At 65.6% G+C, this 50,949-nt stretch carries 41 protein-coding genes (1 of these 41 running past the window's edge); 28 read left to right on the top strand and 13 right to left on the bottom strand.

What is annotated here, in order from left to right; genetic code table 11:
* From F6X59_RS05855 to icmH, 4 genes are all read right to left on the bottom strand, one after another.
* Window positions 1-373, bottom strand: a 373-nt coding sequence (locus F6X59_RS05855) for a toxin VasX (protein WP_372240312.1), incomplete at its 3' end; no start/stop codon positions are given.
* On the bottom strand, window positions 370-1,284 hold the full coding sequence (locus F6X59_RS05850) for a hypothetical protein (protein WP_152955285.1): 915 nt from the start codon (window positions 1,282-1,284) through the stop codon (window positions 370-372). The genes F6X59_RS05850 and F6X59_RS05855, both read right to left, overlap by 4 nt.
* Entirely contained in the window at window positions 1,281-3,365 is a 2,085-nt protein-coding gene (locus F6X59_RS05845; RefSeq protein ID WP_152955283.1) for a type VI secretion system Vgr family protein, read from the bottom strand. The genes F6X59_RS05850 and F6X59_RS05845 overlap by 4 nt, the downstream gene beginning before the upstream one ends.
* A 30-nt stretch (window positions 3,366-3,395) precedes the next feature.
* Window positions 3,396-4,184, bottom strand: coding sequence for a type IVB secretion system protein IcmH/DotU (icmH, locus tag F6X59_RS05840; RefSeq protein ID WP_372240311.1), 789 nt, complete (start codon window positions 4,182-4,184; stop codon window positions 3,396-3,398).
* 471 nt (window positions 4,185-4,655) lie between these two features.
* Here icmH and mnxG point away from each other — a divergent pair, with 471 nt between their 5' ends.
* The 19 genes from mnxG to F6X59_RS05745 all read left to right on the top strand — a co-directional run bounded on the left by mnxG (window position 4,656) and on the right by F6X59_RS05745 (window position 25,793).
* A complete protein-coding gene (gene mnxG, locus F6X59_RS05835; RefSeq protein WP_152955278.1) occupies window positions 4,656-10,496 on the top strand; it encodes a manganese-oxidizing multicopper oxidase MnxG in 5,841 nt (1,946 codons plus the stop codon).
* A gap of 18 nt (window positions 10,497-10,514) precedes the next feature.
* Complete coding sequence (locus F6X59_RS05830) at window positions 10,515-12,503, top strand: cytochrome D1 domain-containing protein (RefSeq protein ID WP_152955277.1); 1,989 nt, start codon at window positions 10,515-10,517, stop codon at window positions 12,501-12,503.
* Window positions 12,500-13,156 (top strand): SCO family protein, encoded by a 657-nt coding sequence (locus F6X59_RS05825; RefSeq protein WP_152955275.1) that lies wholly within the window; start codon window positions 12,500-12,502, stop codon window positions 13,154-13,156. The genes F6X59_RS05830 and F6X59_RS05825 overlap by 4 nt, the downstream gene beginning before the upstream one ends.
* Before the next feature lie 23 nt (window positions 13,157-13,179).
* Window positions 13,180-13,815 (top strand): SCO family protein, encoded by a 636-nt coding sequence (locus tag F6X59_RS05820; protein WP_372240314.1) that lies wholly within the window; start codon window positions 13,180-13,182, stop codon window positions 13,813-13,815.
* A 3-nt stretch (window positions 13,816-13,818) separates the two neighbouring features.
* Entirely contained in the window at window positions 13,819-15,336 is a 1,518-nt protein-coding gene (locus tag F6X59_RS05815; RefSeq protein WP_256669085.1) for an ABC transporter substrate-binding protein, read from the top strand.
* A 12-nt stretch (window positions 15,337-15,348) separates the two neighbouring features.
* Window positions 15,349-15,990, top strand: a complete 642-nt coding sequence (locus F6X59_RS05810) for a SurA N-terminal domain-containing protein (protein ID WP_152955270.1) — start codon at window positions 15,349-15,351, stop codon at window positions 15,988-15,990.
* Window positions 15,991-16,227: 237 nt separating this feature from the next.
* Window positions 16,228-16,761 (top strand): response regulator, encoded by a 534-nt coding sequence (locus tag F6X59_RS05805; protein WP_152955268.1) that lies wholly within the window; start codon window positions 16,228-16,230, stop codon window positions 16,759-16,761.
* Window positions 16,762-16,821: 60 nt separating this feature from the next.
* Complete coding sequence (locus tag F6X59_RS05800) at window positions 16,822-18,504, top strand: GspE/PulE family protein (RefSeq protein WP_152955266.1); 1,683 nt, start codon at window positions 16,822-16,824, stop codon at window positions 18,502-18,504.
* Window positions 18,458-19,279 (top strand): hypothetical protein, encoded by an 822-nt coding sequence (locus F6X59_RS05795; protein ID WP_152955263.1) that lies wholly within the window; start codon window positions 18,458-18,460, stop codon window positions 19,277-19,279. Before F6X59_RS05800 ends, F6X59_RS05795 begins: the two co-directional genes overlap by 47 nt.
* 1 nt (window position 19,280) lies before the next feature.
* Entirely contained in the window at window positions 19,281-19,823 is a 543-nt protein-coding gene (locus F6X59_RS05790; protein ID WP_152955261.1) for a PilN domain-containing protein, read from the top strand.
* The gene (pilO, locus tag F6X59_RS05785; RefSeq protein WP_152955259.1) at window positions 19,810-20,361 is read left to right on the top strand and encodes a type 4a pilus biogenesis protein PilO; all 552 of its coding nucleotides are present in this window, start codon (window positions 19,810-19,812) and stop codon (window positions 20,359-20,361) included. Before F6X59_RS05790 ends, pilO begins: the two co-directional genes overlap by 14 nt.
* The gene (locus F6X59_RS05780; protein ID WP_152955257.1) at window positions 20,361-20,870 is read left to right on the top strand and encodes a hypothetical protein; all 510 of its coding nucleotides are present in this window, start codon (window positions 20,361-20,363) and stop codon (window positions 20,868-20,870) included. The genes pilO and F6X59_RS05780 overlap by 1 nt, the downstream gene beginning before the upstream one ends.
* Window positions 20,867-22,747: a secretin N-terminal domain-containing protein gene (locus tag F6X59_RS05775; RefSeq protein WP_152955255.1), complete on the top strand. Its 1,881-nt coding sequence runs from the start codon at window positions 20,867-20,869 to the stop codon at window positions 22,745-22,747. The genes F6X59_RS05780 and F6X59_RS05775 overlap by 4 nt, the downstream gene beginning before the upstream one ends.
* The gene (locus tag F6X59_RS05770; RefSeq protein ID WP_152955254.1) at window positions 22,744-23,217 is read left to right on the top strand and encodes a type II secretion system protein; all 474 of its coding nucleotides are present in this window, start codon (window positions 22,744-22,746) and stop codon (window positions 23,215-23,217) included. Before F6X59_RS05775 ends, F6X59_RS05770 begins: the two co-directional genes overlap by 4 nt.
* A gap of 5 nt (window positions 23,218-23,222) precedes the next feature.
* On the top strand, window positions 23,223-23,597 hold the full coding sequence (locus F6X59_RS05765) for a type II secretion system protein (RefSeq protein WP_054885274.1): 375 nt from the start codon (window positions 23,223-23,225) through the stop codon (window positions 23,595-23,597).
* Window positions 23,572-24,099, top strand: a complete 528-nt coding sequence (locus F6X59_RS05760; RefSeq protein WP_152955252.1) for a type II secretion system protein — start codon at window positions 23,572-23,574, stop codon at window positions 24,097-24,099. The genes F6X59_RS05765 and F6X59_RS05760 overlap by 26 nt, the downstream gene beginning before the upstream one ends.
* Window positions 24,096-24,497, top strand: a complete 402-nt coding sequence (gene csgE, locus F6X59_RS05755; RefSeq protein ID WP_152955249.1) for a curli production assembly/transport protein CsgE — start codon at window positions 24,096-24,098, stop codon at window positions 24,495-24,497. Before F6X59_RS05760 ends, csgE begins: the two co-directional genes overlap by 4 nt.
* Window positions 24,494-24,907, top strand: coding sequence for a curli assembly protein CsgF (locus F6X59_RS05750; protein WP_152955247.1), 414 nt, complete (start codon window positions 24,494-24,496; stop codon window positions 24,905-24,907). Before csgE ends, F6X59_RS05750 begins: the two co-directional genes overlap by 4 nt.
* Before the next feature lie 34 nt (window positions 24,908-24,941).
* Window positions 24,942-25,793, top strand: coding sequence for a CsgG/HfaB family protein (locus tag F6X59_RS05745; protein WP_152955245.1), 852 nt, complete (start codon window positions 24,942-24,944; stop codon window positions 25,791-25,793).
* Between the two features lie 63 nt (window positions 25,794-25,856).
* Here F6X59_RS05745 and alkB read toward each other — a convergent pair whose 3' ends face one another.
* The 5 genes from alkB to F6X59_RS05720 form a co-directional block, all read right to left on the bottom strand.
* Window positions 25,857-26,501, bottom strand: coding sequence for a DNA oxidative demethylase AlkB (gene alkB, locus F6X59_RS05740; protein ID WP_152955243.1), 645 nt, complete (start codon window positions 26,499-26,501; stop codon window positions 25,857-25,859).
* 137 nt (window positions 26,502-26,638) lie between these two features.
* The gene (locus F6X59_RS05735) at window positions 26,639-28,084 is read right to left on the bottom strand and encodes a curlin (protein ID WP_152955242.1); all 1,446 of its coding nucleotides are present in this window, start codon (window positions 28,082-28,084) and stop codon (window positions 26,639-26,641) included.
* 16 nt (window positions 28,085-28,100) lie between these two features.
* Complete coding sequence (locus F6X59_RS05730) at window positions 28,101-28,571, bottom strand: curlin (RefSeq protein WP_152955240.1); 471 nt, start codon at window positions 28,569-28,571, stop codon at window positions 28,101-28,103.
* Window positions 28,572-28,586: 15 nt separating this feature from the next.
* Window positions 28,587-30,821, bottom strand: coding sequence for an Ig-like domain-containing protein (locus F6X59_RS05725; RefSeq protein ID WP_152955238.1), 2,235 nt, complete (start codon window positions 30,819-30,821; stop codon window positions 28,587-28,589).
* Between the two features lie 32 nt (window positions 30,822-30,853).
* Window positions 30,854-32,182, bottom strand: a complete 1,329-nt coding sequence (locus tag F6X59_RS05720) for a hypothetical protein (protein WP_152955235.1) — start codon at window positions 32,180-32,182, stop codon at window positions 30,854-30,856.
* Between the two features lie 340 nt (window positions 32,183-32,522).
* Between F6X59_RS05720 and F6X59_RS05715 the strand changes: the two genes are divergently transcribed.
* Genes F6X59_RS05715 through F6X59_RS05700 form a run of 4 tightly spaced genes read left to right on the top strand, consistent with a single transcriptional unit; the run spans window position 32,523 to window position 38,117 of the window.
* The gene (locus F6X59_RS05715) at window positions 32,523-34,436 is read left to right on the top strand and encodes a sigma-54-dependent Fis family transcriptional regulator (protein WP_152955233.1); all 1,914 of its coding nucleotides are present in this window, start codon (window positions 32,523-32,525) and stop codon (window positions 34,434-34,436) included.
* A gap of 1 nt (window position 34,437) precedes the next feature.
* A complete protein-coding gene (locus F6X59_RS05710) occupies window positions 34,438-36,171 on the top strand; it encodes an ABC transporter ATP-binding protein (protein WP_152955231.1) in 1,734 nt (577 codons plus the stop codon).
* Window positions 36,161-36,832: a peptidase S8 and S53 subtilisin kexin sedolisin gene (locus F6X59_RS05705; protein WP_152955228.1), complete on the top strand. Its 672-nt coding sequence runs from the start codon at window positions 36,161-36,163 to the stop codon at window positions 36,830-36,832. Before F6X59_RS05710 ends, F6X59_RS05705 begins: the two co-directional genes overlap by 11 nt.
* Window positions 36,825-38,117 (top strand): NAD(P)/FAD-dependent oxidoreductase, encoded by a 1,293-nt coding sequence (locus F6X59_RS05700; RefSeq protein ID WP_152955226.1) that lies wholly within the window; start codon window positions 36,825-36,827, stop codon window positions 38,115-38,117. The genes F6X59_RS05705 and F6X59_RS05700 overlap by 8 nt, the downstream gene beginning before the upstream one ends.
* A 75-nt stretch (window positions 38,118-38,192) precedes the next feature.
* Here the strand turns inward: F6X59_RS05700 and F6X59_RS05695 are convergent, their stop codons facing one another.
* Window positions 38,193-39,686 carry an aldehyde dehydrogenase gene (locus F6X59_RS05695; RefSeq protein WP_152955224.1) on the bottom strand — a complete coding sequence of 498 codons (1,494 nt, stop codon included), beginning with the start codon at window positions 39,684-39,686 and terminating at the stop codon, window positions 38,193-38,195.
* Between the two features lie 391 nt (window positions 39,687-40,077).
* On the opposite strand from F6X59_RS05695, the gene peaA reads away from it, so the two are divergent.
* The 5 genes from peaA (at window position 40,078) to F6X59_RS05670 (ending at window position 46,352) form a co-directional block, all read left to right on the top strand.
* Window positions 40,078-41,643: a quinohemoprotein amine dehydrogenase subunit alpha gene (gene peaA / locus F6X59_RS05690; RefSeq protein WP_152955222.1), complete on the top strand. Its 1,566-nt coding sequence runs from the start codon at window positions 40,078-40,080 to the stop codon at window positions 41,641-41,643.
* A 49-nt stretch (window positions 41,644-41,692) separates the two neighbouring features.
* Window positions 41,693-43,123, top strand: a complete 1,431-nt coding sequence (peaB, locus tag F6X59_RS05685) for a quinohemoprotein amine dehydrogenase maturation protein (RefSeq protein ID WP_152955220.1) — start codon at window positions 41,693-41,695, stop codon at window positions 43,121-43,123.
* 1 nt (window position 43,124) lies between these two features.
* Complete coding sequence (gene qhpC / locus F6X59_RS05680) at window positions 43,125-43,448, top strand: quinohemoprotein amine dehydrogenase subunit gamma (RefSeq protein ID WP_027916687.1); 324 nt, start codon at window positions 43,125-43,127, stop codon at window positions 43,446-43,448.
* A gap of 32 nt (window positions 43,449-43,480) precedes the next feature.
* Window positions 43,481-44,602, top strand: coding sequence for a quinohemoprotein amine dehydrogenase subunit beta (peaD, locus tag F6X59_RS05675; protein ID WP_152955217.1), 1,122 nt, complete (start codon window positions 43,481-43,483; stop codon window positions 44,600-44,602).
* A gap of 76 nt (window positions 44,603-44,678) precedes the next feature.
* Window positions 44,679-46,352 carry a fatty acid CoA ligase family protein gene (locus F6X59_RS05670; protein WP_152955215.1) on the top strand — a complete coding sequence of 558 codons (1,674 nt, stop codon included), beginning with the start codon at window positions 44,679-44,681 and terminating at the stop codon, window positions 46,350-46,352.
* Between the two features lie 23 nt (window positions 46,353-46,375).
* Here F6X59_RS05670 and mobA read toward each other — a convergent pair whose 3' ends face one another.
* From mobA to F6X59_RS05655, 3 genes are all read right to left on the bottom strand, one after another.
* Window positions 46,376-46,951 carry a molybdenum cofactor guanylyltransferase MobA gene (gene mobA / locus F6X59_RS05665; protein ID WP_152955213.1) on the bottom strand — a complete coding sequence of 192 codons (576 nt, stop codon included), beginning with the start codon at window positions 46,949-46,951 and terminating at the stop codon, window positions 46,376-46,378.
* 61 nt (window positions 46,952-47,012) lie between these two features.
* On the bottom strand, window positions 47,013-50,135 hold the full coding sequence (locus F6X59_RS05660) for an efflux RND transporter permease subunit (protein ID WP_152955210.1): 3,123 nt from the start codon (window positions 50,133-50,135) through the stop codon (window positions 47,013-47,015).
* 11 nt (window positions 50,136-50,146) lie between these two features.
* Window positions 50,147-50,949 carry the 3' portion of an efflux RND transporter periplasmic adaptor subunit gene (locus tag F6X59_RS05655; protein WP_152955208.1) on the bottom strand. Its footprint extends 367 nt past the window's final position, so the window shows 803 of its 1,170 coding nt (coding positions 368-1,170); the start codon falls outside the window, past its right edge; the stop codon is at window positions 50,147-50,149.

Genomic DNA, 50,949 nt, shown 5'->3' with positions numbered 1-50,949 from the left:
AGCCGTAGGTATCGGTATCAATGTTGAGGAAGGACGACGGGATGTCGTGGTTTTCATGCACGCAGTGCTCGGGCAGCGACGGAGGCGGCCCCGGGTTTGGCTCGTAGGGCAGAAAGCGGCGCAGGTGGCCCTGCGCGGTGACTTCGTAGGCGTGCCAAATGCGTTGGTCGAGCAGCACATAGAGATAACCACTGCGCAAGGTGCGCAGACCCATCCGGGTTTGCGTGACGGGGTCACTACCGGGACGGGTATCAGGTACCACGGCGCGGCGCAGGGGAAGGATGGGCAGGCCCTGGCGCTGGCAGGCTTTGCACGGGGTAAGGAGGAAGTCGACTTCGGCGACTGCATTGATTATGTCTTGAGTGATGCTCATGAGTAGGCCTCTGGCTGGGGAATGGCTGCAACCAGATGGCGCCAGCTCGAATCGGAAACCTGCGCGAACATCTCGGCGAGGGGCCGTTGTTGTCGGATGGCCATGTCGATCATGTCGCTCACGGCTTTCTGGGTGTGCAGTCGTGCGTGCAGCCGTAGCAGGTGAAGGGCCATTACCAGGATGTCCTGCTCAACCATCAGGCCAAGTTCGCGCGCGTCGTCGAGATGGTTGGATGCTCGCAGGGCCGCGAACGGTGGGATCTCGCGGGCACCGGGAAACGCAGGCAATCTCCTCAATGCCGCTAACACGGCCTCTATCAGGGCGGTGTTCTGCTGAACACGCACAGCGCCCGCAGGCAAACCGCACCGGACGTGTGGCTGACCTTTCAGGTTCGCCAGGCCGCCGCCACTGCTCAAGAACACCCAGCGCTCGATCGGCCACCACGGCCCCTGATCCGTACGCTCGAACAACGCGGCCAGCAACTCCAGGCGCAGCGGTTCGTAAACAGGGTGAAACGTGGTCGCCCCGGATGCATCGGGCAAACGGCACAGGGCCGTCAGGTGAGTTGCGACGGCAGTGGGCGGCGCTTCGCTGAGCAGCCAGCCGCAGACAGGGTGCTTGCGCCGATGCCTGTCGCGTTCGGCCGCCTGTGCTGTCAGCTCCAGCAGCGAGATGTCAGGCGAGCTTGCGGGTGAGCCAAGGCAAACGAGCACCGGATGCAATCCAGGCGAACGAGGCAGGTCGGGCCGAACCACGCGTGTCATCGCTTTGTCGCCCAATACCAGCTGCAGGCTGGCAAGTAATGAATGTTCGCTGCCTGCTGAGGCTGCCAGCGGGTCAAGCAGCACGTAGCTGTACTGCCCGGGGCGGTGATGTTGGTTTATCAGCTTGATCAAGGCGTCACTGCTCATCGGTCGGTTTCCTCGCAGCGGTCGCTGTCATTGGCGAGCAGATCCAGGTCCAACGTATTTCCTGATCCTGCGATGGCTGCTTGGGTCGGGCCGAGCAATGTGAGTGTCAGGCCGTTCAAGGTGATGCCTTGCTGATCCAGCACGATGCTGCCGCCCGGGCTTCTGAATTCGATGCGCTCACTGGCCTGCAGTTGATAGACGGTGGTTTGCTGGTTCACCCCCCCACCGATGCTGATCTGCCGTCGCCCTTTGACGTGCAATTCGCTCTGGCCACCGACGCTGACATGGTGATTGGCCCCAGTGGTCTCGCGATGGTCGTTTCCGACTTGCTCGATAAGGTCCTGACCTATTTCAACCTGGCAGGTGCGCCCGACCCGCTCAGCCCGATCACGGCCCGTTTGTTGTTGCAGATCGTTACCGACAGTCAGCTGTTGGTCATTGCCCACTTCTTCGACACGGTTGCGCCCGACGTTGGTCGTCTCATCGTGCTTGACCACATTGTTCTGGTCCCGCTCGGCATGGATGAACACTTCCTGCTTGCCCAGTTCATCCTCGAAGCGCAGTTCGTTGTAGCCATCACCCTTGTGGGTCTGGCTCTTGATGGTCATGCGCGTCTTGTGTTCCGGCAGGCCGTACGGCGGCAGCTGATTGCCGCAGTAGGTACGGCCGGTAATCATCGGTTGATCGGGGTCGGCATTGACGTAGTGGATGATCACCTCCTGGCCGACCCGCGGTATGGCCATCGAGCCCCAACTTGCGCCGGCCCAGCCTTGGGATACCCGTACCCAGCAGGAGCTGAACTCGTCGTGCTGGCTTTCGCGGTCCCAAGGGAAGCTGACCTTGACCCGGCCCCACTGGTCGCAATAAATCTCCTCGCCGGGCGGCCCGACCACGGTAGCCATGTGCGGGCCGTCGATACGGGGCTTGGCCAACGGGGCAGGGCGCCACTCGGTTCTGCCGGGCACCAGTGTTGCGCGCTGCTGGTAGTGCGTGCCGCGTTCGGCACCGGCGGCTTCTTCCTCCAGGCTGGTGAACTGGCTACCTTCATGGACGACAGTGATCACCCGCCAATGCACGTTCAGGTCTTCGCGCGGGTGGCCCGTGAGGGTGAAGCTCAGTCCCGGTTGCAGGCGCACATCATCGCCTTCCACTTCAGCGACGCAGGCATCGTGGCGCCAGGCGGTGAGGCGGGTCTGGGTAAAAGGCTTGCCAGCCGCATCGCGCTTGTAGCGCCCGGGGTAGTCGAAGCGCTCGTAGTCCAGCGCTTTGTGCACTACGCCGCTGGCCTCTGCCTCGTGCTGCTGGCTATACGCCGGGTTGGTAAAGGTGTAGTCGCGTTGCACTTGCCTGGTGGTACGTACCTGTTCGTTGTAGCGCAAGCGACGCAGGCAGGGGACCGCCTGCACGCAGCCGCTGTTGGCGCGGTACAGCACTTGATAGGGGCCCGTCTGCTCCGGGGCCTCGAAAAAGCCTTCATCGTCATCCTCCAGGCCGATGACGCCATCACTGATCAGCCCCAAGGCCTGCACGCGATCGTTGATGATCAGCGTGTGCTGTTTGGCGCTGTGTTCGAAGCGGTAGACGAAGCCTTCCTCAGCCGCCAGCCTGGCGATGAAGTCGAGGTCGGTCTCACCGGCCTGCACGCAGAACTCACGCACCTGATGGTCGGCGCTGCAACCCAGTTCGAAATGCAGGATGCCTTGCTGCTTGAGCATCAGCTCGATGATCTGCGGTGCGGTTTTCTGCTGGAAGATGCGCCAGTTCGAGCGCAGATTGGCGCGTGCCAGTCGTGGTTCGATCAGGGCGTGGTAACGGGTCCGGCAGAAGCCGGTTTCACCCTGGCTGAAGCTGCTGATCAGGCCATGCACGTAGCGCAGCGGGCGTTCACCCCGCCAAATGGTGAAAAGTGCGGTCTTGTCGAGCAACTGGGCAAAGTCGGCTTCATTCTCGAAGCTGATCAGTTCCAGATGCAGTTGGAACGGCGTGCTGATCGCCTCGTCGAGCTTGAACGACACGACCTCGAATTCAGTTTGCGTAAGTAGCGGCTGGAAGCTGAAGCGCAGGTCGGTTTGACTGGACATGTAGATCTCCCTGAAAGGCTTGGCGTGCGGCTATTGCTGTAAAATGCGCTCCAACGACTCCAGTACCTCGGTGGTGACCAGGTGAAGTCGATAGCTGTAGATCCCATAGGCAATGGCCATGGCAACGGCAGAAATCACCAGCGGGCTCCACCACGGCCACTGCCGTCTGATGCGCAAGTTGCGTGGCGCCACGTTGCTGTAGGGATCGCACACTTCTGCAGGGACCGGGCCGCGCAGTTCGCGGATAGTCCCGTGAAGTTGGTGGATCAGGGCGTTCAGTGTTTCTTCGCCTTTCGGGGCAATGGCATACTTGCCCTTCAGGCCAAGGCACAACGCGAAATACATGAACTCCAGGACGTCCTGATAACGTTTGGGCTCCTGCATAAGCCGCGAGAGCACGGTGAAGATCTTTTCACCGCCCCAGGTCTCGTCATGGAAGATGCTCAGCAGCGATTCCTGGCTCCAGCAGCTGTTCTTGCCCCACGGGCGCTCCATCACGGCTTCGTCGATGAACAGGCACAGGGCATAGGAATAGGCCTGCAGTTGTGCCGGCTCATAGTTGTTCTGACGCATCTCTTCGCGAATGTTCTCGATCTGGTTGCGCACTTTCGAATGCACATCCTTGATGTGCGCAAGTTCATCCAGAGTCCGCAGGCGCATGACCAGACCGAACAGCGGCGCGGCGGCATCGAGCATCAAATTGGCGAAGCCACCGCGCAGCTGGAAGTCCGGGTCTGCGGCGTAACTTGCAGGTTCTGACGGGGGCTCCTGGCGGTTGTCGCGGCAGAGGCTGGCAGCCCATGCAGTGGGTTCGAGCATGCTGTGAGCATTCCGCTCGCTCAGGCGAAAAGTCGCATTTGCCGTTGCCGAGTGTTCATCGCTAGCGTTGGGGTGTCTGGACATCGGGTTCCTCGATTGCCGGCCTGCGTACGGTGGCGCGGGCCAACGAGTGGCTCATCGGTCGGTTGTGTTTGCGCTGAGCCTGAACACTAACGGGGAATCAATTCTCGAAGGACCGTCGCTCTTCCTAAAAGGCTGTAGGAATTGTCGACGCGTAAACTTAGAACCCTGCAATGAAAGTAACCGGCTGTAAGCCTGCCTCGCACAGTCCCGCTGCCATGCCCCCGAAACGACAATGCATATCATCCCCCGAATTGGGGAATTTCCGTGGGGGCTGCTCCCCAATCTGTTCCGCTTCCTTTCCTAACTGACTGAAATTAAAAGCCATTTCCTTATGGCACACACCTTGCTGACCTCATCGCAGTGTTTCCTGTGTTCCGGAGGTGCAGCATGTCGACCCCGTACAAAGGCCCCGTCCTGACATCACTCGTCCTGGCCTTGTTTGGCTGGGAAGCGACCAGCGAGGCTGCTGTGCAGTGCCAGCGCACCTTGGTGGCCAACGTGGTGGCCCTGGACCAGCCACTGATGTTCAACCGCCTTGGCGCGCAGAACGCCAACGGCATGATCTTCGCCCTGCGCGAGGATGTGGTGGATGACCATCAGGTCCCGCTGAGCAAGGGCGGCGCCGCAGTGCCGGGCAAGGTCACCCTGCGCCCCGACAAGCGCCCACGGCCGATCGTGCTGCGCGTGGCCGCCGGTGATTGCCTCACGGTCAACCTCACCAACCTGCTCGACTACAAGGCCAACCCCAACAAGCACGGCATCGAGGCCGATGATGACGTCGAGGGTGTCGAACTCCCGAAAGCGCCTGGTGCCGAAGGCTTCGTCGCCGACGAGCAGGTCGCCGAGCGCATGGTCGGCTTCCAGGTCAACGGCATGCAGGCGGTCAACAGCATCGCCGACATCTCCGCCAACACTGGCCGCAACGGCAACTTCCTGGTCAGCCCCGGCAGCACCCGCAGCTACACCTTGTTTGCCGAGCGTGAAGGGGCATTCGCCGCCACCAGCAAGGCCGCCACCTTCGGCGGCGAGGGTACCGCCGGTAACGTTGCCAACGGCCTGTTCGGCCAGGTGGTGGTTGTCCCCAAAGGTGGGCGAACCTACCGCAACACCCTGACTGAAGAAGAAATGCGCCTGGCCACCACCGGCCGTACCGCAACCGGCCAGCCGGTGATCGACTACGAGGCGCGCTACCCGCAGCGCGAGCCGTGGGTGACCGAGGGCAGGGCCGGCAAGCCGATCATCGCGATGATCGACGGCAACCAGATCCTCAACAGCGAAACCGACGCCATCGTCATGGGCCCCAACCCGGATGGCAGTTTCCCCAAGTCCACCTACCCACTGGAAAGCATCGGCAAGCGCAACCCGGCGCTGCCCAACCGGCTCGAGGCGTTCCGCGACTTCGCTTCGCAGTTTGCCGACGAAGTAGCCGGTACCCAGGCCTTCCCCGGTTACTGGGCGGACCCGGTGATGGGCCATGTGCTGGAACCGGCACGCGACGCGTTCATGATCAACTATGGCTCCGGTGGCATGGGCGCCGAGGTGGTTGCCAACCGCCTCGGCGTGGGGCCGATGCATGATTGCCTGTCGTGCGCCTACGAGGAGTTCTTCCTCAGTGCGCACACCGTGGGCGATATCGGCACCCTGGTCGATGTGCCGGCCAACGTCGGCCTCGAACATATCCGCCCGGGCGAAGTGCCGCCGGCCAGTGCCACCGGGGTCAAGGCCAGCATGGCCCTGTACCCGGCGGAACCGGCCAACGTGCACCACAGCTACATCGGTGATTTCACCAAGTTCCGCAACACCCACAACGGCCACGAGCAGCACATCTTCCACCTGCACGGGCATCAGTGGCTGTTCAACCCCAACGACGACAACTCCGACTACATCGATGCCCAGGGTATCGGTGCCGGCATCGGCTACACCTACGAGATCGCCAACGGCGGTTCGGGCAACCGCAACCGTGTGGCTGGCGATGCCATCTATCACTGCCACTTCTACCCGCACTTCGCCCAAGGCATGTGGGCCATGTGGCGGGTGCATGACGTATTCGAGGAAGGTACCCGGCTGGAAGTCAGCGGGCAGGGCGAAGACGGCTTCCACAGCGCGCCGTTCGCACTGCGCAGCGGCAAGCCAGCGACCGGGGCCCGGGCCCTGCCGGACGGCGAGATCGTTGCCGGCACGCCCATCCCGGCCATTGTGCCGCTGCCCGGCAAGGCCATGGCGCCGATGCCCGGCAAGGTCGTGGTGGTGCCTAAGCTGGCGACCGAACAGGTGGCCGCCAACGACGATGACCACCCTGAGAGTGAAGGTGATGACGACCACGCCCAGCAGCCTGGCGCTGCCAAGGCGATCGGCTCGCTGGCCCTGGTCGACCGCAGCGAGGCCAACCGCAATGCCGACGGCACGCTGAAGAACCCAGGCTACCCGTTCTGGATCGGCGGCATGGAAAGCAGCGTCGGCAACCGCCCGCCCACCCCGCCACTGGACATGCTCGACCCGGCCCTGGCCCGCCAGCTCAAGGACAGCGGCAAAGCCCTGTGGGCCAACCTCGACGCCAATCAGGTCGATGGCTGGGACGGTGGCCTCGGGCGCCATGCGCTGGACGGTGTGTCCGCTGGCGGTGAGGCCGTCACCACCACCACCAAGCTGGACTTCTCCAAGGTGGTACACCGGGCCAAGCCGATCTACCTGCCGGAAGAGGGTACCGACGTCGAGCAGGCCGCCATGCAGTTCCATGCCGCAGCCGAGCACCCCAGCTACGCGCTGATCCCTGGCAGCCAACCGGTGCCCAAGGCCTTCCGCACCAATGGCGCGCTGCCGACCGCAGGCGCACCGTACTACGAACCGTGCATGGATGACCGTGGCAAACGCCTGACGCAGTCTTCGGGCGTTGGCGAATTCTTCAGCGGCGAGAGCCTGGGCGGTATCAACTTCCGTGGCGCGTCCAGCTTCACCGCCGACCGCCCGCGTATCTACAAGGGCGCCAACATCCAGTTCGACGCGGTGTACAACAAGGTTGGCTACCACTTCCCGCAGGCGCGGATCATCGCCTTGTGGGAAGACGCCTGGCCGGTGATCACCAAGCAGCGCCCGCCAGAGCCGCTGGTGATGCGCATGAACACCTTCGACTGCACCATGTACCAGCACACCAACCTGATCCCGTCGTTCTATGAAATGGACGACTACCAGGTGCGCACCCCGACCGACGTGATCGGCCAGCACATCCACCTGCCCAAGTGGGACCTGACCGCCGCCGACGGCTCGGCCAACGGCTGGAACTACGAAGACGGCATTCTCTCGCCCGGCAGTGTGGTCGAGCGTGTGCATGCCATCCGTGCCTTCAACAACTGCGCCGAGGGCGACAGCCGCGACGGCACCGCGGCCTGCCCGAAAGCCAAGCAGCACCCGTATTTCGGCCGCTTCGGCCGGGCCGACTGGCTGGGCGCACGCACCGCCATGCAGCGCTGGTTCGCCGACCCGCTGGTCAACGTGTTCAACGTCGACCGTGGCCTGGGCACCATCTTCACCCACGACCACCTCGGCCCATCGACCCACCAGCAACTCGGGCTCTATGCCACGGTACTGGCCGAACCGGCCGGTTCCACCTGGTACCACGCCGAATCCGGCGAGAAGCTGTACAACCCGGCCACCCGCCAGGACGGCGGCCCGACCTCGTGGCAGGCGGTGATCCAGACCGGCGACAACGACGGCGATGGCAAGAACGACAGCTACCGTGAGTTCTTCCTCGAGTACAGCGACTTCCAGCATGCCTATGAAGCGGGCGTGTATGTGGGTGCCGGCCCCGATGGCATCCCCAATGCCCAGTCGTTCCCGGCCACTGCCGACAGCTTCCGCTACGCCATCAACCCGCCAGTGCGCGGCAAGGCCTCGAGCCTGCTTGAAGCCATCGTCGAGGAGCGTGGCGGCCTCAACCCGGGTTGCCCGAGCCGGCCATGCCCGCAGGCGATCTCGGTGGATGACCCTGGCATGTTCGTCGTCAACTACCGTAACGAACCGCTGGCCTTGCGTGTGTTCGACCCGAACAAGGTCGGCCCGGACGGCAAGCGCGGCATGCAGGCCGACGGCCTCGGCGGTGACCTCAGCTACGCGCTGCAGACCCGCACCGACCGCGCCATCCCGGCGATGAACATGGCACCTTCGGCGATCACTTCGGCGGTCGGCCCAACCGGAGGCACCACGCTTTTCCCACCGCACATCAACAAGGCCGGCAGCGAGCCGGGCGACCCGTTCACGCCGATGCTGCGCACCTACAGCGGCGACAACGTGCGCCTGCGCATGCACGCCGGTGGCCATGAAGAGGAGCACAACGTCACCCTGCACGGCGTGAAATGGCTGCAGAACGGCTCGGGCTTCGGCAACAGCTCCAACTCGGGCTGGAAGTCGTCGCAGATGATCGGCATCTCCGAGCAGCTCGGCTTCATGGCGCCGGTGTCGATGATCTCCAGTTCCGCCGCCACCAACGGTGACTACCTGTACTCGCTGGACGCGGCGCTGGAAGGCTACTGGAACGGTATCTGGGGCATCATGCGCAACTACACCGCCCAGCGCGCCGACCTGTTCCCGCTGCCGAACAACCCGCAGCCGGTGGCCATGCGCAATACCGTGAACTTCGACGGCATCTGCCCGAAAACCACGGCCAACCCCAACGGCATCGGTACCCGCGCCACGGTCAAGCGCAGCTACGAGATCGTCGCCGCGCTGGCCAACGACATTCTGGATAACCGCAACGGCGTCGCCATCAACGACATCGCCGGTATCGGCCAGCATGTCGGCGGCCCGCTCAAGGCCACTGGCGGCACCCTGGTGTTCAACAACCGCAAGACCAGCATTCCGCTGGTGAGCGGTGTCGATCCGGAGGACGGCGTGCCGTTCAGCATCGGTGGCCACAGTGCGCCGCTGCATGACCCGACCGCGATCATGTACGTGCGCAAGGCCGACCTCGATGCCACCACCGGCAAGCTGAAAGCCGGCGTGCCTGTGGAACCGCTGATCCTGCGCGCCAACGCTGGCGACTGCATCAGCATCACCCTGGAGAACCGCCTGCCCGAGGTGATGCCGGACCTGCCCAGCACGGCGGTGATGCACAACGTGGTCAAGCGTGACCGGTTCGACAGCGAAGGTTCCACCGCCTTTGCCAACAACCTGATGCGCCCGTCCAGCCACGTCGGCCTGCACGCCCAGCTGCTGGCATACGACATCACCAAGTCCGATGGTGCCAACGTCGGCCTCAACCCGGTGCAGACCGTACCGCCCCGGGTCGGCAACAGTGGCGCCTACCCGAGCAAGGTGTACCAGTACTACGCCGGCCACCTGGAGCGTGAAGGCAAGCCGGTGCTGCAACTGGGCCGCACGGTGGACAACATCAACACCACGGCGATCGAGTTCGGCGGCCTCAACCTGACCCCGTCGGACTTCATCAAGCAACCGCAGAAGGGCCTGGTCGGTGCCATGAGTGTCTTGCCGCAGACCGCCACCTGGAGCGAAGACACGGCTACCCGTGCCCAGGCCACGGTGAAGGTCACTGGCCAGCCAGACTACCGCGACTTCGTCACCGTCTGGCAGCGCGCGCTGAACATGCGCTGGGCCGATGGCCGCCCGGTGGAAGGCATCAACGTCGAAGGCAACGGCGCGGCGGGCGACCCGCAGGATAACAGCAACATGGCCGTCAACTACCGCACCGAACCGCTGTGGCTGCGCTTCGGCATGGCCCCGAACTCGCCGTTCGGCCACGCCAACGGCCTGGGCTTCGCCGATGTGCCCAACGCTCACATGGCCTACGCCAACGCCCTGGTCGGTGGCGACCCGCTGACCCCGGTGCTGTACGCCAAGCCGGGCCAACCGGTGCGCAACCACATTGTCATGCCCAGCGGCGGCAGCCGCGGCATGGTCTACCAGCTGGACGGGCACCTCTGGCCGCTGCACAGCTACCAGGCCGAGAAGAACGACCTCGACGGCTACCCGATGAGCATGCCCGGTATCGGCTCGGTGCGCTTTGGCGCCAATCCGATGGCCATGTACATCGGCGCCCAGGAGAGCGTGCTGCCAGCCGCGCACTTCAGCTTCATGCTGCCCAGTGCCGGTGGCGCCAACGCAGTGCCAGGCGACTACCTGTTCCGCGACTATGCCGCCTACGGCAACCTCTCGGGACTGTGGGGCATCCTGCGGGTGACCAACGACTTGCCGCCGGCAACCGCCGCGGGCCAGTAAGGGAAGGGGAGCGCGAGCATGTACAAGAACAACAAGACTCGGCCCGCAGTACTGGGGGTAGTGCTGGGGGCGGCGCTGATCGGCCTGGGGATGGCTTATGAAAAACTCTGGTGCGACCCGCGCGAACTGCTGCAGGAGCCTGCCGACCTGCAGGGCCTGCACCGGCTCAGCCGCGATGGCGTGACGGTGGAGTTCGAGGCGCGGCCATTGGCCGGCGGCGATCTGCGCGAAGGGGCCTTTGCCAACATCCGCTTCAAGGTCACCGACCAGGCCAGCGGCCAGCCGCTGTCGGGCATGGCGCCGGGCGCCTGGATCGACCCGGCGCAGGCGGCACCGCTCGAAGGCGGCAACCGTGACCAGAGCTGCAAGGCCCGCGTTGCGCTGTTCCTCAAAAGCAGCATTGGTGCACGGCCGTTGCTGGACCTGAACAGTTACTTCCTGCTGGTGCTGAACAAGGACGCCAGCCTGACCGTGATCGACCCGACCGTGTCGGTGGGTGGCATTACCAGCACCCTGGCGCGCATCGACCTGCCGGGCCGGCCCATGGACTGGACGGCCAGCAGCGACGACAAGCAGGTATTCGTGTCGATCCCGGAGCGTGGCCAGGTGGCGGTGATCGATACCGAGACCTTCACCCGCGTGGCCACCCTGGACGCCGGCGAGTCGCCGGTGCGCGTGGCCATGCAGCCAGACCAGCAGCGGCTGTGGGTCGGCAACAACAGCAGCGACCCGGCCAAAGGCGGGGTGACGGTGATCGACGTCCCCTCACGCAGCACCCTGAAGTCCTTCGCCACCGGCTCCGGGCACCACGAAATCGCCTTCAGCGCCGACTCGCGCTACGCCTTTGTCAGCAACCGCGATGGCGGCACCCTGAGCGTCATCGACATCGTTCAGATGCGCCTGGTAAAAACCCTGGAGGTCGGCCCGCACCCGCTGTCGGTGGCCTACTCGGCGCTGTCCCAGGCGGTTTACGTGGCTGACGGTGAAGAGGGCACGGTGCGGGTGATCGATGCCCGCAGCCATCTGCTGCGCCACATCGTCAAGGCCGAGCAGGGCCTCGGGCCGATGCGCTTCAGCGGCGATGGCCGCTACGGCATCGTGCTCAACACCCTGGACAACCAGGCCCTGGTGATCGATGCCAGTACCGACAAGCTGATCCACCGTGTTCCGGTGGCGGCCGAACCGTACCAGCTGACCTTCACCAAAGGCTATGCCTACATCCGTGGCCTGGCCTCGCCCAAGGTCAGCATGATCAACCTGAGCAGCCTGGGCGAAGGGCGCCAGCCGATCGTGCAGGGCTTCGACGCCGGCCCCGCTGCGCCACGCCAGGCCGGTGACCTGCCACTGGCCCAGGGGTTGTCGGTGTCGCGTGACGACAACTCGGTATTCGTGGTCAACCCGGTGGACAACACCACCTACTTCTATGCCGAGGGCATGAACGCCCCGATGTCCGGCTACAACAACCGTGGCCACCAGGCTCGCGCGACCCTGGTCATCGACCGCAGCCTGCGCGAGCTGGCACCGGGGGTGTATGGCTCGACAGTGAAGATGCCGGCGGCGGGCACGTTCGATGTGGCCTTCCTGCTCAACCAGCCACAGATCATCCACTGCTTCAGCACCGAGGTGGCTGCCGCACCGGATGCGAGCAAGCGCCGGGGGGCGCATGCCGAGTTCATCGGCCTTGACCAGCCCATGCCGCAGCAAACGGTGTTCACCGCCAAGGTGCGCATCGTCGGCGACGACGGCCGGCCACGGGTGGGCCTGGGCGACCTGACCCTGCGCTACTTCCTGGCGCCTTCGTCGCTGCCGCGCAACCTGCCGCTCGAAGAGGTGGGTGAGGGCGTGTACCAGGCGGCGCTGACCCTGCCCGAAGCCGGAGCCTGGTACCTGCATGTGCAGTCACCCTCGCTCGGGCGCAAGTTCGCCGAAGAAAACTACACCAGCCTGCGCGTGCTGCCCGCCGCGGCGGCTACCGCTTCCCAGACCGAAGTGAGGCATGTGCGATGAACGCCAAGCATTCTTTCCAGCTGCTTGCCCTGAGCCTGGCATTGGCCAGCAACCTGGCCCTGGCCCATGCCGGCCATGACCACGACGGCCACGCCGGGCAGCCGCCGGCAGCGCACCAGGAGAAGGCCAGCGTGCGCTTTGTCGATGTTCCGCTGCTCAACCAGGATGGCATGCCGGTGCGCCTGGAGCAGGACCTGGTAGGCGAGCGCCTGGTGGTCATGGGCTTCATCTACACCAGCTGCACCACGGTGTGCCCGGTGGTGTCGTCGATCATGGGCAAGGTCCAGCAACAGTTGGGAGGGCGCGTGGGCGAGGAGATCCAGCTGGTGTCGATCAGTGTCGACCCGCAGCGTGACGACGCCAAGCGCCTGCAGCATTACGCCAAGGCGTTCCAGCATGGCCCGGGCTGGAGCTGGTTGACCGGCTCGCAGTATGCCATTACCGAAACCCTCAAGGGCCTGGGCAGCTTCAGTGCCGACCTCAGCCAGCATCCGCCGCTGATCCTGGTGGGGGATGGCCGCACGGGCCACTGGACCCGCTACTACGGCTTCACCGACCCGGCCATGCTGGTGGAGGAAATCAACCGCCTGAGTGCCCGCCGGGTGCACGCCAAGAGCACCGCCATTGCCGAACACAGTGAGGTGCAGCCATGAGCAGCGCAGCCCGCCACACCACGATGCGCAGCACCGACTGGCTGGCCCTGGTGGCCGTACTGTGGATCCTCAGCTCGGTGGCGTTCGCCCACGAGGGCCATGGGCCGCAGGCGCCCAGCCCACAACCGGCACCGCCGGCCATGGCCAGCGGCGGCGGTACCCGCGATGCGCAGACCTGGTTCACCGACACCGTGCTCAAGGACCAGAACGGCCGCGAACTGCGCTTCTACAGCGATGTGCTCAAGGACAAGGTGGTGATGCTCAACGTGATCTTCACCCACTGCACCGATGCCTGCCCGCTGATCACCCGCAAGCTGCGTGACGTGCGCGATGCCATGGGGCCGGAGCTGGCCAGCCAGGTGACCTTCGTGTCGATCAGCAGCGACCCGCTCAACGACACCCCGGCAGCGCTCAAGGCCTTCGCCGAGAAGCAAGGCGTGGACAGCGCCAACTGGCTGTTCCTCACCGGTGACAAGGCCGATGTCGATCGAGTGCTGGGGCGTATCGGCCAGTTCCTGCCCAGCCCCGAGCAGCACTCGACCCAGCTGATCGCCGGTGACGTGGCCGGCAAGCGCTGGAGCAAGATCCGCCCGGATGCACCACCCGCCGCCATCGCCCAGCGCATGCAGCTGCTGGCGCAACCGCTGGCTGGGCGCTGAGCGATGAAGCCCTGGGCAATGCTGCTCAGCGTGGCCCTTTGTGGCCCGGCGCTGGCGCTCGACCTCACGCCGAATGAACAGGCCGGCAAGCGCCTGTACCGGGACGGGGTGTCGAGCAGCGATGCACAGTTGCTGGCGCGCGTCGGCGCCAGCGACATGAGCGTGCCCGCCAGCGTGCTGCCCTGCGCCAGCTGCCACGGCCTTGATGGGCGCGGGCGCGCCGAAGGCGGGCTACGCCCACCCAGCCTCGATTGGCAGCGCCTGGCGCTGGGGCAGGGCGAGCGGCAAAGCAACGGTCGCCGCTACCCGGCCTACAGCGACGGCACGCTGGCCCGCGCCATCCAGCACGGCGTCGATCCGGCGGGCCAGCGGCTGGACCCGGCCATGCCGCGCTTCGAACTGACCCTGGCTGACCAGCGCAACCTCACGGCCTACCTCAAACGCCTGGGTGAAGAACGCGACCCCGGCGTGGAGGACGGCGTGCTGCGCCTGGGCACCTTGCTCCCAACCAATGGCCCGCTGGCAGGCGCCGGGCATGTCGTGCGTGCCGTGCTGGAGGATGGCGTGGCGCAGATCAACCAGCAGGGCGGCATTCATGGCCGACGCCTGCAACTGGTGGTGGCCGATACTGGCACCGATCAGGCCAGCGCCGAGCGCGCCTTGCAGCGCCTGCTGGATCAGGAGCAGGTGTTCAGCTTGATTACGCCGCTGGCGCCCATGCTCGATCAGCAACTGCCGACACTGCTCGAACAACGGGGTGTGCCGTTGATCGGCAGCACGCCGCGCAGCGGGGGCAGTTCACAGATTTTCGACCCCTTGCCGGGTATTGCTAGCCAATTGCTGAGCCTGGCCGCCCATGCCAAGGGCGCCCTGGGCCTGGCACCCGACGGCTTGCGCGTGGTGTACGCCGGCAACGATCAGGCTGTATTGGCCGAGCAGGTGCGCGAACGGTTGCGTCAGCAAGGCTGGACGCCAGCACCGATCCAGGCCTTTGACGGCCAGGCCGTCGAAGGCCAGGGCATCGTCTTCATCGGCCGTGCCCAGGCTTTTGCCGAGTTGGCCCAGGCGCTCCAGGCCGAAGGTCGTGAGCCCTACCTGTTCGCCGCCTCCAGCCAGGTGGCGGCAGCGCTGGCCGGCTTGCCAGCACAATGGTCGCAACGGGTGTTCCTGGCCTATCCGTTCGTGCCGGGCGACTGGACCGAGCAGGGCATGGCGACCCTGGCCGGCCTGCAACAGCGCCAGGGCCTCGACCCGCGCCAGGCGTCGTTGCAGGTCAGCACCCTGTGCGCCCTGCGGCTGTTGTCCGAGGCCCTGAAGCAGATTGGCCGCGATGCCAGCCGCGAACAGCTGGTGGCCGCCCTGGAGGGCCTGCACGATGTCGACACCGGCCTGACCCCGGCGCTGGGCTTCGGCCCCGGCCGCCGCCAGGGCATGGCCGGTGCCCATGTCGTCGCGGTGGCGCTGCCCGGGCCTCGCTTTACCGCTGTTGCCCCGTACCGGCCAGTGCCGGACAGCCCTTGAGCGGAGGTGGCCATGCGTATCCTGTTGCTGTGCCTGCTGCTGGTGATCGCCAAGGCGAGCTGGGCCGACGTGCCCGCTGCGCGGGTCAACGGCGTGGATATCGACCTGATGCGCCTGGAGCGCTATTTCACCGAGTACCTGGAAGCCCAGGGCAGGGCAGTGGCCAGCATCCGCAACCCGACGCTGTACAAGCGCCTGCGCGTGCAAGCACTGGACGAGCTGATCGACAAGGAATTGCTCTGGCAGGAATCCCAGCGCCAGGGCATTCACATCAGTGATGAGCAGATAGCAATGCAGGTAGGTGAAATCGAAGCAGCCTTCGGCAGCCCGGCACTGTTCGAAAGGCGCCTTGCAGATGCAGGATTCGATCGGGCGGAGTACGCTGACTACGTGCGCCACGAAATGGCCGCGCAGCAGGTGTACGCCCAGCTCAGCGCGGTAGACGAGCCCAGCCAGGCCGAAGTCGCGGCGTTCTACCAGGCCAACCGGCAAATCCTGCAAGGAGCGCAGAACCAAAGTGATAGTACGTCGGTCATACCCGAACCGGGCCTGGCGCTGGCCAAGGCTGCGCTCATCGGCCAATTGCAGGCGCAGGCGCGCCAATCCGTGCGCCAACGTTTGCGCGAATCCGCTACAGTGGAAATCGCCGACTGAGGCCCTCGAATGGGTTTCCCCAATGCTGGGGAATACCGGTTTGGCAAAGTGCCATCACCTTCCCCGGATGTGGGGAACCGGGCCTGTGCCTGTATTGCCGGGCCTGGCGCGGCCTAGCAAAATCAATGACTTACAGTGGTGCGAGATGACTATTCACGCCTGGCACGAAGCCTGCTCAAGCCTTATCGAGGCCGCACTTCGCAAACCGGGCAACCGGGCAGTATTTGGGAGTCGACCTTGGTGAACAGAGTATTGGTAGTCGATGACGAACAGACCCTTGCGCAGAACCTGCAAGCGTACCTGCAGGCGCAAGGCCTGGAAGTTCACGTCGCCCACGACGGTGCCAGTGGTATCGAGCAGGCGCAGAGCCTGGCACCGAAAGTGATTGTGCTGGATTACCGCTTGCCCGACATGGAGGGTTTTCAGGTCCTGGAGGCCGTGCGCAAGAACAGGCAGTGCCATTTCGTGCTGATCACCGCCCACCCGACTGTCGAAGTCCGTGAGCGAGCCGCCGAACTTGGCGTGAGTCATGTCCTGTTCAAGCCGTTCCCGTTGGCGGAACTGGCCCGCGCGATCTTCGACCTGATGGGCATCGAGCGCCGGCGCAGGGCCACTGACGATCCAGCCGAAGGGTTTGTCGAACGACGCCAGAACAGGAACGAATCGTTCCCCTTGCAGTTGTACGATGGCAGCTGGGTGTTGGCTGATCGCCGCCGTAATGGCGCCAAGCCCCCAGGACCTGACGACGAACAACTGCTCACCGGGGAATAGCGGCGCCCGCTGCCCTGGCCAAGCCAGCCTGCGACGCGCCCCTGAGCGGAGTCGCAGGCCATGTCAGACGTACTCGATACACGTGCAGGCAAGCACAGTGCCTACCCCCGCGAACTCCTGGCCCAGGCCCGTCTGCAAGCTGGCGACGAGCGCCTGCTCAACTGCCTGGAGCGCCTGGCCAACGAAACCCCCGACCGCTTCATCCATCGCCTTGGCCTGACCCTGCATTATCCGGTGCTGGAAACCCAGGCCCTGCTGGCCAGCAGCCCACGCTTCGACAAGGTCAGCCTGGCCCAGTGCCTGAAGCGCGAGTTCGTGCTGATCGAACAGGACGGCGAGCTGATCGGCGTATTCGCCGACCCCTTCGACCACGCCCGGCTGGCCTGGATCGACGACAATCTGCCGGGTGCGCCGCTGTACCTGGCTCACGCTGCCGACCTGGCCACCTTCCTGGCCCGCCACGAAGAAAGCTTCCACGCCGTCGACGCCCTCGACCATGACGGCGAAGCCAGCGGTGAGATCGACCCGCTGCAACGCCTGTCGCTGACCAGCATCAGCGAAGACCAGAGCAAGGTGGTGAAGCTGGTCAACTCGACCCTGTACGACGCCCTCAAGCAGCACGCCAGCGATATCCACCTGGGGATGACCGGCCAAGGCCTGGTCATCAAGTACCGCATCGACGGCGTGCTCAATGGCGCCGGCAAGGCCAGCGGCAGCGCCTTCGCCGACCAGGTGATCTCGCGCATCAAGGTCATGGCCGAACTGGACATCGGCGAAAAGCGCGTACCTCAGGATGGCCGCTTCAAGGTCGCCATTGGCGAGCGGCAGATCGACTTCCGTGTGTCGATCATGCCGAGCATCTTTGGCGAGGATGCGGTGCTGCGGGTGCTCGACAAGCAGGACCTGTCCGACCGCGTCAGCGGCGTTCAGCTGCAAGCCCTGGGCTTTGCCGATGAAACCTTGCGCGCCCTGCGCCGGCTGGCGGCCGAGCCCTACGGCATGATCCTGGTCACCGGCCCCACCGGCAGCGGCAAGACCACCACCCTGTACGCCATGATCAGCGAGATCAACCATGGCGTGGACAAGATCATCACCATCGAAGACCCGGTCGAGTACCAACTGCCCGGCGTGCTGCAGATTCCGGTCAACGAGAAGAAGGGCCTGACCTTCGCCCGCGGCCTGCGTTCGATCCTGCGCCACGACCCGGACAAGATCCTGGTCGGCGAGATCCGCGACCCCGACACCGCACAGATCGCCGTGCAGTCGGCGCTGACCGGCCACCTGGTGTTCACCACCATCCATGCCAACAACGTTTTCGATGTGATCGGCCGCTTCAGCCAGATGCAGGTCGACCCCTACAGCTTCGTCTCTGCCCTTAACGCCGTGCTGGCCCAGCGCCTGATCCGCCTGGCCTGCCCGCACTGCTGCACGCCGTGCGAGGTCGATGACGACACCCTGACCGCCTCGGGCCTGACCCGCGCAGCGGTCACCGCTTGGAAGTTCGTCCGCGCCCAAGGCTGCGGCCAGTGCCGTGGCAGTGGCTACCGCGGCCGCAGCGCGATTGCCGAACTGCTGCACCTGGACGACGACCTGCGGCAGATGATCGTCGAACGCCGCCCCCTGTCGCAGATCAAGCAGCTGGCCTGCCAACGCGGCCTGCGCCTGCTGCGTGCCTCGGCCCTGGACCTGGTCCGTGATGGCCGCACCACTCTTGAGGAGATCAACCGTGTCACATTCATTTGAGCATGGCTCTTATAGATACAGCGCCGTACTGGGCGCCGAAGGTGTCGGCCTGGGTCGCGCGCACGGCAATCAAACGCAGTGGCTGGGCAGCCGCGAGTTCACCTGCGATGCCGCGCAACCGGCCTGGGAAGCCGCCTTGCAAGCCTTGAGTGCACTGCTGGCCGAACACGCCGTCAAAGGCGCGCAGCTGCGCGTGCTGCTGTCGGCCCGCTACAGCCGCTTCTGCCTGGTGCCGTGGAGTGATGCCATCGGCCAGCCAGGCGAGCTGGATGCCTACGCCCGGGCCTGCTTCGAGAACCTCTACGGCCAGTCGCTGGACGACTGGCGCATCGTCCTCTCGCCCGAGCCAGCCGGTGCCGCACGCATCGCCACCGCGCTGCCCGAAGCCCTGCTGCAAGGCCTGCAGAACCTGGGCCGGGAAAGCCGCCTGAGCCTGCGCTCGGTGCAGCCTTACCTGATGGCGGCCTACAACCGCTGCTCGGCGCAACTGGAGCAGGGCGACTTCCTGTTCGTGCTCGCCGAACCGCGCCGCAGTGTGCTGCTGCTGGCTGCCGGCGGTGCCTGGCAACAGGTGCTGGCCCAGGGCTGCGCCGATAGCGACCAGGCCCTGCAAGCGTTGATCGAGCGTACCTGCGAGCTGTACGGCGAGCATTTGCCACGGGTCTACCTGCATGCCCCCGGGCGCGGCGACGTGCCGCAACTGGCGGCGGTGCAGCTGTGCCAGCCCGCCGGCGACAGCGACCCGCTGTGCGCCATGTGGCGGGCGGTGGCCTGACATGCGCCGCCTCGACCTGGAATTTCAGCCCCGTCGCAGCGGCCCGTTGGCCTGGTCGCTGCTGGCCCTGGGCGCAGTCGCAGTCGCCGGGCTGGTGCTGCTGCAACAGCAGCTGCAGGTCGAGCAGGCAGACCTGGAAGCCCAGGTGCACCGCCTGGAACTGCAACTGGGCCGCCGCCCGGCCCCGGTCGCCCCGCAGAACAGCGCCGCCAGCCGCGAGCAGGCCGAACGCCTGGCCCAGATGCGTAGCGTCTCGCAGCAACTGCAACGGCCCTGGCAACAGCTGTTCGCCATGCTCGAAGCGCAGCCGCAGGAAGACGTCGCGCTGCTGACCCTGACCCCGGATGCCCGCAAGGGCCAGGTGCGCATCACCGCCGAGGCCCGCAACCTGGAAGCCATGCTGCAGTACCACCAGCGCCTGGAGCAAAGCGCCGAGCTCAGCGATGTCTCGCTGCTCAACCACGAAGTGGTGGCCGGGCAGCCCGAGCACCCGGTGCGCTTCAACCTCACCGCCACCTGGGAGACCGGCCATGCGCGTCCCTAGCCTTATCCTCCACGAGCAACTGCGCCGCATCGGCCCGGTCGGCCTGGGCGCCGGCGCCGCCGCAGCACTTGCCGTCGGTATTGCGCTGGCCGGTGTAGTGCCCGAATGGCAAGCCGTGCGCGAACTGCGCGCCAGCCAAGCCGATGCCAGCGTGCAGGTCGAACGGGTCAAGCGCGGCGAGCTGAAGATCGCCGTCAAACCCGAGCAGCAGGCGCTGGACAGCCTGCGCCAGCAACTGCCCGGGCAGCCTGAAGCGAGCGAACTGATCGAGCGCCTGTATCACCTGGCCAGTGCCGAGCACATCAGCCTGGCGCGTGGCGAGTACGCCCTGGGTGTCGATCCCAAGACCCAGCTGTCGCGCTACCAGATCATCCTGCCGGTGCGCGGCAGCTACCCGCAGATCCGCGCCTTCCTGCGCGGCCTGATCGGCCAGCTGCCAACCCTGGTGCTGGAAGACCTCGAATTGCAACGCAAGACCATCGGCGACACCGAACTCAACGGCCGGGTACGCCTGACCCTCTACCTGTCGAGGTCGTGATGAACACACAACGCGCAGTGATGTGGGTGGGGTTCCTCGGCGTGTCGGCAGCACTGGCATGGGCGCCGGGCCATTGGTTCAACCAGGACGAAGAGGCGGCGCCGATCGCCGGCAAGGCAGCCAACACCAATGCCCAGGCAAGCACCGACCCTGTGGCAGCCGGCTTGCCGGCGAAAGGGCCGGCACAGGCCTCCAGGGATCTGTTCCCCGCCCAGCAATGGGCCAGGCCACAAGCCCTGGCCACCGTCACCGAACAACCCGTAGCCGCCGCGCCCGTCGTCGCCGTGGCCCCGACCGCCCCAGCGCTGCCGTTCCAGTTCGTCGGCCGCATGGGCGACCGCGACGACCTGCAGATCTTCTTGCAGAGCGGAGAAAAGCTGTACGTCGTGCGCAAGGGCGACGTGATCGACAGTACCTATCGCCTCGACAGAGTCTCGGCCAATGAGCTGGACCTGGTTTACCTGCCTTTGCATCAGTCACAGACCTTGTCTGTAGGGAGCGCACCATGAAGTCGTCGAAACTGTGCAAGCCTGCTCCGTTCATGCTCCTGGCGCTGTGCGTGGCCATTGCCGGCTGCGGCTCCAGCGGGGTGCGCAAGGACAGCGCCGAGCTGATGAAGGAAGGCCAATACGAGGCCGGCATCGCCCGCCTGGAAGAAGCCCTGAGCGAAAACCCGCGCGACACCGAGCTGAACATCGCCCTGGCCCACGGGCGCCAGGCCGCAGTGGAAGCGCTGATCAGCCAGGCCGATGCCGACCGCATCCGTCACGACTTCACCAGCGCGCGCATGGGCTACAGCCGGGTGCTGACCATCGAGCCGAACAACCGCCGCGCCCAGGAAGGCATTCGCCATCTGGAGCTGATCCGCACCCTCGACGAGCGCGTGGCACTGGGCCAGGCCGCGCTGCGCCAGGGCGACCTGTTCGGCGCCGAACGCTACATGCGCGAAGTGCTGCGCCTGGACCCACAGAACCAGAAGGGCATTGCCCTGCGCACCGACATCGAGAACGTCCAGGCGCGCACCGCAACGCCGTACCCGCAGCTGCGCAGCAAGCTGGAGCGCCCGGTGACCCTGGAGTTCCGCGACGCGGGCCTGAAGACCATCTTCGAGGTTTTGTCGCAGGTCGCCGGCATCAACTTCATCTTCGACAAGGACCTGCGCCCGGACATGAAGGCCACCATCTTCGTGCGCGACGTGCGCATCGAGGATGCCGTGGCGCTGCTGCTGGAGCAGAACCAGCTGCGCCAGAAGATCGTCAACGACAACACCTTGCTGATCTACCCGGACTCGCCGCAGAAGACCAAGGACTACCAGGAACTGGTCATGCGCACCTTCTACCTGACCAGCATCGACGCCAACACCGCGCTGAACATGGTCAAGACCATGCTCAAGACCCGTGACGTGTTCGTCGACGAACGCCTCAACACCCTGACCATGCGCGACACCCCCGATGCCGTGCGCATGGCCGAGAAGCTGCTGCAGTCGCAGGACCAGTCCAACCCCGAAGTGGTGCTGGAAGTGGAGGTGATGGAAGTCGCCACCTCACGCATCCTCGACCTTGGCCTGCAATGGCCCAACACCTTCGGCGTGCTGACCGACGACGGCAACCCGGTCAGCGTGCTCGACCAGCTGCGCGGCATCAACTCCAGCCGCATCAGCATCTCGCCGGCACCGCAGGCCAAGATCAATGCCCAGGACAAGGACATCAACACCCTGGCCAGCCCGGTGATCCGCGTCAGCAACCGTGAGCAGGCGCGGATCCACATCGGCCAGCGGGTACCGATCATCAGTGCCACCTCGGTGCCGTCCACCCAGGGCCCGGTGATCACCGAAAGCGTTACCTACCTGGACGTGGGTCTTAAACTTGAAGTGCAGCCCACCGTGCACCTGAACAACGAAGTGGCAATCAAGATTGCCCTGGAAGTGAGTAACGCCACTCCGCTGGAGGCCACCCGCCAAGGCACCATCCCGGTCCAGGTCGACACCCGCAACGCACAGACCAGCCTGCGCCTGCACGATGGCGAAACCCAGGTGCTGGCCGGCCTGGTGCGCAACGACCACAACGCCAGCGGCAACAAGATCCCAGGCCTTGGCGACATCCCTGGCCTGGGGCGGTTGTTTGGCAGCAACAAGGACGACATGAGCAAGTCCGAGCTGGTGCTGGCGATCACCCCGCGGATCGTGCGCAACCTGCCGTACCAGAGCCCGTCGGACATGGAGTTCGGTACCGGCACCGAGTCGAGCATGCAGGTGCGCCAGGCGGCGCCGCTGCCAGTGCGTGACGTGCCGGGCGACGTGCCGAGCGACAGCCGGGACAGCGCGCCGGTGGTCCAGAGCCAGGTGGCCACCGCCCCCGCCCCCGTCACCGTGAGCCCACGGCCATGAAACGCCGCCAGCAGGGGTTCAGCCTGATTGAGGTAGTGCTGACCCTGGCCCTGCTCGGGATGCTCGCGACCATGGCTGCCCCCCTGACCGAAACAGTGGTGCGCCGTGGCAAGGAGCAGCAACTGCGCGAGGCGCTGTACCAGATCCGCGATGCCATCGACGCCTACAAGCGCGCCTTCGACGCCGGCTTCATCGAGAAGCGCCTGGATGCCAGCGGCTACCCGCCGAACCTGCAGGTGCTGGTCGATGGCGTGCGCGATGTGCGCAGTGCCAAGGGTGCCAAGTTCTACTTCCTGCGGCGCATCCCCCACGACCCGCTGGTGGCGGCCAAGAACGAGGACGATGGCGGGTGGGGCCTGCGCGCCTACGCCAGCAGCCCGGACAACCCGCGTGAAGGCGAAGATGTGTTCGATGTGTATTCCAAGGCCCACGGCAAAGGCCTCAACAACATCCCTTACGGGCAATGGTGACAGCCATGAAACGCAGCAAAGGCTTCACCCTGATCGAACTGCTGGTGGTGATGGCGATCATCGCCACGCTGATGACCATCGCCATGCCGCGCTACTTCAACAGCCTGGACAGCTCCCGCGAGGCCACCCTGCGCCAGAGCCTGGCGGTGCTGCGCGAAGCCCTGGACCATTACTACGGTGACACCGGGCATTACCCGGATTCGCTGGAGCAGCTGGTGGAGCAGCGCTACCTGCGCAATACCCCGGTCGACCCGATCACCGAGCGCAGCGACGCCTGGCAGCTGGTGCCACCGCCGGAAGGCGTGGCCGGCGGTGTGGCCGATATCAAAAGCGGTGCCACAGGGAGGGCGCGTGATGGCAGCCTGTTTGCGGAGTGGTAAGGCCAGCGCCGGCTTCACCTACCTGGGCGTGCTGCTGTTGATCGCGATCAGCAGCGTCGCACTGGCTGCTACCGGCACGGTGTGGTCAAGCGTTGCGCAGCGTGAGCACGAGCGCGAGCTGCTGTGGGTCGGTGGCCAGTATGCCCAGGCCCTGCGCAGCTACTATCGCGCCTCGCCGGGCCTGGCCCAGTACCCCAAGGAGCTGGTCGACCTGCTCGAAGACAACCGCTTCCCGGAGGCCAAGCGGCATATCCGCCGCCTGTACCCGGACCCGATCACCAACAGTGACGACTGGGGCCTGCTGCGCGCCATCGATGGCCGTATCACCGGTGTGCACAGCCGCTCCGATGCCACCCCGTTCAAGCGCAGTGGCTTCGGCACACAGTTCTCCGGTTTCGAAGGCCTGGAGCACTACAGCGACTGGCAGTTCGTCGCCGAGCAGGCCTTCAACGAAAGTGCCGGCGGCGCCCGTACCCATGCCGGCCCGGGAGACACGCCATGAAACGCCTGCACGCCCTGTGCCTGTGCCTGCTGCTGGCAGCCGGGGTGCCGGGTGCGGCCATGGCCGACGCCGAGGACGAGATGAAGGGTTTTATCGTCGACAACACCATCTCGCACATCGGCCACGACTTTTACTACTACTTCGCCGACCGCCTGCGCGCCACCAGCCGCCTGGACTTCAACCTGGTGGTGCGCGAACGCCCGGATGCCCGCTGGGGCAGCCTGGTGACCGTGGAGTTCGACCGTGATGTGCTGTACCGGCGCTTTCTGCCGCCAAACGTCACGCAATTAAAAGAAGAGGCCGTCGCGGCCGCCGACCTGGTCAAGCAGGAAGTCATTCAGCGCAAGCTGCAACGGCTGCTGCAGGACACCACTGATCTGGATAGGGATGAGCTATGAACACGTGCATACCCCGTTGCCTTGCGGCTGGCCTGCTGCTCAGTGCCTGCGCCGCCTCCGCCACCGAGCTGGTGTACACCCCGGTCAACCCGGCGTTTGGCGGCAACCCGCTCAACGGCACCTGGCTGCTGAACAACGCCCAGGCGCAGAACGACTTTGACGACCCGGACTTGAAGAACCGCACCTCTGCCTTTGGGGGCACTTCGGCGCTGGAGCGCTTCAGCAACCAGCTGGAGTCACGGATGCTGTCGCAGTTGCTGGACAACATCAGCAACGGCAAGACCGGCAGCATGGCCACCGACGCGTTCCTGATCGATGTCATTGATGACTCCGGTGCCCTGAGCATCAAGGTCACTGACCGCGCCACAGGAGAAACGTCGCTCATTGAGGTCAGTGGCCTGAACCCCTGAGAGGGACGGGTCGTTTAGCTGGGGAGAGAGCACCATGAAACGTCTGCTGAGCACTTTACTGATTGTCGCCACGCTTGCCGGTCTGCAAGGCTGCGGCCTGCGTGAGCCGATGCCGGCCGAACAGGACACGGAAACCCCGACCCTGACGCCGCGGGCCTCGACCTATTACGACCTGATCAACATGCCGCGCCCCAAAGGCCGCTTGATGGCCGTGGTATACGGCTTCCGCGACCAGACCGGGCAATACAAACCGACCCCGGCCAGCTCGTTCTCCACCAGCGTCACCCAGGGGGCGGCGAGCATGCTGATGGATGCCCTGAATGCCAGCGGCTGGTTCGTGGTGCTGGAGCGTGAAGGCCTGCAGAACCTGTTGACCGAACGCAAGATCATCCGTGCTTCGCAGAAAAAGCCCGACGTGCCCGAGAACATCGTGAGCGAACTGCCACCGCTGCAGGCCGCCAACCTGATGCTCGAAGGCGGGATCATCGCCTACGACACCAACGTGCGCAGTGGCGGCGAAGGCGCCCGTTACCTGGGCGTCGACATCTCCCGCGAGTACCGGGTCGACCAGGTCACGGTGAACCTGCGTGCGGTGGACGTGCGCACCGGGCAGGTGCTGGCCAACGTCATGACCAGCAAGACCATCTACTCGATCGGCCGCAGTGCCGGGGTGTTCAAGTTCATCGAGTTCAAGAAGTTGCTCGAAGCGGAGGTTGGCTACACCACCAACGAACCGGCGCAGCTGTGCGTGCTGTCGGCGATCGAGGCGGCGGTGGGGCACCTGCTGGCACAGGGCATCGAACGGCGGCTGTGGCAGGTGGCGGGGGAACCGGGGGAGGGCAAGGCAGAGGTGGACAAGTTCCTTAGCCAGAACCAGCCCCAGTAAACAACCTGCACTGGCCTCTTCGCGGCGGTTCGACGCCTCGAAGAGGCCGGTCCTGCTTACCGGTCACCCCGCCTTGCGCAAGGTCAGATTGATTCGCCGCTCGCCCATCCGCGAATGCACCCCCGGCTTTATCGGCAACACCCCATGAAAGCGCAGCCGATCTTCGCCTCCCCACACCAGCACATCACCATGGCTCAGCGGTATCCGCTGAGTCCGGTCCGAACGCTGCAACCCACCAAACAGGAACACCGCCGGCAACCCCAGTGAAATCGACACGATCGGCTGGCCGAAGTCTTGCTCGTCGCGGTCCTGGTGCAAACTCAGGCGGGTGCCGGGCAGGTAATGGTTGACCAGGCAGGCATCCGGCACGAAACCCTCGAACCCCGCCGCCGCCGCTGCGCGGCCTGCCAGTTCGAGCAGGACCTGGGGCAGGGCAGGCCAGGGTTGCCCGCTGACCGGGTCGGTGGCGCTGTAGCGATAGCCCTTGGCATCACTGACCCAACCCAGCGCCCCGCAATTGGTCAACGCCACCGCCATGTTCAGGCCGCCCGGTGTCTGCATGTGCCGAAACGGCGCGGCGCGCAGCACCGGGCGCAGGGCGTCGAGCAGCGGCTCAATGACGGCCAGGGCGAAGCCGGGCAGCAGCACGGTGTGGCTGGCCAGACGTTGTGGTTGGTGGCCGAACAGGTCGAGGTCGGACTGGATCATCGGGGCGGTGGCGTGGGTGAGTACAAGGCATTGTAAGCCCAACGCGGCCCAAGTCATCACTGATGTGCAAAGCAGGGAGATAAAAAGGAACCGCGACGCCAGGGAGAGGAGACGCCGCGGTTCAAGGGGGGAGCAGGTCAGTGTTGGGTAGCGGTGGCCGTGTTGCCGTTGCCCATCTGGCTGATGGTGGCGCTCTGGTAAGCGCCACTCTGGTTGACGATGGCCGCGTTGTTATTGCCGCCCTGGGTCACGTAGGCGACGTTGGCGCTGTCAGCCTGCTTGATGGTTGCACTGTTGCCACTGCCGTACAGCTGAGTGGTGTAGCTCTGGTTGGCGTAGCCAGACTGGTCCAGGTTGATGCTGTTGCCACTGCCGGTAGACGAGCCGAAGGCGTAGTTGTCGGTGCCGCGCTGGTCGGCAATGAGGCTGTTGTCGCTCCCGTTCTGATCGAAGTACAGCTCGTTGTAGCTGTCGGCCTGTTTGGTCTGCATGGTGTTGCCGGTGCCTTTCTGGCTCAGCGTGGCCAGGTGGGCCTCGCCGTTCTGGGTCAGGTTGGCGCTGTTGTTGGTGCCGTTCTGGTTGATGTTGGCAGTCTGGTTCTTGCCGAACTGGCCACCCATCTTGTCGCCTTTCCAGTTGCTGGCCAGGACCTTGTTGCCGGTGCCCTTGCTGTTGACGGTCAGGCTCTGGTTGTCCCCGGTCTGGTAGGTGAAGCTGCTGTTGCTGTTGCCGCCTTGGGAGATGGTGGTGTTCGAGTTGTTGGTCTCGAACTGATCCGACCAGCTGGCGTTGGACTGGCCCTGTTGATACAGGTTGGCGACGTTGTCCTTGCCGAAGCTCTGGTCGATGTAGCCTTCGTTGGTCTGGCCGGTCTGGTTGACGGTGGCGCGGCTGCCGGTCTGGGTGTCCTGCCAGACTTCCACCGAGTGGCCGGTGCCGTACTGGTCGATGGCGATCGTGCCGCCGTTGCCGTCGCGCTGGTCACCGTAGGCGAAGTTCTGCTTGCCTTGCTGGTAGATCTGCACATAGCCGTCGTTATGCAGGATGTGCTCCGAGGCCGCGTAGTTGTCCTGGCCATCCTGGGTGATGTTGGCGCGGTTGTTGCTGCCACCGAACAGCTGCTCGACGAAGGCTTCGTTGCGCTGGCCGCTCTGGGTGGTGGTGGCCTGGCTGTTGGTCTGGGTGTCCTGCCACACGGTCGAGCGGTTTTCGCTGCCTTGCTGGTTTTGCAGCGACTGGTTGTTCTCGCCCACCGACTGGCTGGCGAAGGCATCGTTGTAGGAGCCGGAGGCCTGCTGGGTGATCTGGCTGCCATTTTCGAACAGCTGCTCGCCGTAGCCGGCGTTGTACGAACCACTGGCGCTCTGGGTGATGGTGCTGGTGCTGCTTTCCTGCACCGCCAGATGGTTGTGGCCCTTGCCGGTCTGGTTCTGGGTGGCTGCGGCGAACGGCGCAACCGTTTGCTGCACCTCGGCGATGTTCTGGTTACCGGTCTGCGACTGGTTCGAGGTGCTGTCGTCAGCCATGACCTGGCCGGCCAGGGCCAGGACGATAGCGGCGCTTAGGGGAGCGAGCTTGAACATGGTGGTGCCTCCAGGTCTATCGGTATTGGGTGATCTGAACACGCTGGCCATTGCCGGCTTGGGTCACTGAGCTGCTCAGGCCTGTGCCGGCCTGCTCGATACTGGCGCTGTTGTTGTTGCCGAGCTGCTCGATGCTGGCGCTGTTGCTGGTGCCGCTCTGGCGGATCGCAGCGCTGTTGCCATATCCCTGTTGGCTGATGCTGGCCATCAGGTCACTGCCTTCCTGCAGGATGTACGCCTCCTGCGCGCCACCGGCCTGGACGATGCGGCCCAGCAGGGCCTGGCCGTTCTGGTCGAGGGCGGCGCGGTTGCCGTTGCCTTGCTGCTCGATCACCGCCGCCTGACCGGCACCGACCGGCAGCAGGCGGATGATCACCGGTTCACCGAGGTCGTTGCCGGGCGCCAGGTCGGCGTTGTCCATCAGGTCATCGGCCCCGGCCTGGCCCGCCAGGGCCAGGCTCAGCAGCAGTGGATACAGGCACTTCATGGCGGTCTCCTGGCCTTACTGCACGGTTACGGCGACGGTACGGGTACTGCCTTGGCTGCTCGTCACGGTGGCGGTCGGTGCGGCCGTCGGGACGATCGTGGTGCTATTGCTTACCGTCAGGCGCCAGCGGCCGGTCACTGGTACCGCGACGCTGCCGAGGGTCTGCACGCCGGTAGTGGTGGTCACCCGGACGGTAACGGTATTGCCTGTGGTCACTGACGACGTCCCGCTGACATCCCAGTTGTAACGGTTGTTCGAGCGGGCCAGGACGGTGGCTGCGGTGACCGTGAAGGTCTCGCCGGCGGCAGGCCGTGGCTGCACGTTGACCGTGACGGTGGCCGGGGCGGAGACCGCGCCCAGGGCATCACGCGCCTGGTAGGTGAAGGTGGTGGTGAACGCCGTCGGGACGCTGGCCGGTGGGGTGTAGTTGACCGTGGTGCCGTCAGTGCTCACCGTGCCGCGACCGACTGCCGGCTGGGAGAGGTTGACGACGGTCAGCGGCACGTTGCCTTCCGGGTCGGTGTCGTTGGTCAACACGTTGATGGTCAGCGGCGCGGCCAGGGTGGTCACGGTTTCCGGGTTGGCGGTCGGTGCCTGGTTGGGCGCGACGTTGACGGTCACGGTGGCCGGTTCCGACTTCAGGCCCTTGGCGTCCATTGCGCGGTAGGTGAAGGTGGCCACCACCGGCTGCGTGGCACCGGGCGGTGGGGTATAGGTCACCGCAGTGCTGCCGTTGAGCGCCACGCCACCCAGGCCGGTACCCGGTTGAGTGAGGTCAGTGATGCTCAGTGGCACGTTGCCGTCCGGGTCGCTGTCGTTGAGCAGCAGGTTCATCGTCAGCGGCACGCCGACGCTGGTGCTGCCGACATCGGCCTGGGCCAGCGGTGGCTGGTTGGCAGCCGACACCGGTGCGCTGCCGACGACGATCACCGGCTCCACATCCACGCCACCATGGCTCGACTTGATTGTGACGGTGGCCGGCGGCTGGGTTACGTCATTGACGGTGAGTGTTTGCAGGGTGCCGGACTTGGACAGGCGGCCGTAGCCTTGGGCGACCATGTCCGGGATCACCACTTCGTCGCTGGAGCGCGCTTCGATGGTCAGCCGCTTGTTGGCCCACTCGTAACGTGCGGTGCTGACTTTGACCACATCGGAAAGCTTGCTCGAAATGGCGGTCGGCTGGGTGTTGATGTCGCTGCTGCTGGCCGTCACCACCACCACCGGCGGCGGCGCCAGCTGGCTCAGTTGCTGGCTGAAGAACAGCCCGTTGTTGTCCGAAGTCATGCTGAACTGGCAAGGCGATGGCGGTGTGCCGACCAGCGCCAGGCCGTTACGGAAGCAGACGCTGGCGTTGCTTGGCGCCTTGGCGAATACCTCCACCCGGGTGCCACTGCCATTGCGCGAGTAGGTCGCCCGTTCCAGTGATGCCGGTAGCTGCGGACGTTGATCGAGCACCTTGCCAGAGACGGTGAACAGGCTGGTTTCGATGCGCCCGGGCGGGCCGTCGATGCGGATGAAGTTGGTGTTGAACGGGCTGCCCTTGATCGCTTCCGGGCGGTTGGGGTCGCCGATGAAAGTGTCGGTGGTGCCGGTCTCCGGGTTGACTGCGGTATAGGGTGCGCCGAAGCCCTGGATGAACGGGCCGATTGCACCATTGAGCGCACCGGTGAAGTTGCCCGGGGCGCCGATGCCGATGTCACGGGTGATGTTGATCGCCCGGCGGCCGGGTGTGGTGACGTTGACCGTCTCCACGCCGTAGGGGTGGGTGATGGTGTAGGTACCGGCAGTGGGCACCGAGACGCGCAGACGGATGCGGGCAAAGCTCTGCTGGTCGCCGTCGACCGGGTTGCCACCCGCGAATGCCGCTTCTATGCCCGCCACATAGGCGTCGAGCTCATAGCCGCTGTTGCCAACGGCAGGAATACTGGTTTCCGCCAGGAACCAGAACATCTCTGAAGGCCAGTTGTCAGGGAACACCAAGGGCAGCGTGTCGTCGAAGACGCCCGGCTCTGGCAGCAGGGTACACATGTAGGCCGGTGCACCGGGGGCGCCAGCGACCAGGGTGCTGACGGCGTGCGAGCGGCACAGTTCCAGTGACAGGCCGTTGGTGTCCTTGTACCACAACGGGAAACCACCGGTGGCGAAGGTGTAGGGGCCCGGGTCGACATCGGACAGGGCAGCCCAGGCCGCACTGCTGAGGGTGAGGGAGAAACCGGCGGCCAACAGCGCACGGCGTTGCCAAGTGTTCATGCTACCTCCTTGAAGGCGGAGCCTTTGTCTGTTCATGGCACCAGCACCACGTCTTCGATGTCGCTGCCGCCGTTGGCACTGGAGACCTGCACCTTGGCCGGCGGAACGGGTGACAAGTTGGCGGTCAGGCTTTTCTGCGCGCCGTCGCCTGTGAAGTTGCCAATGAAGGTGCCGTTGCCGGTGCGGGCAGTCATTGCCGGCGGGCTGGTTTCGTCACTGCTGGTGGCGATCAAGGTCAGGGTGGCGTTGGCCAGGCTGTATTCGGCTTTGGTGATGGTGACCAGGTCGGTAAGCGGCATGTCGGCGGTGGTCACGCTGCTGGTGGGGATGGCCACGCTGTTGTCGGCGCTGACCAGCATGCTGGTTGGCAGTGCCGGGTTCAGCGCCGACTGGGCATACCAGGTACCCGTGCCATTGGCTTCGGTCAGTGGCAGGTTAGGGGTCTGGCTGGTCAGGGTGGCGCTGCCGGGCGGTGGCGGGGCCAGCACGAACACGTCCTGTTGGGCGCGCAGGTCGCCGTTCTCGGTGTGCCGCGAGTAGGTACTGCGCAATGGGATCAACGGGGTGGGCCGTACGACTTCGGAAAGCTTGCCGGAAACGGCGAACAGGTCGGTCCGCAGGTCGATGCCGTTAGGGCCTTCGATGCGCACGAAGTTGGTGTTGAACGGGCTGCCGGTGACGCGCTCGTTGAGGTTGGGGTCGCCGATGAATTTCTCGCTGCCTTCGGTGTAGGGGCCGTTGACGCTACGCAGGAACGGCCCGATATCGCCCTTCAAGGCACCGGTATAGGTGCCAGCGGAGCCGATGCCGATGTCGCGGGTCATGTTGATCGCCCGGCGCCCGGCGGCGGGTACATCGAACACTTCGACGCCGTAGGGGTGGGTGACCACGTAGGTGCCGGCCACGGGAACGTCGACCCGGATCCGCACACGGGCGAAGCTGATCTGGTCGTTTTCTGCCGGGTCGCCGCCACCGAACGCTGCTTCGAGTGCGCTCACGTAGATCAGGTTGACCCCCCGGGCGGCGTCGTTGATGGCAGCGTCGGCGGTGAACCAGAAGGATTCATCCGGCCAGTTGGTCGGGAAGACCAACGGCTTGGTGTCATCGAAGATGCCGGGGGCAGGCAACAGGGTGCACATGTACGACGGTGCGCCGGGGGCGCCGGCGACGCGTGAACTCACGGCCTTGGACAGGCACAGGTCGAGGGTTCGGCCATGGGTGTCCTGGTACCAGACGGCGTAGTGGCCATTGGCGGGGGTATAGGGCCCAGTGTCGACGGCATACAGCGCTGCCTGCGCCGGGAGCTGGAACAGGCCGGCGACGATCGCCACTGCCAGCGTGTTGGGTATCGGTCGGAGCATGAGTCGGTTCCTCCTGCTAACGGGCCCATGGACTTGGGGCGTCTGGGAGGACTAGGGCAACTGCCGTGCCAATTTTTTCACATTGGGCTGCAGGCCTTGCGCGGCCTGGGTTGCAGTGGTGATGGGGGATGGTTTCGGCAGGTTTTTTGGTGGGCGGTGTTCCCCAGTATTGGGGTTAGCAGGGGGTTGGGCGTGCATGCCTTGGCAGGTGTGGCGCTCGATCTCACTGGCGCCACCCCCCTCAAGCCATGCACCTCGACGCCCAGCCAAATCTCCCGCACACTGCGGAAAAAATACCAAGCCCGTAGCCCTGTCCTGAGGGCCACAGCTGGAGCAAACCATGGCGCGACAATTTCCCATAACAAACGCCCAAGACCCGCTGCACGAATCCCGCCAGGCGCGCATGCGCCTGGCCAGCGAAGGCGAGCTGCCGCTGGGCATGCTGCGCGATGAAATCGACGCCTCCTGGCGCCGCAGCCTTGGCCATGGCTTGAGTTGCCTGCAAGGCGAGCAGGTCGGCCTGGGCCTGGAGCAGGGCCATGACCTGCGCACGCTGCTGGAACGCAACCGGCTGCTGCTGGACGCGGTCACCCCCGAGCTGGATTACCTGGTATCGCGCCAGGGCAATGCCGGCATCATCATCCTCGGCGATGCCCAGGCCAACGTGCTGGCCATTGAAGGGCAGAAGCACGTGCTGCAACGCGAAGGCCTGCGCGACCTGCACCCCGGCAGTTGCTGGAGCGAATCGCTGCGCGGCACCAATGCCATCGGCACCGCCGTGGTCGAAGGCCGGCCGACGCTGATCAACTGCGGCGAGCATTACCTGGACCGGCTCAGCCCGTTCTCCTGCACCTCGGTTCCGCTGCGCGATCCGCGCGGCGAAGTGATCGGTGTGCTCGACATTACCCGGGAAGGGGTCATGGCCCAGCCGCAGGACAGCCTGAGCATGCTGATGCTGGCGGCGGGCAACATCGAGAGCCGGATGTTCGGCCTGTGCCATCCCGAGCAACTGGTGCTGGCCTTCCACAGCCGCCCGCAATACCTCAACAGCGCCTGGCACGGCCTGCTGGCGCTGAGCCTGGACGGCGAGGTGCTGGCCGCCAACGACAACGCCTGCCAATTGCTCCAGATGCCGCGTCAGAGTTTGATCGGGCGCCGCAGTAGCGACCTGCTGGGCGAGCGCTCACCGGCCTTCATCGCACGCCTGTGGCAGGGTGGCGTGAGCAACGTACAGACGGCCAAGGGCGAATTTTTCTTCCGCGCGCTGCAGCTGCCGCGGCACAGCCCGCTCAATGGCAGCGCGGCGCATGCCAAGCCGACGGTGGCCAACAAAACCCCTGCGCTGGATGCTCTGGCTGGCGGTGATGCGCGGCTGGCACGCAACCTGCGCATGGCCCGCCAGGGCCTGGGCAATGGCCTGCCAGTGTTGCTGCTGGGCGAGACCGGTACCGGCAAGGAAGTGGTCGCCCGTGCCCTGCACCAGGCCAGCCCGCGTGCCGACAAACCGTTCGTTGCGGTCAACTGCGCGGCGATTCCCGAAGGGCTGATAGAGTCCGAACTGTTCGGCTACCGCGAGGGCGCCTTCACCGGCTCGCGTCGGGGCGGCATGGTCGGGCGGCTGATGCAGGCCCATGGCGGCACGCTGTTCCTCGACGAGATCGGTGACATGCCGCTGGCCCTGCAGGCGCGGCTGTTGCGCGTGCTGCAGGAGCGCCGGGTGGCGCCGCTGGGCGCGGGCGACGAGCAGGACATTGACGTGGCGTTGATCTGCGCCACTCACCGCGACCTCAAGCGCCTGGTACAGGAGCAGCACTTTCGCGAAGACCTGTACTACCGGGTCAACGGCGTGTCCCTGCGCCTGCCGGCCCTGCGCGAGCGCGATGACCTGGCGAACATCATCGAGGGCTTGCTGGACAAGTCCGGCGCCAAGGGCGTGAGCCTCGACCCGGCCCTGGCGGCGCTGCTCGAAGGCTTCGACTGGCCGGGTAACATCCGCCAGCTGGAAATGGTCGTGCGCACCGCCCTGGCCATGCGCGAGGAGGGCGAGCGGCTGCTGACCCTCGAGCACCTGACCGATTGCCTGCTGGAAGAACTGGCCAGCGGCACGGCGCCCTCCGGCAGCCTCAAGGACAACGAACTGGAATTGATCCGTGGCGCCCTCGCACGCCACCAGGGCAATGTCTCGGCCGCCGCCGAAGCGCTGGGCATCAGCCGGGCAACGCTGTACCGCAAGCTCAAGCAGTTGCGCGGCTGACATGGGCAACCTGTTCGCCAGGCTGGTGGAGACCAGCAACCCGCAACTCATGCGCCAGGCCCTGGCCTGGCTGTATGGTTTCGTTCGCCCCCATCGACGGGCTATCGGCGTGCTGCTGGGCTTGTCCTTCGGCGCTTCGCTGCTGGCCCTGGTGCAACCCTGGCTGGTCAAGACGCTGATCGACGAAGGCCTGCTGGCCAAGGATTACCAGACCCTCTGGCATATGGCGGCGATCATGATTGGCGCGGGCTTGCTGGGCACCGTGCTGGCGGGGGTCAACCGCTACCTGCACACGCGTTTGTCGGGGCGCATTCTGTTTGCCCTGCGTGATGACCTGTACCGCCATTTGCAGCAGCTGTCGCCGACCTTCTACGGGCGTCGGCGTACCGGTGACATCCTCTCGCGGCTCGACGGCGATGTCGCCGAGATCCAGCGTTTTGCCGTGGATTCGCTGTTCTCGGCGGTATCAGCGGTGATCGGCCTGGTGGGCGCGGTGGCGCTGATGCTGATGCTGTCCTGGCAACTGTCGCTGCTGCTGGCACTGCTGATCCCGATCGAAGTGCTGTGGCTGCGCTGGATGCGGCGCAAGGTCGAGCGCGAGGTGCGCAACCTGCGTGAGCGCTCGGCGGATGTGTCGTCGTTCCTGGTCGAGACCCTGCCGGCGATGAAGTTCATCCAGGCGTCCGGCCAGCAGAACCGCGAGGCCGGGCGCCTGGACCAGCTGGGCCAGGGCTACATGCGCCAGTTGCTCAAGGTGCAGGTCACCGAGTTCTTCACCCAGGCGATCCCTGGCACCCTGACCTCCTGGTGCCGCGCCTGCGCGTTCCTGGTCGGTGGCTGGTGGGTGATCCAGGGCACCTGGCAGCTCGGCGCGCTGATCGCGTTTTCCACCTACATGGGCATGGCGGTGGGGCCGGTGCAGAGCTTGTTGGGCCTGTACGTGGCGGTGCAGCGCATGGCAGTGAGCCTGGGCCGGGTGATGGAGCTGAAGCAGGAAGCTGTGGCCGTGCGCGAGGCCGACTCGCCCAGGCCCATGCCGCAAGGGCCGGGCGAGCTGCGCCTGGAAGGCGTGTGCTTTGCCCATGACGGGCGCCAGGGCGCGGTGCTGGCAAAGGTCGATGCCTGTATTGCCGGTGGCCTGAAAGTCGCCATCAGTGGTGCCTCCGGCGTTGGCAAGTCGACCCTGATCGACCTATTGCAGCGCTTCTATGACCCGGACGCCGGGCGCATCCTGCTCGATGGCGCCGACCTGCGCGAACTTGACCTGGCCGCCGTGCGCCAGCGCATCGCCGTGGTCAGCCAGGACATCGTGCTGTTCCGTGGCACCCTGGCGCAGAACCTTGCCTATGGCGCGCCGCAGGCCAGCCGTGGGGAGCTGGAACGGGTGGTGCAACTGGCCCACCTCGACAGCCTGGTCGAGAGCCTGCCGCTGGGCCTGGACGGGCTGCTCGGCGAGCGCGGCCAACAGCTTTCCGGTGGCCAGAAGCAACGTATCGCCATCGCCCGGGCGGTGCTGCAGGCGCCTTCGATCCTGGTGCTCGACGAGGCCACTTCGGCGGTGGATGAGGCGACCGAGCGTGAAGTGATTGCCGCCATCGACGAACTGTTCGCCGGGCGTACGCGCATCCTCATCAGCCACCGCGCATCGACGCTGGCCGATGCCGACCTGCACCTGCACCTGCAAGGTGGGCAACTGCGCCTATTGCCCCAGGAGGCGGTCAAGCATGGCCGCTGAGTTCAGGGTCGGCGTGATCGACAGTGGTTGTGCGCCAGCGCAGGCATTGGTCTGTGCCCGGCGCTTCTGGCTGGAAGAGGGCGTGCTGTGCGAGGGTGAGTTGCAACCTGACCGGCTCGGCCATGGCAGCGCCGTGCTGGCCAGCCTGCAAGCCGAGGCCGGCGAGTTGCCGCTGTTGCTGGCCCAGGTATTTACCGAACACGGCAGCACCAGCGCTTTGCAGGTTGCCGCCGGGTTGTTCTGGCTGGCGGAGCAGGGCGTGGCGCTGATCAATCTCAGCCTTGGCTTGCAGCAGGACCGGGCGGTGTTGCGCCAGGCCTGTGCTGAAGTGCAGCAGGCCGGCGTGCTGCTGTGCGCGTCCAGCCCGGCGCAAGGCAGTGCGGTGTACCCGGCGGCGTACCCGGGGGTGATCCGCATCACCGGCGATGCCCGCTGCGCGCCGGGGCAGTGGTCGTGGCTTGGCAGCGCACAGGCTGATTTCGGTGGCCATGTGGGTGAGCGCGGGCGGGCCGGTGCGAGCCTTGGCTGTGCGGCGGTGAGCGGGCGGATTGCAACACTGTTGCAGCAGCAGCCCGGCCTGGACCGCCAGCAGGTCTATGCCTGGCTGCAGGCCCATGCCAGCTTCAGCGGCCCGGAGCGACGAGGTGCAGCGGATGCCTGAGCCACACATTCTGGTGCTGGGCGCAGGCCCGGCCGGCGCCGCTACAGCGCTTGGCTTGCGCCGGCTGGGCTACCCGGTAACGGTGGTCTCCGACTGGCGGCGTTTTGCCGCCGTGGAAGGGGTTTCGCAACGGGTTCTGGAAGGGCTGCGCCATGCTGGCCTGGGCGGCGCCTTGGCCGAGGCCGCGGTACCGGCGACACGCCAGGTGCGCTGGAATGGCCAGCATCTGCAACTCAATCAGGAGTTTCTGCTCGATCGCCAGCGCTTCGACCGCGCCTTGCGCGATGACCTGCTGCGGGCGGGAGTATCGCAGCTGGAAGGGCGCATTCGCGAAGTCGCGCGCGGCGAGGGCTACCAGGTCCGGCTGGATGACGGGCAAGTGCTGCTGGGCGACTTTCTGGTTGAAGCGCGTGGCCGTCAGGCGCCGTTGGCGGCCGACCGCCTGCGCGGCCCGGAAACGGTCAGCCTGCTCAACCTCTGGCAGTCGGAACCTGGCGCGCCGGCGTCGGCGGTGGAAAGCCTGGACGATGGCTGGGCGTGGATGGCCCGGTTGGCCGATGGGCGTTGCTACTGGCAGGTGACCCTTGATGCCGAGGGGATGCCGGGCAAGGCGGCGTTGCCTGAATACTGCGCCGCACGACGAAGGGCTTCGACACTGGTGGCCGAGGTGTTCGATGCGCGAGCGCTGCAACCTGCGCAGGTGCACGCCCGCAGCAGCACACCGATCCTGGCGGGCGACTGCGTGGGCGATGACTGGTTGCGGGTGGGCGATGCGGCGATGGCGGTTGACCCATTGTCGGGGAACGGGATTTTCCAGTCGCTGTCATCGGCGTTGCAGGCGCCGGTGGTGATCAACACCTTGCTGCGCCGGCCCGAGCGTGCCGCCCTGGCGAAGCAGTTTCATCAGCAACGGATCGAACAGCTGTTTCTGCGTTTTGCCCGCATCGGGCGGGATTTCTATGGGCAGGAGCTTGAACGCGCCGGGCAGCCATTCTGGGAACGCCGTCGGGGCTGGCCGGATGCTCAGCCGTTGCATCTGGCGGCGGACTGGGGCGCTGTGCGGGTGGCACGGCGGCCGGTGTTGCGTGAGGGTTTGGTGGACCAGGCCGAGGTGGTGGTGACGGCGGATCAGCCGCTGGGGGTGTGGCATTTGCAGGGCATCGAGCTGGCGCCGCTAGTGAGCCAGTTACTGGCTGGCCAACCCCTGGATGAAGTTTTGAGCACTTGGCCGGTGGAGCAGCAGAGGATGTTGCGACGTTGGCTGGTAGATCAGGGTTACCGCTGAAAACCTGGGGCCGCTTTGCGGCCCATCGCCGGCAAGCGCGGCTCCCACAGGGTGGACCGCGCCCGCTGCTGTAAGTCAGAGCTTGATCAGCACCGACTTGAGCTCGGTGTAGTGTTCGATGGCCGCCGCGCCCATCTCACGGCCGACGCCGGACATCTTGTAGCCCCCAAACGGCAGCGCCGGGTCCAGCGCGCTGTGGCAGTTGACCCATACCGACCCCGACTTGATCCGCGGAATCATCCGGTGCACCGCCGCCAGGTCGTTCGACCAGATGCTCGCGCCCAGGCCGTAAGGGTTGTCGTTGGCCATGCCGATCACTTCGTCGATGTCGTCGAATGGCATCGCCACCAGCACCGGCCCGAAAATCTCCTCTTGCACCAGGCGATGGCGCTGGTCGACGTCGACGATCACCGTCGGCTTGACGAAGTAGCCCGGGCCGAAGCCTTCACCGCCGCAGGCGATGGTCGCGCCCAGTTCGCGGCCCAGTTCGATGTAGCCGGTCACCCGGTCCTGCTGCTTGGCCGAGATCAGCGGGCCCATCTGTACCGCCGGGTCCAGGCCGCTGCCCAGTTTCATGCCGTTGGCGATGCCGGCGATGTCGGCCACCACATTGTCGAAGTGCTTGCGGTGCACGTACAGGCGCGAGCCGGCGCAGCACACCTGGCCCTGGTTGAAGAAGATCGCCGTGGCGGCGCCGGCGGCGGCTTCCTGCAGGTTGGCGTCGGGCATGACGATGGTCGGCGACTTGCCGCCCAGCTCCAGGGTAACGCGGGTCATGTTGTCCATGGCCGCCTTGCCGATCAGCTTGCCCACTTCGGTGGAGCCGGTGAAGGTCAGCTTGTCCACGCCTGGGTGGCGGCTCAGCGCGGCGCCGGCGTTCAGGCCGGTGCCGGTGATGACGTTGAACACCCCGGCCGGGTAGCCTGCCTCATCCACCAGCTCGGCCAGCTTGAGCGCGGTCAGCGGGGTTTCGTCGGCCGGCTTGAGCACCACGGTGCAGCCGCTGGCCAGGGCCGGGCCGAGCTTCCAGCAGGCCAGCAGCAGCGGGAAGTTCCAGGCGACGATAGCGCCGACCACGCCGACCGCCTCACGGCGCACAAAGCCATGGAACTGCTCGTTGGGCATCAACGGCATGGACGCTTCGACGGTGCTACCCTCGATCTTGGTCGCCCAGCCGGCCATGTAGCGCAGGAAGTCGATGGCCAACTGCACGTCCATGACCTTGGCCACGGCGGCGCTCTTGCCGTTGTTCAGGCATTCCAGCTCGGCCAGCTGCTGTGCGTCACGCTCCATCAGGTCGGCCAGGCGCCACAGCAGGTTCTGCCGCTCGCGTGGGCGCACACGGCTCCACGGCGAGTCGTCGAAGGCCTGGCGCGCGGCGCGCACGGCGCGGTCGACGTCTTCCTGCTCGGCGGCGGGCACTGCACCGAGGATGTCACCGGTGGCCGGGTTGCGGAACGACAGGGTGCGACCACTGGCGGCGTCCTGCCAGTCGGCACCGATGCGCATCTTCAACTTGCGTTCGAGGAAGGCGCGGGTGGCGGGCAGGATGGGCAGTTCGGAAAGCATGGGGCTGTGCCTCTTGTCATGGGTGTGGCAGGCACTGGCGCAAGGCGCGTGCCAAACCGCTGCAATGGGCGCAAGGTGCTGAACTGTCTGGGTTTTGCTTTTGTGCACGGTCAACCGTACAGGCATGCGCTGTTGCACATTGAGACGCTGTGAGACGGTGGTGAAACAGTGGCTGTGCAGTCCCTGTCTCAGGATGAAACACCCTGTCGCGAAATGGCACGCTGCAACGCCCCAGGCAACCGCCCAACACCCTCGACTGAAACTGCTAAAGACCTGAAATACAACGTTTTTACCCCACTTGGCACAGTTTCTGTATCGCAACTGTCACAAGCACACCTGCTGTACCAAAGCGTGTGAAAACGATAAGAACAACAACCGTGGAGGTCTGACCTTGAAGACGACTCGACTCCGGCGGCATGCGGGCAAACTGGCGCTGGTCGCCGCCGCACTGCTGGGCACCCAGGCCATCGCGGCCGAACAGGGCCCGAGCCTGTTGCAGAACAAGTGCATGGGGTGCCATATCCCCGAGGGCAACGATACCTACAGCCGCATCAGCCACCAGCGCAAGACGCCCGAAGGCTGGCTGATGAGCATCGCCCGCATGCAGGTCATGCATGGCCTGCAGATCAGCGACGATGACCGCCGCACCCTGGTCAAGTACCTGGCCGACAAGCAAGGCTTGGCGCCGAGCGAGACCGAGGGCGTGCGCTATGCCATGGAGCGCCGGCTCAACACCGTCGAACACTTCGATACCCAGCTCAGCGAAACCTGTGGCCGCTGCCACTCCGGTGCCCGTGTCGCCCTGCAGCGGCGCCCGGCGCAGGAATGGGAACACCTGATCAACTTCCACCTCGGCCAATGGCCGTCCCTCGAATACCAGGCCCAGGCGCGTGACCGCGACTGGCTGGGAATCGCCCTCAAGCAAGTGGTACCGGACCTCGCCAAGCGCTTCCCACTGGAGAGCCCGGCCTGGACCGAATGGCAGAAGGCCAAGCCGACCGCCGACGCGCTGCCGGGGCAGTGGGCGTTCAGCGGCCACATGCTGGCCAAGGGCGATGTGCGTGGGGTGATGACGGTGGTTGCCGACCAGGGCGACACCTTCAAGGTCGAGGTCAAAGGTAGCTACGCCGATGGCACGCCGTTCAATGGCAGTGGCACGGCGATGCTCTACAACGGCTATGAATGGCGCGGCAACGTCAAGGTCGGCGACAGCAACCTGCGCCAGGTGTTCGCTGCGCTTGACGGCGAGATGAAAGGCCGCATGTTCGAGGCCGATCACGATGAGCGCGGCCTGGACTTCACGGCGGCAAAAGAAGGCAAGGCCCGCCTGCTGGCGGTGCAGCCGGCGTTCATCAAGGCCGGCGCCGAGAGCGAGATCACCCTGGTCGGCACCGGCCTGGCCGGCAAGCCCGACCTGGGTGCTGGCGTGGAAGTGACCGAGGTGCTGGAGCAGACCCCGACCCTGGTGCGTGTGAAGGCCCGCGCTGCGGCCGATGCCAAGCCTGGCCAGCGCGACGTCGCGGTGGGTGAGCTCAAGGGCGTCAACCTGGCGGTCTACGACAAGGTCGAGGAAGTGAAGGTGGTGCCGGCGTTCTCCATCGCCCGTATCGGCGAGAACGGTGCTTCGGTGCCCAAGGTCCAGGGCCGTTTCGAAGCTGAAGCCTGGGGCAAGGACGCCAGCGGCCAGCCGCTGCGCATTGGCTACCTGCCGGCCAACTGGAAGGTCGAGCCGTTCAACGAGCGTGCGGTCGAGGACGAAGACCTCAAGTTCGCCGGGCAGATGCAGGCCGACGGTGTGTTCGTGCCAGGTGGTGCCGGGCCGAACCCGGCGCGCAAGATGATGACCAACAACGCCGGCAACCTGAAGGTCATCGCCACCTTGGCAGACGGCGGCCAGAGCGGTGAAGGCCACATGATCGTCACCGTCCAGCGTTGGAACAACCCGCCACTGCCGTAAGGGCAGGGCGTAACGGGTTTTCCAACGAAACGATTATCGGGAGGTCGCCATGGGCGTACTACTGAACCTGGTCGAGCGCAACCTGCACGAAGTGCAGGTCGATGCCGACCGCATGCTGTTCCATATCCCTAGCAGTTCGCTGTTCACCGCAGACGCGGTGACCGGCGGCATCATCGACACCCTGCGCCAGCAAGGCTGCTCGGCCGAGGAGCTGCTGCAACGCCTGGGCCAGCAGTTTGCCGGCGACGATATCCAGGACACCCTGCGCGAGCTGATGGCGCTGGAACTGGTCAGCGACGGCTCGCCGCTGACCCCGGAAATCGCCCTCAAGCAGGTCGAGCGCACGGCGCTGAACACCGTGGTGCTCAACGTCAACACCGGTTGCAACCTGAGCTGTACCTACTGCTACAAGGAAGACCTGGACAAACCGTCCGCCGGCAAGAAGATGAGCACCGCCACCGCCGAAGCCTCGGTAGAGATGCTGCTCAAGGAATCACCCAACGAGCAACGCTACAGCGTGGTGTTCTTTGGCGGCGAGCCGCTGTCCAACCGGCCGCTGATCGAGCACATGGTCGCCTACTGCGAGCGGCGCTTCGGCGAAGCCGGCAAGCAGGTGGAGTTCATCATGACCACCAACGCGACCCTGCTCACCGAAGAAATCATCGACTGGCTCAACGCTCACCGCTTCGGCCTGTCGATCAGCATCGACGGCCCGAAGACCGTGCATGACCGCAACCGCATCACCGTGGGCGGGCAGGGCACCTATGACGTGGTGCGGCGCAAGGCCGACCTGCTGCTGTCGCGCTACACCAGCCGCCCGGTGGGCGCGCGGGTCACCCTGACCCGTGGCATCACCGACGTCGAGACCATCTGGAACCACCTGTTCAACGAAATGGGCTTTGCCGAAGTCGGCTTTGCCCCGGTCACCTCCGGCGACATGGCCGACTTCAACCTCACCGGCGCAGAGCTGGTGCAGGTGTTCGCCAACATGAAGGCGCTGGGCCGCAAGTACCTGGAGGCGGCGCTGGAGCACCGCAACATCGGCTTCTCCAACCTGCACCAGCTGATCACCGACATCCACGAAGGCCACAAGAAGGCCCTGCCGTGCGGTGCCGGGCTGAAGATGCTGGCCGTGGACCACGAGGGCGAGCTGAACCTGTGCCACCGCTTCACCGGCTCCAGCCTGCCGACCTTCGGCAACGTGCACCAGGGCGTGAAGCAGGCGCAGCTCAACGACTTCCTGTCGCAGCGCCTGGACCGCAGCAACACCGGCTGTGACAGCTGCCGCATCCGCAACCTGTGCTCCGGCGGCTGCTACCACGAGAGCTACGCCCGCTACGGCGACCCGCAGCACCCGACCTACCACTACTGCGAGTTGATGCGCGACTGGGTCGACTTCGGCATCGAAGTCTACAGCCGCATCATGGCCGCCAACCCGGCCTTCATCGACCGCTACATCACCCCGCGGAAGGCGCACTGACATGAAGCACTTGAAGCCCCTGAACAACAAGGCGCGCATCCTCGAGCAGGCCGCCGCCGAAGACCGCGTCGAAGAAGTCATGGCCATGAGCGCGGTGGCCGGCTGCACCGCCACCACCGACCCGGGTTGGGAAGTGGACGCCTTTGGCGGCGTCAGCTCGCTGTGCCAGCCGATGGAGGCCGACCTGTACGGTTGCTCCGACCCTTGCTGGTGGCCGGCCCAGGTGCCGGACATGATGAGTACCTACCAGGACTGGAACGCCCAGGCGAACAACTCCCAGGAAGACTGGCGCAACCTCGGCACCGTGTTCCCTAAAGACAAGTGACCGGCCCAACAAGAATGACAAGGGGAAACCGCATGAAAGCTGGACGCTGCGCGCAACTCGCGTTGACCATCGCCGCCACGGCCTGCGCCTGGGCGGTACAGGCCGACAATGCCGGGCCGGCCCTCAAGGCTGGCCAGGAATACCTGATCACCACCAACTACCCGAACAACCTGCACGTCATCGACGTGGCCAGCGACACGCTGTACAAGAGCTGCCAGATGCCCGACAAGTTCGGCCCCGGCACCGCGATGATGGCGCCGGACAACCGCACCGCGTATGTGCTCAACAACCACTATGCCGACATTTATGGCATCGACCTGGACACCTGCAAGACCACTTTCCACGCCAACCTGTCCAGCGTGCCGGGTGAAGTCGGCAAGTCGATGTATTCGTTCGCCCTGAGCCCGGATGGCAAAGAGGTGTACGCCACGGTCAATCCGACCCAGCGCCTGAACGACCACTACGTGGTCAAGCCGCCGCGCCTGGAGGTGTACAACACCGCCGACGGCCTGCAGGCCAAGCCGGTGCGTACCTTCCCGATGCCGCGCCAGGTCTACCTGATGCGCGCCGCCGACGATGGCAGCCTGTTCATCGCCGGGCCGGACATCTACAAGATGGACGTGAAAACCGGCAAGTACAGCGTGGCCTTGCCACTGCGCAACTGGCACCGCAAAGGCTACAGCGCCCCGGATGTGCTGTACTTCTGGCCGCACCAGAGCCCGCGCCACGAGTTTTCGATGCTCTACACCATCGCCAGGTTCAAGGACGCCAAGCAGGACCCGAACGAGGCGCAGCCGTTGTATGGCTACCTGAGCATCGACCTCAAGACTGGCAAGGCCCACACCCAGGAGTTCGCCGACCTGACCGAGCTCTACTTCACCGGCCTGCGCTCGCCGAAGGATCCGAACCAGATCTACGGCGTGCTCAACCGGTTGGCCAAGTACGACATCAAGCAACGCAAGCTGATCAAGGCGGCTAACCTGGAGCACACCTATTACTGCGTGACCTTCGACAAGAAGGGCGACAAGCTGTACCTGGGTGGCACCTTCAATGACCTGGCGGTGTTCGACCCCGAAACACTGGAGAAGGTGAAGAACATCAAGCTGCCGGGCGGTGACATGTCCACCACCACGCCGCAGGTGTTCATCCGTTAAAGCGGTGTGAGCTTCTTCGCGGGCATGCCCGCGAAGAAGCCGGTTCTATCAACACAAGAACAACAAGAGAGCGCCCATGCCCCAGCCAAGCTATTCCCAGGGCAATCAGGACAAACCCCTGCTTACCCAGTGCATCGGCGACGCCTTCGACAGCACCGTCGCCCGTTTCCCCGAGCGCGATGCGCTGGTGGTCCGCCACCAGGCCCTGCGCTACACCTGGCAGCAGCTGGCCGACGCCGTCGACCGGCACGCCCGTGCACTCATGGCCCTGGGCGTGCAACCCGGCGACCGCTTGGGGGTCTGGGCACCCAACTGCGCCGAGTGGTGCATCACCCAGTTCGCCAGCGCCAAGGTCGGCGCGATCCTGGTCAACATCAACCCGGCCTACCGTTCCAGTGAGCTGGACTACGCCCTCGGCCAGTCCGGCTGCCGCTGGGTGATCTGCGCCGACGCTTTCAAGACCTCCGACTACCACGCCATGCTGCTCGGCCTGATCCCCGGCTTGGCGGCCGGCCAGCCCGGTGCGCTGGTCTGCGAGCGTTTCCCGGAGTTATGCGGGGTGGTCAGCCTGGCCGTTGTTCCACCGCCTGGCTTCCTTGCCTGGCACGACCTGCAGGCCCGCGCCGAAGCGGTCAGCCGTGAAGCCTTGGCCGAGCGCCAGGCGCAATTGCGCTGCGACGACCCGATCAACATCCAGTACACCTCCGGCACCACCGGCTTCCCCAAGGGCGCCACGCTCAGCCACAGCAACATCCTCAACAACGGCTACCTGGTCGGCGAAAGCCTGGGCCTGACCGAGCACGATCGCCTGGTCGTCCCGGTGCCGCTGTACCACTGCTTCGGCATGGTCATGGCCAACCTCGGCTGCATGACCCACGGCAGCACGCTGATCTACCCCAACGATGCCTTCGAGCCGTTGGCCACCCTGCGCGCCGTGGCCGAGGAAAAGGCCACCGCGCTGTATGGCGTGCCGACCATGTTCATCGCCGAACTGGACCACCCGCAGCGTGGCGAATTCGACCTGTCGAGCCTGCGCACCGGAATCATGGCCGGCGCCACCTGCCCGATCGAGGTGATGCGCCGGGTGATCGGCGAAATGCACATGGCCGAGGTGCAGATTGCCTACGGCATGACCGAGACCAGCCCGGTGTCGCTGCAGACCGGGCCCGACGATGACCTGGAGCGCCGCGTGACCAGCGTCGGCCGCACCCAACCGCGGCTGGAGAGCAAAGTGGTCGATGCCGACGGCAACACCGTACCGCGTGGCGAGATTGGCGAGCTGTGCACGCGCGGCTACAGCGTGATGCTGGGTTACTGGAACAACCCCAAGGCCACCGCCGAAAGCATCGATGAAGAGGGCTGGATGCACACCGGCGACCTGGCGGTGATGGACGAGCAGGGCTATGTGCGCATTGTCGGGCGCAGCAAGGACATGATCATTCGCGGCGGCGAGAACATCTACCCGCGGGAGCTGGAAGAGTTCTTCTTCACCCACCCGGCGGTGGCCGATGTGCAGGTGATCGGCGTGCCGTGCAGCAAGTATGGCGAGGAGATCGTCGCCTGGGTGCGCCTGCATCCGGGGCATGCCGCCAGCGCGGATGAACTGCGCGAGTGGGCCAAGGCGCGGATTGCGCATTTCAAGGTGCCCAGGTACTTCCGCTTCGTCGACGAGTTCCCGATGACGGTGACCGGCAAGGTGCAGAAGTTTCGGATGCGCGAGATCAGTATCGAGGAGCTGACGGCCAGCTGACTGCCTTGACGGCGCTTGTGGGCTCAGCCTTGTAGCCACTCCGGGCTATTGAAATTGCTCAGCCTGCGATCATCCACGGCACACTCAAATCCTTGCACCGTCTCGCGCAGCAAGGCCTTCTGCAAACTCCGCTCACCCGTTGCCCAGGCCTGCTCCAGCACCGGCAGCACCCGGCGCGGCAGCACACTGAACATCGGCTGCCAATACCCCCCCTGACGCACCATCGCAGCACTGTCAGCGGTCACCGCCAGCTGCCGAAGGGCGTCGATCAACGCCTGGTCAACCAACGGCGCATCGCAGGCCAGCAGCACCACCCACTCATGCCTGGCCGCCTGCAGCCCGGCAATTACCCCGGCCAGCGGCCCAGGGAAGTCCGCCTCGGCGTCGCCCACCAGGTGGTCGGCATAAGCCGCATACGCTTGCTGGTTGCGGTTACAGGAAATCACCAGATCATCGCTGAGCGGCCGCACGGTACGCTGGATATGCGCAACCAACGGCTCGCCGCGCCATTCCAGCAGGCCTTTGTCGCGGCCACCCATGCGCTGGCCGCGGCCACCGGCGAGGATCAGGACAGAGCAGGGGGGCAAGGCATCAGGCATGAAAAAGGGTTCCGGGCAGTCAATGCCCGGAACCCTCTCATTCAACGCCCGGCTTGTCCAGTCAGGCTTCGCGGGTCTGCGTCTGCTCTGTCTTGGTACGGCCGCGTCCGCTCAGGCGCATCACCACCACGAAGAACACTGGCACGAACACCACCGCCAACGTGGCGCTGAGCATCCCGCCGATCACTCCGGTGCCGATCGCCTGCTGGCTCGCGGAGCTTGCGCCGGTGGCAATGGCCAATGGCACCACGCCAAGGATGAACGCCAGCGACGTCATGACGATCGGCCGCAGGCGCAGGCGGGCGGCCTGTAAGGCGGCGTCGGCGGCGTCCACGCCCTGGTCGACCAGGTGCTTGGCGAACTCGATGATGAGGATGGCGTTCTTCGCCGACAGGCCGATCAGGGTAATCAGGCCGACCTTGAAGAACACGTCGTTGGGCATGCCGCGCAAGGTCACCGCCAGCACCGCGCCGAGCACGCCGAGCGGCACCACCAGCAGCACCGCAGTGGGGATCGACCAGCTTTCGTACAGCGCCGCCAGGCACAGGAACACCACCAGCAACGACAACGCCATCAGCAGCGGCGCCTGGCTGCCGGACAGGCGTTCCTGCAGCGACAGCCCGGTCCATTCCAGGCCGGCACCGGCCGGCAGCTGGGCGACCAGGCGCTCGACCTCGGCCATGGCTTCACCCGAGCTGTAGCCCGCCGCCGGTTCACCGGAAATCGCCACCGCCGGGTAGCCGTTGTAGCGGGTCAGCTGCACCGGGCCGCTGACCCACTTGGCCTGGACGAACGCACCGAGGGGCACCATCTTGCCGCTGTTGTTGCGCACGTGGATTTTCAGCAAGTCTTCTACCTGGCTGCGCTGATCGCCTTCGGCCTGCACCACCACCCGCTGCATGCGGCCCTGGTTGGGGAAGTCGTTGACGTAACTGGAGCCGACGGCAACGTCCAGCACCGAGCCGATGTCGGCGAACGACACGCCCAGCGCGTTGGCCTGGCGGCGGTCGATTTCCAGTTGCACCTGTGGGCTTTCGGCCAGCGAAGCCTCGCGCACGTTGGCCAGCACCTTGCTCTTGTGCGCGCCGGCCAGCAGTTCGTCACGGGCGGCCATCAGCGCCTCATGGCCCATGCCGCCGCGGTCCTGCAGGCGCAATTCAAAGCCGGTCGACTCGCCCAGGCCGTCGATCGGCGGCGGCAGCACGGAATAGGCCACGGCGTCCTTGAGCTGGGTGAAGGCCAGGGTTGCCCGGTCGGCGATCGACTGCGCGCTGTCGTCGGCACTGCGTGCGGACCAGTCCTTGAGCGTGGTGAAGGCCAGTGCGGCATTCTGGCCGCTGCCCGAGAAACTGAAACCGAGGATCAGCGTGGTGTTGCCGACGCCCGCCTCCTCGGCGTTGTGCGCCTCGATCTGGGCGGCCACCTGCTCGGTGCGCATGCGGCTGGCGCCCGGTGGCAGCTGGATATCGGTGATGGTGTAACCCTGGTCTTCGGTGGGCAGGAACGCGGTGGGCAATTGGCTGAAGCCATAACCCAGCACGGCCAGCAGCACGCCATACAGCAACAGGTAGCGGCCACTGCGCTTCAGCGCTTGCAGCACCCAGCGCTGGTAGCCGTTGCTCATGCTTTCGAAGCGGCGGTTGAACCAGCCGAAGAAGCCTTTGCGCTCGTGGTGTTCGCCCTTGGCCAGTGGTTTGAGCAGGGTGGCGCACAGGGCTGGGGTCAGGCTCAGGGCGAGGAACGCCGAGAACAGGATCGACACTGCCATCGACACCGAGAACTGTTGGTAGATCACCCCCACCGAGCCCTTCATGAAGGCCATCGGCAGGAACACCGCCACCAGCACCAGGGTGATGCCGACGATGGCGCCGCTGATCTGGCCCATGGCCTTGCGCGTGGCCTCCTTGGGCGGCAGGCCTTCCTCGGCCATGATCCGCTCGACGTTCTCCACCACCACGATGGCGTCGTCGACCAGGATGCCGATGGCCAGCACCATGCCGAACAGGGTCAGCACGTTGACCGAGAAGCCCATGGCCAGCATCACGGCGAAGGTGCCCATCAGCGCCACCGGCACCACCAGGGTCGGGATCAGCGTATAGCGCAGGTTCTGCAGGAACAGGAACATCACCGCAAATACCAGCAGCATGGCTTCGAACAGGGTGTTGATGACCTGCTGGATCGACACCTTGACGAACGGCGAGGTGTCGTAGGGGATGTCGTACCTGACCCCTTCGGGGAAGTAGCGCGACAGCTCTTTCATCTTCGCCCGCACCAGGGTGGCGGTTTCCATGGCATTGGCGCCGGGTGCCAGCTGCACGCTGAAGGCAGTGGCCGGCTTGCCGTTCAGGCGGGTGCCGTACTGGTACTCCTGGGCGCCGATCTCGACCCGGGCGACATCGCCGACGGTGACACTGGAGCCGTCCGGGTTGGCGCGCAGGACGATGGCGGCGAATTCCTCGGGCGTGCCCAACTGGCCGCGGACCACCACGTTGGCGGTGATTTCCTGGGTGCCGCGGGCGGGCAGGTCGCCGATGCTGCCGGGGGCGACCTGGGCGTTCTGTGCGGCAATGGCTTCGGCCACGTCATTGGGGGTGAGGTTGAAACCGATCAGCTTGCGCGGGTCGATCCAGATGCGCATGGCGCGCTCGGAACCATACAGCTGCGCCTTGCCGACGCCCTTGAGCCGGCGGATCTCGTTCATCACGTTGCGCGCGAGGATATCGGACAGCGCGGTTTCATCGAGGCTGCCGTCCTCCGAGGTGAGGGTGCCGAGCAGCAGGAAACCGGTGGACACCTTCTCCACCTGCAGGCCTTGCTGGGTTACCTGGCGCGGCAGGCGTGACTCGACCACCTTGAGGCGGTTCTGCACATCGACCTGGGCCAGGTCGGGGTGGGTGCCAGGCTCGAAGGTGGCGGTGATGGTGGCGCTGCCCAGGCTGCTCTGCGACGAGAAGTACAGCAGGTTGTCGGCACCGTTGAGCTCCTGCTCGATCAGGCTGACCACGCTTTCGTCCAGGGTCGCCGCCGAGGCGCCCGGGTACACGGCGTAGATTTCCACCTGCGGCGGTGCCACGTTGGGGTACTGCGCTACCGGCAGCTGGGGGATGGCCAGGGCACCGGCGAGCAGGATGAACAGCGCGACTACCCAGGCGAAGATCGGGCGGTCGATGAAGAACTGCGGCATGGGTCAGGCCCTCACTGGCCGTTGTGCTGGACGATGGACTGAGCGTCGGCGTCGACCTGTACCTGGTCGCCCGCCTTGACGTGCTGCAGGCCTTCGACCACCACTCGCTCGCCGGGCGCCAGGCCCTCGCTGACCAGCCAGCGATCACCCTGGGCGTTGCCCAGCACCACCTGGCGTTCGCTGATGCGCGACTGCGCGTCGACCACCAGCACCTTTGGCACCCCGGCACTGTCACGCAGGATGGCGCGTTGCGGCACGCTCAGGCCTTTGGGCTGCACGGCCTGTTCCAGGCGCACGCGCACGTAGCTGCCCGGCAGCAGGTCGAGGTCCGGGTTGGGGAATTCGCTGCGCAAGGTGATCTGGTTGGTGCTCGGGTCGACGCTGATGTCGGAGAACAGCAGCTTGCCCGGCAGCGGGTAGGCACTGCCATCGTCCTGGATCAGGGTGGCGCGGGCCTGGCCGTCGCCGGCCTGCTGCAGTTCACCGGCGCGCAGCGCACGGCGCAGGGCGTTGAGTTCGCGGGTCGACTGGGTGACGTCGGCGTGGATCGGGTCGAGCTGCTGGATGGTCGCCAGCGGCGTGGTTTCGTTCTGGCCGACCAAGGCGCCTTCGGTGACCAGGGCGCGGCCGATGCGTCCGGAGATGGGCGCAATGACCGTGGCATAGCCCAGGTTCAGGCGGGCGCGCTCCAGCGCAGCCTTGGCTTCGGCAACGGCAGCGTCGGCCTGGAGGAAGGCGGCGCGGGCGTTGTCGTACTCCTGACGGCTGACGGCCTTGTCGTCGACCAGCTGGCGGTAGCGCTGCTCTTGCAGGC

This window comes from Pseudomonas sp. MN1F (assembly GCF_009391885.1).
Lineage (GTDB): Bacteria > Pseudomonadota > Gammaproteobacteria > Pseudomonadales > Pseudomonadaceae > Aquipseudomonas.
The sequence above is the reverse complement of the archived record's forward strand: the minus strand, read 5'-3'. Positions and strand labels throughout refer to the sequence as shown.

Excerpts from the sequence above, each read along its gene's own strand:
- F6X59_RS05730 (WP_152955240.1), bottom strand. The coding sequence starts at position 28,571 with ATGAAGTGCCTGTATCCACTGCTGCTGAGCCTGGCCCTGGCGGGCCAG.
- mobA (WP_152955213.1), bottom strand. The coding sequence starts at position 46,951 with ATGCCTGATGCCTTGCCCCCCTGCTCTGTCCTGATCCTCGCCGGTGGC.
- F6X59_RS05780 (WP_152955257.1), top strand. The coding sequence starts at position 20,361 with ATGAACACACAACGCGCAGTGATGTGGGTGGGGTTCCTCGGCGTGTCG.
- F6X59_RS05705 (WP_152955228.1), top strand. The coding sequence starts at position 36,161 with ATGGCCGCTGAGTTCAGGGTCGGCGTGATCGACAGTGGTTGTGCGCCA.
- F6X59_RS05695 (WP_152955224.1), bottom strand. The coding sequence starts at position 39,686 with ATGCTTTCCGAACTGCCCATCCTGCCCGCCACCCGCGCCTTCCTCGAA.
- F6X59_RS05810 (WP_152955270.1), top strand. The coding sequence starts at position 15,349 with ATGCGTATCCTGTTGCTGTGCCTGCTGCTGGTGATCGCCAAGGCGAGC.
- csgE (WP_152955249.1), top strand. The coding sequence starts at position 24,096 with ATGAAACGCCTGCACGCCCTGTGCCTGTGCCTGCTGCTGGCAGCCGGG.
- F6X59_RS05760 (WP_152955252.1), top strand. The coding sequence starts at position 23,572 with ATGGCAGCCTGTTTGCGGAGTGGTAAGGCCAGCGCCGGCTTCACCTAC.
- mnxG (WP_152955278.1), top strand. The coding sequence starts at position 4,656 with ATGTCGACCCCGTACAAAGGCCCCGTCCTGACATCACTCGTCCTGGCC.
- F6X59_RS05700 (WP_152955226.1), top strand. The coding sequence starts at position 36,825 with ATGCCTGAGCCACACATTCTGGTGCTGGGCGCAGGCCCGGCCGGCGCC.
- F6X59_RS05735 (WP_152955242.1), bottom strand. The coding sequence starts at position 28,084 with ATGTTCAAGCTCGCTCCCCTAAGCGCCGCTATCGTCCTGGCCCTGGCC.
- pilO (WP_152955259.1), top strand. The coding sequence starts at position 19,810 with ATGCGCGTCCCTAGCCTTATCCTCCACGAGCAACTGCGCCGCATCGGC.
- peaD (WP_152955217.1), top strand. The coding sequence starts at position 43,481 with ATGAAAGCTGGACGCTGCGCGCAACTCGCGTTGACCATCGCCGCCACG.
- F6X59_RS05795 (WP_152955263.1), top strand. The coding sequence starts at position 18,458 with ATGGCCGCACCACTCTTGAGGAGATCAACCGTGTCACATTCATTTGAG.
- F6X59_RS05820 (WP_372240314.1), top strand. The coding sequence starts at position 13,180 with ATGCGCAGCACCGACTGGCTGGCCCTGGTGGCCGTACTGTGGATCCTC.
- icmH (WP_372240311.1), bottom strand. The coding sequence starts at position 4,184 with ATGCTCGAACCCACTGCATGGGCTGCCAGCCTCTGCCGCGACAACCGC.
- F6X59_RS05850 (WP_152955285.1), bottom strand. The coding sequence starts at position 1,284 with ATGAGCAGTGACGCCTTGATCAAGCTGATAAACCAACATCACCGCCCC.
- F6X59_RS05660 (WP_152955210.1), bottom strand. The coding sequence starts at position 50,135 with ATGCCGCAGTTCTTCATCGACCGCCCGATCTTCGCCTGGGTAGTCGCG.
- F6X59_RS05715 (WP_152955233.1), top strand. The coding sequence starts at position 32,523 with ATGGCGCGACAATTTCCCATAACAAACGCCCAAGACCCGCTGCACGAA.
- F6X59_RS05775 (WP_152955255.1), top strand. The coding sequence starts at position 20,867 with ATGAAGTCGTCGAAACTGTGCAAGCCTGCTCCGTTCATGCTCCTGGCG.
- peaB (WP_152955220.1), top strand. The coding sequence starts at position 41,693 with ATGGGCGTACTACTGAACCTGGTCGAGCGCAACCTGCACGAAGTGCAG.
- F6X59_RS05720 (WP_152955235.1), bottom strand. The coding sequence starts at position 32,182 with ATGCTCCGACCGATACCCAACACGCTGGCAGTGGCGATCGTCGCCGGC.
- F6X59_RS05770 (WP_152955254.1), top strand. The coding sequence starts at position 22,744 with ATGAAACGCCGCCAGCAGGGGTTCAGCCTGATTGAGGTAGTGCTGACC.
- F6X59_RS05710 (WP_152955231.1), top strand. The coding sequence starts at position 34,438 with ATGGGCAACCTGTTCGCCAGGCTGGTGGAGACCAGCAACCCGCAACTC.
- F6X59_RS05830 (WP_152955277.1), top strand. The coding sequence starts at position 10,515 with ATGTACAAGAACAACAAGACTCGGCCCGCAGTACTGGGGGTAGTGCTG.
- F6X59_RS05745 (WP_152955245.1), top strand. The coding sequence starts at position 24,942 with ATGAAACGTCTGCTGAGCACTTTACTGATTGTCGCCACGCTTGCCGGT.
- F6X59_RS05815 (WP_256669085.1), top strand. The coding sequence starts at position 13,819 with ATGAAGCCCTGGGCAATGCTGCTCAGCGTGGCCCTTTGTGGCCCGGCG.
- alkB (WP_152955243.1), bottom strand. The coding sequence starts at position 26,501 with ATGATCCAGTCCGACCTCGACCTGTTCGGCCACCAACCACAACGTCTG.
- F6X59_RS05800 (WP_152955266.1), top strand. The coding sequence starts at position 16,822 with ATGTCAGACGTACTCGATACACGTGCAGGCAAGCACAGTGCCTACCCC.
- F6X59_RS05825 (WP_152955275.1), top strand. The coding sequence starts at position 12,500 with ATGAACGCCAAGCATTCTTTCCAGCTGCTTGCCCTGAGCCTGGCATTG.
- F6X59_RS05670 (WP_152955215.1), top strand. The coding sequence starts at position 44,679 with ATGCCCCAGCCAAGCTATTCCCAGGGCAATCAGGACAAACCCCTGCTT.
- F6X59_RS05845 (WP_152955283.1), bottom strand. The coding sequence starts at position 3,365 with ATGTCCAGTCAAACCGACCTGCGCTTCAGCTTCCAGCCGCTACTTACG.
- F6X59_RS05765 (WP_054885274.1), top strand. The coding sequence starts at position 23,223 with ATGAAACGCAGCAAAGGCTTCACCCTGATCGAACTGCTGGTGGTGATG.
- F6X59_RS05725 (WP_152955238.1), bottom strand. The coding sequence starts at position 30,821 with ATGAACACTTGGCAACGCCGTGCGCTGTTGGCCGCCGGTTTCTCCCTC.
- F6X59_RS05790 (WP_152955261.1), top strand. The coding sequence starts at position 19,281 with ATGCGCCGCCTCGACCTGGAATTTCAGCCCCGTCGCAGCGGCCCGTTG.
- qhpC (WP_027916687.1), top strand. The coding sequence starts at position 43,125 with ATGAAGCACTTGAAGCCCCTGAACAACAAGGCGCGCATCCTCGAGCAG.
- F6X59_RS05750 (WP_152955247.1), top strand. The coding sequence starts at position 24,494 with ATGAACACGTGCATACCCCGTTGCCTTGCGGCTGGCCTGCTGCTCAGT.